This window comes from Actinomadura rugatobispora, from assembly GCF_055379765.1.
In genome coordinates this window covers 12,383,820-12,440,203 of the sequence record NZ_AP029191.1, presented here as the reverse complement: position 1 = coordinate 12,440,203, position 56,384 = coordinate 12,383,820, and the positions used below count along the sequence as shown (strand labels likewise).

Annotated in this window: 48 protein-coding genes, 6 tRNA genes and 1 pseudogene (2 of these 55 cut by a window edge); 23 read left to right on the top strand and 32 right to left on the bottom strand. The window is 73.2% G+C overall.

Annotated features, from left to right (window positions below):
• From ACZ466_RS55900 to ACZ466_RS55890, 3 genes are all read right to left on the bottom strand, one after another.
• A protein-coding gene (locus ACZ466_RS55900) for an alkaline phosphatase family protein (RefSeq protein ID WP_378290452.1) crosses the window boundary here: on the bottom strand, positions 1–43 show its 5' portion. It extends 1,466 nt beyond the left edge of the window; 43 of the gene's 1,509 nt are visible here — the first part of the coding sequence; it begins with the start codon at positions 41–43; the stop codon falls past the left edge of the window.
• A 324-nt stretch (positions 44–367) separates the two neighbouring features.
• Positions 368–985: an anthrone oxygenase family protein gene (locus ACZ466_RS55895; protein WP_378290450.1), complete on the bottom strand. Its 618-nt coding sequence runs from the start codon at positions 983–985 to the stop codon at positions 368–370.
• Positions 982–1,821, bottom strand: coding sequence for a Rossmann-fold NAD(P)-binding domain-containing protein (locus tag ACZ466_RS55890; protein ID WP_378290448.1), 840 nt, complete (start codon positions 1,819–1,821; stop codon positions 982–984). Before ACZ466_RS55890 ends, ACZ466_RS55895 begins: the two co-directional genes overlap by 4 nt.
• A 130-nt stretch (positions 1,822–1,951) precedes the next feature.
• Here ACZ466_RS55890 and ACZ466_RS55885 point away from each other — a divergent pair, with 130 nt between their 5' ends.
• On the top strand, positions 1,952–2,875 hold the full coding sequence (locus tag ACZ466_RS55885) for a LysR family transcriptional regulator (RefSeq protein ID WP_378290446.1): 924 nt from the start codon (positions 1,952–1,954) through the stop codon (positions 2,873–2,875).
• On the opposite strand, the gene ACZ466_RS55880 is transcribed toward ACZ466_RS55885, so the two are convergent.
• Positions 2,872–3,498 (bottom strand): TetR/AcrR family transcriptional regulator, encoded by a 627-nt coding sequence (locus tag ACZ466_RS55880; protein WP_378290444.1) that lies wholly within the window; start codon positions 3,496–3,498, stop codon positions 2,872–2,874. The genes ACZ466_RS55885 and ACZ466_RS55880 overlap by 4 nt on opposite strands.
• 102 nt (positions 3,499–3,600) lie before the next feature.
• Between ACZ466_RS55880 and ACZ466_RS55875 the strand changes: the two genes are divergently transcribed.
• The 6 genes from ACZ466_RS55875 (at position 3,601) to ACZ466_RS55850 (ending at position 12,319) form a co-directional block, all read left to right on the top strand.
• Positions 3,601–5,340, top strand: coding sequence for an acyclic terpene utilization AtuA family protein (locus ACZ466_RS55875; RefSeq protein ID WP_378290442.1), 1,740 nt, complete (start codon positions 3,601–3,603; stop codon positions 5,338–5,340).
• 56 nt (positions 5,341–5,396) lie between these two features.
• Positions 5,397–6,947 carry an acyl-CoA carboxylase subunit beta gene (locus ACZ466_RS55870; RefSeq protein ID WP_378290465.1) on the top strand — a complete coding sequence of 517 codons (1,551 nt, stop codon included), beginning with the start codon at positions 5,397–5,399 and terminating at the stop codon, positions 6,945–6,947.
• A 53-nt stretch (positions 6,948–7,000) separates the two neighbouring features.
• Complete coding sequence (locus ACZ466_RS55865; RefSeq protein ID WP_464042575.1) at positions 7,001–9,007, top strand: acetyl/propionyl/methylcrotonyl-CoA carboxylase subunit alpha; 2,007 nt, start codon at positions 7,001–7,003, stop codon at positions 9,005–9,007.
• Positions 9,004–10,158, top strand: a complete 1,155-nt coding sequence (locus tag ACZ466_RS55860) for an acyl-CoA dehydrogenase family protein (RefSeq protein WP_378290438.1) — start codon at positions 9,004–9,006, stop codon at positions 10,156–10,158. The genes ACZ466_RS55865 and ACZ466_RS55860 overlap by 4 nt, the downstream gene beginning before the upstream one ends.
• A 143-nt stretch (positions 10,159–10,301) precedes the next feature.
• Complete coding sequence (locus ACZ466_RS55855; RefSeq protein WP_378290436.1) at positions 10,302–11,663, top strand: sensor histidine kinase; 1,362 nt, start codon at positions 10,302–10,304, stop codon at positions 11,661–11,663.
• The gene (locus tag ACZ466_RS55850) at positions 11,660–12,319 is read left to right on the top strand and encodes a response regulator (RefSeq protein ID WP_378290434.1); all 660 of its coding nucleotides are present in this window, start codon (positions 11,660–11,662) and stop codon (positions 12,317–12,319) included. The genes ACZ466_RS55855 and ACZ466_RS55850 overlap by 4 nt, the downstream gene beginning before the upstream one ends.
• Positions 12,320–12,326: 7 nt before the next feature.
• On the opposite strand, the gene ACZ466_RS55845 is transcribed toward ACZ466_RS55850, so the two are convergent.
• The 5 genes from ACZ466_RS55845 to ACZ466_RS55825 form a co-directional block, all read right to left on the bottom strand.
• Positions 12,327–12,929 carry a P-loop nucleotide/nucleoside kinase family protein gene (locus ACZ466_RS55845; protein WP_378290432.1) on the bottom strand — a complete coding sequence of 201 codons (603 nt, stop codon included), beginning with the start codon at positions 12,927–12,929 and terminating at the stop codon, positions 12,327–12,329.
• Entirely contained in the window at positions 12,926–14,044 is a 1,119-nt protein-coding gene (locus ACZ466_RS55840) for an enolase C-terminal domain-like protein (RefSeq protein ID WP_378290430.1), read from the bottom strand. The genes ACZ466_RS55845 and ACZ466_RS55840 overlap by 4 nt, the downstream gene beginning before the upstream one ends.
• A gap of 64 nt (positions 14,045–14,108) precedes the next feature.
• Entirely contained in the window at positions 14,109–14,552 is a 444-nt protein-coding gene (locus tag ACZ466_RS55835) for a hypothetical protein (protein ID WP_378290428.1), read from the bottom strand.
• A gap of 95 nt (positions 14,553–14,647) precedes the next feature.
• Positions 14,648–16,120, bottom strand: coding sequence for an LCP family protein (locus ACZ466_RS55830; RefSeq protein ID WP_378290426.1), 1,473 nt, complete (start codon positions 16,118–16,120; stop codon positions 14,648–14,650).
• Positions 16,121–16,662: 542 nt separating this feature from the next.
• Complete coding sequence (locus ACZ466_RS55825) at positions 16,663–18,099, bottom strand: GuaB1 family IMP dehydrogenase-related protein (RefSeq protein ID WP_378290424.1); 1,437 nt, start codon at positions 18,097–18,099, stop codon at positions 16,663–16,665.
• Positions 18,100–18,926: 827 nt separating this feature from the next.
• On the opposite strand from ACZ466_RS55825, the gene ACZ466_RS55820 reads away from it, so the two are divergent.
• Positions 18,927–19,841: an Lrp/AsnC family transcriptional regulator gene (locus ACZ466_RS55820; RefSeq protein ID WP_378290422.1), complete on the top strand. Its 915-nt coding sequence runs from the start codon at positions 18,927–18,929 to the stop codon at positions 19,839–19,841.
• 91 nt (positions 19,842–19,932) lie between these two features.
• Here ACZ466_RS55820 and ACZ466_RS55815 read toward each other — a convergent pair whose 3' ends face one another.
• The 7 genes from ACZ466_RS55815 to ACZ466_RS55785 form a co-directional block, all read right to left on the bottom strand.
• The gene (locus tag ACZ466_RS55815) at positions 19,933–21,132 is read right to left on the bottom strand and encodes a cytochrome P450 (protein WP_378290420.1); all 1,200 of its coding nucleotides are present in this window, start codon (positions 21,130–21,132) and stop codon (positions 19,933–19,935) included.
• 75 nt (positions 21,133–21,207) lie between these two features.
• On the bottom strand, positions 21,208–22,425 hold the full coding sequence (locus ACZ466_RS55810; RefSeq protein ID WP_378290418.1) for a cytochrome P450 family protein: 1,218 nt from the start codon (positions 22,423–22,425) through the stop codon (positions 21,208–21,210).
• Positions 22,426–22,461: 36 nt separating this feature from the next.
• Positions 22,462–23,685, bottom strand: coding sequence for a cytochrome P450 (locus ACZ466_RS55805; protein ID WP_378290416.1), 1,224 nt, complete (start codon positions 23,683–23,685; stop codon positions 22,462–22,464).
• The gene (locus ACZ466_RS55800) at positions 23,682–24,290 is read right to left on the bottom strand and encodes a GTP-binding protein (protein ID WP_378290414.1); all 609 of its coding nucleotides are present in this window, start codon (positions 24,288–24,290) and stop codon (positions 23,682–23,684) included. The genes ACZ466_RS55805 and ACZ466_RS55800 overlap by 4 nt, the downstream gene beginning before the upstream one ends.
• A complete protein-coding gene (locus tag ACZ466_RS55795; RefSeq protein ID WP_378290412.1) occupies positions 24,268–24,621 on the bottom strand; it encodes a DUF742 domain-containing protein in 354 nt (117 codons plus the stop codon). Before ACZ466_RS55795 ends, ACZ466_RS55800 begins: the two co-directional genes overlap by 23 nt.
• Positions 24,618–25,037 carry a roadblock/LC7 domain-containing protein gene (locus ACZ466_RS55790; RefSeq protein ID WP_378290410.1) on the bottom strand — a complete coding sequence of 140 codons (420 nt, stop codon included), beginning with the start codon at positions 25,035–25,037 and terminating at the stop codon, positions 24,618–24,620. Before ACZ466_RS55790 ends, ACZ466_RS55795 begins: the two co-directional genes overlap by 4 nt.
• Positions 25,034–26,470: an ATP-binding protein gene (locus ACZ466_RS55785; RefSeq protein ID WP_464042569.1), complete on the bottom strand. Its 1,437-nt coding sequence runs from the start codon at positions 26,468–26,470 to the stop codon at positions 25,034–25,036. The genes ACZ466_RS55790 and ACZ466_RS55785 overlap by 4 nt, the downstream gene beginning before the upstream one ends.
• Before the next feature lie 680 nt (positions 26,471–27,150).
• On the opposite strand from ACZ466_RS55785, the gene ACZ466_RS55780 reads away from it, so the two are divergent.
• Positions 27,151–28,131 (top strand): helix-turn-helix transcriptional regulator, encoded by a 981-nt coding sequence (locus tag ACZ466_RS55780; protein WP_378292319.1) that lies wholly within the window; start codon positions 27,151–27,153, stop codon positions 28,129–28,131.
• A gap of 22 nt (positions 28,132–28,153) precedes the next feature.
• Here ACZ466_RS55780 and ACZ466_RS55775 read toward each other — a convergent pair whose 3' ends face one another.
• From ACZ466_RS55775 to ACZ466_RS55755, 5 genes are all read right to left on the bottom strand, one after another.
• Positions 28,154–29,758, bottom strand: coding sequence for a Na+/H+ antiporter (locus ACZ466_RS55775; RefSeq protein WP_378292317.1), 1,605 nt, complete (start codon positions 29,756–29,758; stop codon positions 28,154–28,156).
• Between the two features lie 114 nt (positions 29,759–29,872).
• A complete protein-coding gene (locus tag ACZ466_RS55770) occupies positions 29,873–30,760 on the bottom strand; it encodes a LysR family transcriptional regulator (RefSeq protein ID WP_378292315.1) in 888 nt (295 codons plus the stop codon).
• Positions 30,761–30,852: 92 nt separating this feature from the next.
• Positions 30,853–32,436, bottom strand: a complete 1,584-nt coding sequence (locus ACZ466_RS55765) for an MFS transporter (protein ID WP_378292313.1) — start codon at positions 32,434–32,436, stop codon at positions 30,853–30,855.
• Positions 32,437–32,455: 19 nt separating this feature from the next.
• On the bottom strand, positions 32,456–32,716 hold the full coding sequence (locus tag ACZ466_RS55760; protein WP_378292311.1) for a ubiquitin carboxyl-terminal hydrolase 14: 261 nt from the start codon (positions 32,714–32,716) through the stop codon (positions 32,456–32,458).
• Positions 32,717–32,748: 32 nt separating this feature from the next.
• Positions 32,749–33,783, bottom strand: coding sequence for a GDP-mannose 4,6-dehydratase (locus ACZ466_RS55755; protein WP_378292321.1), 1,035 nt, complete (start codon positions 33,781–33,783; stop codon positions 32,749–32,751).
• A gap of 296 nt (positions 33,784–34,079) precedes the next feature.
• Here ACZ466_RS55755 and folP point away from each other — a divergent pair, with 296 nt between their 5' ends.
• The gene (folP, locus tag ACZ466_RS55750) at positions 34,080–34,931 is read left to right on the top strand and encodes a dihydropteroate synthase (RefSeq protein WP_378292309.1); all 852 of its coding nucleotides are present in this window, start codon (positions 34,080–34,082) and stop codon (positions 34,929–34,931) included.
• 32 nt (positions 34,932–34,963) lie between these two features.
• On the opposite strand, the gene ACZ466_RS55745 is transcribed toward folP, so the two are convergent.
• Both ACZ466_RS55745 and ACZ466_RS55740 read right to left on the bottom strand, forming a co-directional pair.
• Positions 34,964–35,521, bottom strand: a complete 558-nt coding sequence (locus ACZ466_RS55745) for a CGNR zinc finger domain-containing protein (protein ID WP_378292307.1) — start codon at positions 35,519–35,521, stop codon at positions 34,964–34,966.
• A gap of 146 nt (positions 35,522–35,667) precedes the next feature.
• Positions 35,668–36,240 carry a hypothetical protein gene (locus tag ACZ466_RS55740; RefSeq protein WP_378292305.1) on the bottom strand — a complete coding sequence of 191 codons (573 nt, stop codon included), beginning with the start codon at positions 36,238–36,240 and terminating at the stop codon, positions 35,668–35,670.
• Between the two features lie 494 nt (positions 36,241–36,734).
• On the opposite strand from ACZ466_RS55740, the gene ACZ466_RS55735 reads away from it, so the two are divergent.
• The 4 genes from ACZ466_RS55735 to ACZ466_RS55720 all read left to right on the top strand — a co-directional run bounded on the left by ACZ466_RS55735 (position 36,735) and on the right by ACZ466_RS55720 (position 37,162).
• A tRNA-Trp gene (locus ACZ466_RS55735) sits at positions 36,735–36,805 on the top strand.
• A gap of 14 nt (positions 36,806–36,819) precedes the next feature.
• Positions 36,820–36,890 (top strand) — tRNA-Ala (locus tag ACZ466_RS55730).
• 81 nt (positions 36,891–36,971) lie between these two features.
• A tRNA-Gly gene (locus ACZ466_RS55725) sits at positions 36,972–37,043 on the top strand.
• A gap of 36 nt (positions 37,044–37,079) precedes the next feature.
• Positions 37,080–37,162, top strand: a tRNA-Ser gene (locus tag ACZ466_RS55720).
• Positions 37,163–37,303: 141 nt separating this feature from the next.
• Here the strand turns inward: ACZ466_RS55720 and ACZ466_RS55715 are convergent.
• Positions 37,304–38,623: a pyridoxal phosphate-dependent aminotransferase gene (locus tag ACZ466_RS55715; protein ID WP_378292303.1), complete on the bottom strand. Its 1,320-nt coding sequence runs from the start codon at positions 38,621–38,623 to the stop codon at positions 37,304–37,306.
• Between the two features lie 161 nt (positions 38,624–38,784).
• On the opposite strand from ACZ466_RS55715, the gene ACZ466_RS55710 reads away from it, so the two are divergent.
• The 6 genes from ACZ466_RS55710 (at position 38,785) to ACZ466_RS55685 (ending at position 46,901) form a co-directional block, all read left to right on the top strand.
• Entirely contained in the window at positions 38,785–39,711 is a 927-nt protein-coding gene (locus ACZ466_RS55710; RefSeq protein ID WP_378292301.1) for a LysR family transcriptional regulator, read from the top strand.
• Positions 39,712–40,236: 525 nt separating this feature from the next.
• Entirely contained in the window at positions 40,237–40,929 is a 693-nt protein-coding gene (locus ACZ466_RS55705) for a VC0807 family protein (RefSeq protein ID WP_378292299.1), read from the top strand.
• A 147-nt stretch (positions 40,930–41,076) separates the two neighbouring features.
• The gene (locus ACZ466_RS55700) at positions 41,077–42,225 is read left to right on the top strand and encodes a L,D-transpeptidase (RefSeq protein ID WP_378292297.1); all 1,149 of its coding nucleotides are present in this window, start codon (positions 41,077–41,079) and stop codon (positions 42,223–42,225) included.
• Positions 42,226–42,324: 99 nt separating this feature from the next.
• Positions 42,325–43,935 (top strand): protein kinase domain-containing protein, encoded by a 1,611-nt coding sequence (locus ACZ466_RS55695; RefSeq protein WP_378292295.1) that lies wholly within the window; start codon positions 42,325–42,327, stop codon positions 43,933–43,935.
• A 172-nt stretch (positions 43,936–44,107) separates the two neighbouring features.
• Positions 44,108–45,289, top strand: coding sequence for a L,D-transpeptidase (locus ACZ466_RS55690; protein ID WP_378292293.1), 1,182 nt, complete (start codon positions 44,108–44,110; stop codon positions 45,287–45,289).
• A 136-nt stretch (positions 45,290–45,425) separates the two neighbouring features.
• On the top strand, positions 45,426–46,901 hold the full coding sequence (locus ACZ466_RS55685) for a glycosyltransferase family 4 protein (protein WP_378292291.1): 1,476 nt from the start codon (positions 45,426–45,428) through the stop codon (positions 46,899–46,901).
• Positions 46,902–46,906: 5 nt separating this feature from the next.
• Here the strand turns inward: ACZ466_RS55685 and ACZ466_RS55680 are convergent, their stop codons facing one another.
• Both ACZ466_RS55680 and ACZ466_RS55675 read right to left on the bottom strand, forming a co-directional pair.
• Positions 46,907–47,284 (bottom strand): hypothetical protein, encoded by a 378-nt coding sequence (locus ACZ466_RS55680; RefSeq protein ID WP_378292289.1) that lies wholly within the window; start codon positions 47,282–47,284, stop codon positions 46,907–46,909.
• A gap of 130 nt (positions 47,285–47,414) precedes the next feature.
• Positions 47,415–47,987, bottom strand: coding sequence for a flavin reductase family protein (locus tag ACZ466_RS55675; RefSeq protein WP_378292287.1), 573 nt, complete (start codon positions 47,985–47,987; stop codon positions 47,415–47,417).
• Between the two features lie 151 nt (positions 47,988–48,138).
• On the opposite strand from ACZ466_RS55675, the gene ACZ466_RS55670 reads away from it, so the two are divergent.
• Positions 48,139–48,924: an SDR family oxidoreductase gene (locus tag ACZ466_RS55670; RefSeq protein ID WP_378292285.1), complete on the top strand. Its 786-nt coding sequence runs from the start codon at positions 48,139–48,141 to the stop codon at positions 48,922–48,924.
• Here ACZ466_RS55670 and ACZ466_RS55665 read toward each other — a convergent pair.
• Positions 48,918–49,613: a ferritin-like domain-containing protein gene (locus ACZ466_RS55665; protein ID WP_378292283.1), complete on the bottom strand. Its 696-nt coding sequence runs from the start codon at positions 49,611–49,613 to the stop codon at positions 48,918–48,920. The two genes, ACZ466_RS55670 and ACZ466_RS55665, sit on opposite strands and share 7 nt — an antisense overlap.
• Positions 49,614–49,846: 233 nt before the next feature.
• Here ACZ466_RS55665 and ACZ466_RS55660 point away from each other — a divergent pair.
• Together ACZ466_RS55660 and ACZ466_RS55655 are read left to right on the top strand one after the other, a co-directional pair.
• Positions 49,847–49,918 (top strand) — tRNA-Glu (locus tag ACZ466_RS55660).
• Between the two features lies 1 nt (position 49,919).
• A tRNA-Glu gene (locus ACZ466_RS55655) sits at positions 49,920–49,991 on the top strand.
• Between the two features lie 494 nt (positions 49,992–50,485).
• On the opposite strand, the gene ACZ466_RS55650 is transcribed toward ACZ466_RS55655, so the two are convergent.
• From ACZ466_RS55650 to ACZ466_RS55630, 5 genes and pseudogenes are all read right to left on the bottom strand, one after another.
• The gene (locus ACZ466_RS55650; RefSeq protein ID WP_378292281.1) at positions 50,486–51,706 is read right to left on the bottom strand and encodes an IS256 family transposase; all 1,221 of its coding nucleotides are present in this window, start codon (positions 51,704–51,706) and stop codon (positions 50,486–50,488) included.
• 17 nt (positions 51,707–51,723) lie between these two features.
• Positions 51,724–52,950: an IS110 family RNA-guided transposase gene (locus ACZ466_RS55645; protein WP_378292279.1), complete on the bottom strand. Its 1,227-nt coding sequence runs from the start codon at positions 52,948–52,950 to the stop codon at positions 51,724–51,726.
• Positions 52,951–53,777: 827 nt separating this feature from the next.
• Positions 53,778–54,515, bottom strand: a complete 738-nt coding sequence (locus ACZ466_RS55640) for a DUF4386 domain-containing protein (protein ID WP_378292277.1) — start codon at positions 54,513–54,515, stop codon at positions 53,778–53,780.
• Positions 54,516–55,300: 785 nt separating this feature from the next.
• Entirely contained in the window at positions 55,301–56,035 is a 735-nt protein-coding gene (locus ACZ466_RS55635) for an enoyl-CoA hydratase-related protein (protein WP_378292275.1), read from the bottom strand.
• Positions 56,035–56,384 (bottom strand): annotated as a pseudogene (locus ACZ466_RS55630) (SDR family NAD(P)-dependent oxidoreductase); its annotated part runs 382 nt beyond the window's last position; the annotation flags it as partial. The pseudogene ACZ466_RS55630 and the gene ACZ466_RS55635, both read right to left, overlap by 1 nt.

The window sequence follows — 56,384 nt, the reverse complement described above, 5'->3', positions numbered from 1 at the left end:
GAGTGAAAACCGGGTCCTGGGCAGACCGAGTCTCTTCGCCCATCCCGCGCTCCTCCCTGTGAGGCGACCCGCCCCCAGGCCGCACATCGAATCCGACACAGCGGGCGTCGACGTTAGGCGCCAGGTGCGAACACAAGATCCTCTCGGGAAGAACTCCCGTTGACCTCGGGTTGATCGTTTCGAGGTGACCTCGAGACGCCCCTCACGGCCGCTGCGCGTTCGGGCGTGTCCGCCTGTCCACGCCACGGCGGAGACGACGGGGGTGCGGCGGGCGAGACCCGGGCGGAGTCCGTCATGAACGTGCTCGAGAACGAGCATCGCGCCGCCTGGCGGAGGGAACTCCAGGCGGCGCGGTCGCCGGTGAGGGTCAGGTGTGGGCCGGAGGGCGCGGCCGGTCGATGTGGTGGGGGACGGCGTTCAGGTGGCCGGTGTCCGTCGCGGTGTACGCCGAGGGCTTGGCGGACGAGGCGGTGCCCGGGTCCTCGGCGAGCCGGTGCGCCCCGTACAGGACCAGGGCCCAGGCCAGGCAGGCGAACGAGGCGGTGTGCAGCAGGGCACGGACGATGTTCCAAGCGACCCACTTGCTTTCGTACTGGTCGCGGACCGCTGCGATGTCGTGGATGCGCTCGGGGTCACCTGCCCTGTCGAGCTGGTCGTTGAGAGGGACGTTGGCGGCCATGGTGACGATGAACGCGACCACGTAGAGCACCAGTGCGGCGACGAGCCAGGGCGCCGCCTCGCGTCCATGCCCTCGGAAGGCGAGCAGGGCGGCCAGCCCGATGACGGGGATCGAGCCGACGAACATGAGCATGAACACGGGATTGAGGATGCCCTTGTTGATGCCCTGCATCGCGTCGACGAGGGTGCGGTCGGACGCTCTGGCCAGGCCGGGCATGACCCCGCAGACGAAGCCCACGAACAGCCCGGCCATGAGCCCGGCGAAGATGACGGCGGTCAGGAGCGTGCCGGTCTGCAGGAGTCTCATCTCGCGTCCTTCCGGTTCCAGACGCCGGTGGCGGCGGTGTCCCTGGCGTAGTCGGAGAAGTCCCGGGCAGGACGGCCCAGCACCTGCCGGACGCCGTCGCCGACGCTGGAGTTGCGGCCGTCCAGGATCGTGGTGAACAGGTAGGTCAGCAGGCCGGTGACGTCGTCGGGCACGCCTTCGGCCGACAGCGCGGCGGCGAAGTCGTCGGCGGGAATCCGGACGAAGGAGAGGTCGCGACCGGCGGCGGCGCCGATGGCGGCGACGGCTTCGGTGAAGGTGAGCAGCCGCGGTCCGGTCATCTCGTAGACGCGGCCGGTGTGCCCGTCCTGAGTGAGGACGGCCGCGGCGACCTCGGCGATGTCGTCGATGTCCACGAACGGCTCGCCGACGTTCCCCGCGGGCAGGGTGACCTGGCCTCCCAGGACGGGGTCGAGCAGGTAGCCCTCGCTGAAGTTCTGGGCGAACCAGGCGGCGCGCAGGACGGTCCAGTCGGCGCCCGAAGCGGCCAGGGCCTTCTCGGACGCCACGGCCTCCTCCTCGCCGCGTCCCGAGAGCAGCACCAGCCGCCGGGCGCCGGAGCGCACCGCGAGTTCGGCGAAGGCGCCGATCGCCTCGGGGGCCCCGGGGGCGGCCACGTCCGGGTAGTAGGAGACGTACACCGCGCGCACGCCTTCGAGGGCGGGCTCCCAGGTCGCGGGGTCCTCCCAGGCGAAGGGCACGCCGCCGGAGCGGGAGCCGATCCGGACCGGGAGGTCGCGGCCGGTCAGCAGTCGCACGACGCGGCGGCCGGTCTTTCCGGTCCCGCCCAGAACGAGGGTCAGTTCGTTCGCGCCCATCTGTTCTCTCCTTCGTTTGCCCTGGTCGTACCGTTTTCGGTCACACCCCCACTCTCGGGTGGCGGGGGATCGCGAACAACGATCAGCCGTGCAAGGATCGTTAACCCCGGGGTTGACGGACGGAGGCGCTGTGGAACAGCGCGAGATCGAGATCTTCCTGACGGTCGGCGAGGAACTGCACTTCGGTCGCAGCGCCGAGCGGTTGCACATCTCGGTGGCCATGGTCAGCAAGACGATCAAGAAGATCGAGCGGGCGGTGGGGGCGGCCCTGTTCGACCGCACCAGCCGCCGGGTGGCCCTGACCCCGATCGGCCGGCGGCTCTATGACGACCTGCGCCCCGCCTACCAGCAGATCCTCGACGGGGTCGAGCGAGCCGTCGCCGCAGGCCGCGGCATCGACGGGGCGCTGCGCGTCGGATTCCTCGGCACCGTCGTCGCCCAGTTCGTCCTCCAGGTCGCGGAGGTCTTCCACGCCAGGCACCCCGCCTGCCAGGTCCACATCCAGGAGAGCCGCTACGCCGACGGCCTGGGCCTGCTGTACGGCGACGCCGTCGACATCCTGCTTCTGGCCGCTCCGGGAATGGCCCCCGACCTCAGCGAGAGCCCGGTCCTGTTCCAGGAGCCCCCGGTCCTCGCCGTCTCGGCCAGGCATCCTTTCGCGCGCCGCGAGTCGGTCTGCCTGGACGACCTTGCCCGCGACAAGGTGCTACGCCCCCGCGGGGTCCCCGACGAACTCGAAGCCCTCTCCGTTCCGACCCATGCGCCCGGCGGGCGACCCATCGAGCGGGGCGTGGAGTTCGGCACCATCCAGGAGATGTTCGCCCTGGTCGGCGCGGGACGGGGCATCTTCCCCGTCCCCACCCACGCCAGCCTGTACGACGTCCGCCCGGATATCGCCTACGTCCCGATCAGCGATGGGCTGCCCTTCCAGTGGCGGCTGGTGTGGCGGACCGCCGGCGAGACCAACCGGGTCCGGGCCTTCTGCCAGGCCGCCCGCGACTTCGTCGACACCCACGGCGACCCGCTGATCGAACAGGCGCGGCCGAACGGCTAGCCGGACGGCGGCGGCGAGCGGTGCAGGACCGGTTCGAGGGTGGCGGCCCACTGCCGCAGGAGCCGCGAGCGGCGGGCCGAGTCGTCGGTCAGCAGGTCGGCCAGGCCCAGGCCGCGCACGAGATCGAGGGTGGCCTGCACGCTCTCCCGCACGCCGGGCACGCTCTCGTCGGCGCCCAGCGCCTCCACCGTCAGCCGGTGCGCCTCCCGGCCGACCTTGGCCTCCAGCGGGACGACCCGCGCGCGCAGCTGCTCGTCGGAGGCCGCGGCGACCCACAGCTGCAGGGCGGCCCGGAACAGCGGGCTGGTGTACATCTCGGCCAGGGAGGTGAGCACCTCCAGGGTGGACGGCCGCCGCCCGGCCAGGCCGTCCAGGTGCTCGCGCATGCGCGCGGTGCGCACGTCCGAGCCGTACTCGACGGCCGCGGTGACCAGCTCCTCGCGGGTGCGGAAGTGGTGCTGGGCGGCCCCGCGGGACACCCCGGCGCGCTCGGCGACCACGGCCACGGTCGTGCCGGCCCAGCCCACGGAGGCCAGGCAGCCGACGGCGGCCTCGAGCAGCCGCGCGCGGGTGGCGCGGCTGCGGTCCTGCTGCGGTTCGCGGGGGAGTGCCTGCGTGGTCATCGCTTCCTCGGCTCGGCTGCGCGTCCAGTCAACCAAACGGTGGAACGGCAAAGCAATCAAGCACGATTGATTTTTTATCGCCCGGCTGGCAGGGTGCAGCACATGACGCGACCCCAGAGTCGTCCACTGCGGATCGGCAACGCCTCGGGCTTCTACGGCGACCGCTTCGAGGCGGTGCGGGAGATGCTGGAGGGCGGCCCGCTGGACGTCCTGACCGGCGACTACCTGGCCGAGCTGACCATGCTGATCCTCGGCAGGGGGAGGCTGAAGGACCCCGGCGCCGGGTACGCGGCGACCTTCCTGCGGCAGATGGAGGAGTGCCTGGGCCTGGCCGCCGGGCGCGGCACGAAGATCGTCACCAATGCGGGCGGGCTCAACCCGGCCGGGCTGGCCGAGCGGCTGCGGGCGCTGGCCGAGCGGGCCGGTGTCCGGGTCCGCGTCGCCCATGTGGAGGGCGACGATCTGCTGCCCCGGGCCGAGGAGCTGGGCTTCGTCCACCCGCGGTACGGGGCTCCGCTGACCGCCAACGCCTATCTGGGCGCCTGGGGGATCGCCGAGTGCCTGCGGGACGGCGCCGACATCGTGGTGACCGGGCGCGTCACCGACGCCTCGCTGGTGGCCGGCCCGGCCGCCGCGCACTTCGGATGGGCCCGCGACGACTGGGACGCCCTCGCCGGCGCCACCGTGGCCGGGCATGTGCTGGAGTGCGGGGCGCAGGCGACCGGCGGCAACTACGCCTTCTTCCAAGAAATCTACAACGTAAAGGCGCCGGGCGGTCCGGCCGTGCCGGGCTTCCCGCTCGCCGAGATCCACTCCGACGGCTCCAGCGTCATCACCAAGCACGAGGGCACCGGCGGCGCCGTCACCGTGGAGACCGTCACGGCCCAGCTCCTGTACGAGATCGGCGGCCCCGCCTACGCCGGCCCGGACGTGACGACCCGGTTCGACACCATCGAGCTGCGCCAGGAGGGCCCGGACCGGGTCGCCGTCACCGGGACGAGAGGCTCCCCGCCGCCCGCGACCACCAAGGTGTGCCTCAACCACCTGGGCGGCCACCGCAACGAGATGACCTTCGTGCTCACCGGGCTGGACGTCCACGGCAAGGCGGACTTCGCCCGCGCCCAGCTGGAGGCGGTCCTCGGCGGTGACCGTCCGGCGAAGGTGGAGTGGACGATGATCGGCGCCCCCGCCTCCGACCCCGGGACGCAGGGGGAGGCCACGGCCCTGCTGCGCTGCGCCGTGCTGGACCCCGACCCGGAGAAGGTGGGCCGGGCGTTCAGCGGCGCGGCCGTCGAACTGGCGCTCGCCGGGTATCCGGGCTTCACGATGACCTCGCCGCCGGGCAAGGGGAGCCCCTGCGGCGTCTACGCGCCGGCGTTCGTGCCCAACGGGGAGATCGAGCATGTCGCCGTGCTGCCCGACGGCACCCGCCGGGTCGTCGAGGGGTGCGGCGCGGCGGCGGTGGACGAAACGCCGTCGCCGAGGCGTCCATCCGCCCCCGTCCCAGGGCCGCTGGTGCGGGTCCCGCTCGGACGGGTCGCCGGGGCGCGCAGCGGAGACAAGGGCGGTGACGCCAACATCGGCGTCTGGGCCCGTACCGCCGAGCAGTGGCGCTGGCTCGACGGCTTCCTCACGGCGGAACGGCTCGCCGCGCTCCTCCCCGAGACGCGCGACCTCCCCGTCACGCGCCACACCCTGCCCAACCTCCGCGCGGTCAACTTCGTCGTCGAAGGGCTGCTGCAGGAGGGAGTCTCGGCGTCGACCCGCTTCGATCCGCAGGGCAAGGCCCTCGGCGAATGGCTGCGGTCCCGCCTCGTCGACGTCCCGGAGGCGATCCTGTGACCCTCAAGAGCACCCTGGACGCGCAGGGACCCGAGTACCGGGAGCGGCGCGAGGCGATGCTCGCCAAGCTGGACGAGCTGGCGGCCGAACACGAGAAGGTGCTGCTGGGCGGCGGCGAGAAGTACGTGGCCCGGCATCGCGGGCGCGGCAAGCTGCTCGCCCGCGAGCGGATCGAGCTGCTGCTGGACCCCGACGCGCCGTTCCTGGAGCTGAGCCCGCTGGCGGCCTGGGGCAGCGACTTCCAGGTCGGGGCCGGTGTCGTCACCGGGATCGGCGTGGTCGAGGGCGTCGAGTGCATGATCGTCGCCAACGATCCGACGGTGCGGGGCGGGGCCAGCAACCCCTGGACGCTCAAGAAGAGCTTCCGGGCCTCCGACATCGCGCTGGAGAACCGGCTGCCGCTGATCAACCTGGTCGAGTCCGGCGGCGCCGACCTGCCCACCCAGAAGGAGATCTTCATTCCGGGCGGGCGGATGTTCCGCGACCTGACCCGGCTGTCGGCGGCCGGGATCCCGACGATCGCGCTGGTCTTCGGCAACTCCACGGCGGGCGGCGCGTACATCCCGGGGATGTGCGACCACGTCGTCATGGTGAAGGAGCGCGCGAAGGTGTTCCTGGGCGGGCCTCCGCTGGTGAAGATGGCCACCGGCGAGGAGGCCGATGACGAGGAGCTGGGCGGCGCCGAGATGCACGCCCGCTCCTCCGGCCTGGCCGATCACATGGCGGTGGACGAGGCCGACGCGATCCGGCTGGGGCGGCGCATCGTCGCCCGGCTCAACCACCGCAAGGCCGGTCCGGCGCCCGCGCCGTCCAGGGAGCCGCTGTACGACCCCGAGGAGCTGGCGGGGATCGTCCCGGCGGACCTGAAGATCCCGTTCGACCCGCGCGAGGTGATCGCCCGCGTGGTGGACGACTCCGAGTTCGACGAGTTCAAGCCGCTGTACGGAACCAGCCTCGTCACGGGCTGGGCGCGGCTGCACGGCTATCCGGTCGGGATCCTCGCCAACGCGCAGGGCGTGCTGTTCAGCCAGGAGGCGCAGAAGGCCGCGCAGTTCATCCAGCTGGCCAACCAGAGCGACACGCCGCTGCTGTTCCTGCACAACACCACCGGCTACATGGTCGGCAAGGAGTACGAGCAGGCCGGGATCATCAAGCACGGCGCGCTGATGATCAACGCGGTGGCCAACAGCACGGTGCCGCACCTGACGCTGGTCATGGGGGCCTCCTACGGCGCGGGCAACTACGGGATGTGCGGGCGGGCCTACGATCCCCGGTTCCTGTTCACCTGGCCGAGCGCGAAGTCGGCGGTGATGGGCCCGCAGCAGCTGGCCGGGGTGCTGTCGATCGTCGCCCGGCAGGCGGCCATGGCGCGGGGCGCGGAAACAGGTGGCCAGGTGTACGACGAGGAGCAGGACCGGGCGATGCGGGAGATGGTGGAGAGCCAGATCGAGGCCGAGTCGCTGCCGTTCTTCCTGTCCGGGCGGCTGTACGACGACGGGGTGATCGACCCGCGCGACACCCGCACGGTGCTGGGCCTGTGCCTGTCGGTCGTGCACAACGCCCCGATCCGCGGCGCCGGGGGAGGCTTCGGCGTCTTCCGCATGTGAGCCGTCCGGTGACCGACGAGTCCGTGAACGCCGAGCCTGTGAGTGACGAGCGAATGATCGACAGACTGCTGGTGGCCAACCGCGGCGAGATCGCCCGCCGCGTCTTCCGCACCTGCCGGGACCTGGGCGTCGGGACGGTCGCGGTGTTCTCCGACGCCGACGGCGCGGCGGCGCCGGGCGAGCCGGCGGGGGCGTCCCCGCACGTGCGCGAGGCGGACGTAGCGGTGCGGCTGCCCGGCGCGGCCCCGGCCGACACCTACCTGCGCGGCGACCTCATCATCGCCGCGGCCAGGAGCGCGGGCGCGGACGCGGTCCATCCCGGGTACGGGTTCCTGTCGGAGAACGCCGCGTTCGCGCGGGCGGTCGCCGGCGCGGGGCTGGTGTGGGTGGGGCCGCCGCCGGAGGCGATCGAGGCGATGGGCTCCAAGATCGAGGCGAAGAAGCTGATGGCGGCGGCGGGCGTGCCCGTCCTGCCGGAGCTGGACCCCGGCGCCGTCACCGAGGCGGACCTGCCGATCCTGGTGAAGGCGTCGGCCGGCGGCGGCGGGCGCGGCATGCGGGTGGTGCGGACGCTCGCCGAGCTCCCCGAGGCCGTCGCCGGGGCCCGCCGCGAGGCGCAGTCGGCCTTCGGCGATCCGGCGGTGTTCTGCGAGCCGCTGCTGGAGGGCGCCCGGCACGTCGAGGTGCAGCTGCTCGCCGACGCGCACGGGACGGTGTGGGCGCTGGGGGAGCGCGACTGCTCGGTGCAGCGCCGCCACCAGAAGATCATCGAGGAGGCGCCGTCGCCCGCCGTGGACGCCGGGCTGCGGGCGGAGCTGAGCCGGGCGGCGGTGGAGGCGGCCCGCGCCATCGGCTACGTCGGCGCCGGCACGGTGGAGTTCATGCTCGCCGGCGACGGGCGGCGGTTCTTCTTCCTGGAGGTGAACACGCGCCTTCAGGTGGAGCATCCGGTGACCGAGTGCGTGTACGGGCTCGACCTGGTGCGGCTGCAGATCGAGATCGCCGAGGGCGCGCGGCTGCCCGCCGGGCCGCCGGAGCCGCGCGGGCACGCGATCGAGGTGCGCCTGTACGCCGAGGACCCCGCGGCCGGCTGGCGCCCGGGCAGCGGGACCCTGCACACGTTCGAGGTGCCGGGGGTCGACGCCGAGTTCGGCGTCCCGGCGGGGTACGGGCTGCGGCTGGACAGCGGGGTGGAGAGCGGCGGCGAGGTCGGCGTCCACTACGACCCGATGCTGGCCAAGCTGATCGCTTGGGGGCCGACGCGCCCGGCCGCCGCGCGGCGGCTGCGGGCGGCGCTCGCCGGCGCCCGCGTCCACGGGGTCACCACCAACCGGGACCTGCTCGCGCGCACGCTCGCCGAGCCGGTGTTCCTGGGCGGGGGAGCCACGACCGGCTATCTCGACCAGGTGGGGCTGGACGAGCTGGCCCGTCCGCTCGCCGACGAGGGCGCGGTGCGGCTGTCGGCGCTGGCGGCCGCGCTGGCCGGCGCCGCCGCCGACCGGGCCGCGGCGCCGGTGCTGGGCGGGCTGCCGGCGGGCTGGCGGAACGTGCCGTCGCAGCCGCGGCGCAGGTCGTACGAGGGGCCGGGCGGGGAGGCGGTCGAGGTCGCCTACCGGACGGGCCGCGGCGGCCTGCGCGCCGAAGGCCATGAGGGGGTGCGGCTGGTGGCCGCGTCCCCGGACCAGGTGACCCTCGACGTCGACGGGGTGCGGTACGGCTTCGACGTGCGGACCGTCCCGGACGGCGCCGCGGTGTACGTCGACTCGCCGCTGGGCCCGGTGGCGCTGCGCGCGCTGCCGCGCTTCGCCGACCCCGGCGACCTGGTCGCGCCCGGTTCGCTGCTGGCTCCCATGCCCGGCACCGTCGTCCGGGTCGAGACCGAGCCGGGCGCCGCCGTGGCCGAGGGCCAGACGCTGCTGGTGCTGGAGGCGATGAAGATGGAGCACCGCATCGCCGCGCCCGCGGCGGGCACCGTCGCCGAACTGAACGTCGCCGCCGGGCGGCAGGTCGAGGCGGGCGCCGTTCTCGCCGTCATCTCCGAGGGGACGGACCACCGGTGAGCTTCATCGAGAGCGAGGAGCGGCAGGCGCTGCGCGCCGCCGTCGCGGGACTCGGCGCCGAGTACGGTGCGGCGTACTACGTGGAGAAGGCCAGGGCCGGGAAGAAGACCGACGAGCTGTGGGCCGAGGCTGGGCGGCTCGGCTACCTGGGCGTGAACGTGCCCGAGGAGTACGGCGGCGGGGGCGGCGGGATCGGCGACCTGGCCGCGGTGTGCGAGGAGCTGGCCGCGGCGGGGTGCCCGCTGCTGCTCATGGTCGTCTCCCCGGCGATCTGCGCGACGATCATCGCCCGGTCCGGGACGCAGGCGCAGAAGGACCACTGGCTGCCGCGCTTCGCCGACGGGTCGGTGAAGATGGCCTTCGCGATCACCGAGCCGGACGCCGGGTCCAACGCCCACCGCATCACCACCACCGCCCGCCGCGACGGCGACGGCTGGATCCTCAGCGGCCAGAAGACCTTCATCTCCGGCGTGGACGAGTCGGACGCCGTGCTGTTCGTCGCCCGCACCGAGGACCAGAAGGGAAATCTGCGGCCGTCGCTGTTCATCGTGCCGACCGACGCCCCCGGGTTCACCTTCACCCCGATCGAGATGGAGATCGTGTCGCCGGAGCGGCAGTTCGTCTGCCATCTGGACGAGGTGCGGCTGCCCTACGAGGCGCTGGTCGGCGACGAGGACGGCGGGCTGCTGCAGCTGTTCGCGGGGCTCAACCCCGAGCGGATCATGGCGGCGGCGATGGGCGCCGGGATCGGGCGGCTGGCCCTCGGCAAGGCGATCGCCTACGCCAAGGAGCGCCAGGTGTTCAAGACCCCGATCGGGGCGCACCAGGGCCTTGCGCATCCGCTGGCCGCCGCCAAGATCGAGCTGGAGCTGGCCCGGCTGATGGGGCAGAAGGCCGCCTGGCTGTACGACCGGGGCGACGACATGGGCGCGGGCGAGGCGGCGAACATGGCCAAGTACGCCACCGCCGAGGCGGCGATCCACTGCGTCGACCAGGCCATCCAGACCCATGGCGGCAACGGCCTGACCACCGAGTACGGCGTGGGCATGCTCGCCGGGGTGGTGCGGCTGATGCGGATCGCCCCGGTGAGCCGCGAGATGATCCTCAACTTCGTCGCCCAGCACTCTCTGGGGCTGCCCAAGTCGTACTAGTCGACGCGGGGCGGAGCGCGCCCGGGTCACTCCCGGGAGCTACGCGGCGGGGTGGCTCCGCCGGGTGACGACTCCGCCGCCGGGATCCTCTAGCGTCGACCGCGACGGGTGACGGCGGGTGACGTGCGCGGGAGCGGGGAGACGTGGCGAGGCGGAGGACGGGCGGCGTGTGGCGGCGGCGGGCCGGGCGACTGGCCGCGGACCTGGCGCCGGCGGCGGGCACGCCGCTGCTGCCGCTGCGGCGCCCGGGCTGGACGGCGTGGCTGCCGCACGTGGCCGTCGCGCTCTTCTCCGCCTCCCTGTGCGGGGTCGTCTGGCACACCCTGATCGAGGACTTCGGCGTTCCCAACCAGATGGCCGGGACGCTGGGGTTCGCGCACGCGCTGGCGCTGGTGGTGGCGCTGTACTGGCCGCTGTCGGGCTGGTGGCTGTCGCTGGCGGCCGCGGTGACGGCGGCGGCCGTCGCGGGCGGGGCGGGCGACCCCGACCCGGTGCGCGGCACCGTGGCGCTGTGGCCCGGGCCCGACCTGGTGGCCCACCTCAGCGTGATGGCGCTGGTGGGCATGCGGGCGCGGGTGCGGGTCCAGGTGGAGATGTGGGTGCTCACGCTGGTGGCGGGCGTCGCGCTGGCGGTCGCGTTCCCCGGCCGGGCCCCGTTCACCGGGGTGCTGTCGATGAGCGTGTACTCGGCCGTGGTCCTGGTGGCGGCCGGCGCGCTGCGGTCGCGGGGCGAGGCGGTGCGGCGGCTGGCCGAGCAGCTGCACATCAGCGAGCAGGAGCGGGCGCGGCGGGCCCTGCTGGAGGAGCGCGCCCGCATCGCCCGCGAGCTGCACGACGTCGTCGCCCACCACATGTCGGTGATCGCCATCCAGGCCGAGGCGGCGCCGCTGCGCGTGCCCGACCCGCCGGGGGAGCTGGCCCGCTCGTTCGCCACGATCCGGAACAACGCGGTCGAGGCGCTGACCGAGCTGCACCGGGTGCTGGACGTCCTGCGCGGCGACCACGGCCCGCCCGTCCCCGACGGGGAGGCCGACACGCCCCAGCCCACCCTGGACCGCCTGGAGGACCTGCTGTCCGGGGTGCGCGGCGCGGGCCTGGCGGTGACGGTCGAGGTGGCCGGGACGCGGCGGCCGCTGGCGCAGGGCGTGGAGCTGTCGGCGTACCGTATCGTCCAGGAGGCGCTGAGCAACGTCCTGCGGCACGCCCCCGACGCCGAGGTGACCGTGAGCCTGGAGTACCTGCCCGGCCGCCTGGACGTGCGCGTGACCAACACCGCGGGCACGGTCGCGCGGGACCGCGGGCGGGGTCCGGCCGCGGCGTCCGGCGGCGGGCACGGGCTGATCGGCATGCGCGAGCGGGCCGCGATGCTGGGCGGGACGCTGGAGGCCGGTCCGCGCCCCGGCGGCGGCTACGCGGTGCTGGCCCGGCTGCCCGCCGCGCCGGCGCCGGAGCCCGTGCGATCGCCGCGGGTGCACGTGCCGTCCGAGGGAGAGGGAGCGGCGTGACGATCCGGGTGCTGATCGCCGACGACCAGGCCATGGTGCGCGAGGGCTTCTCCGTGCTGCTCGGGGCGCGGCCGGACATCGACATCGCGGGCGAGGCCGCCGACGGCCGCGACGCGGTCGAGCGGGCCGAGGCGCTGCGCCCCGACGTGGTGCTGATGGACGTGCGCATGCCCGTGATGAGCGGCCTGGAGGCCACCCGGCTCATCACCGCGGCCGGGACCGCGCGCGTGCTGGTCCTGACGACCTTCGACCTGGACGAGTACGTCTACGAGGCGCTGCGCTCGGGGGCCAGCGGCTTCATGCTCAAGAGCGCCACCGGTTCGGCCCTGGCCGAGGCGGTACGGGTCGTCGCGGGCGGGGAGGCGCTGCTGGCGCCCAGCGTCACCCGGAGGCTCATCACCCACTTCGCCCGCTCCGGCCGAGGCGGCGGACGGCCGCTCAAGACCGTCGAGGAGCTGACCGAGCGGGAGACCGAGGTCCTCGCGCTCGTCGCCGGCGGGCTGTCGAACGCCGAGATCGGCGAGCGGCTCGTCGTCGCCGAGCAGACCGTCAAGACCCACGTCAGCCGGATCCTCACCAAGCTGGGCCTGCGCGACCGCACCCAGGCGGCCGTCTACGCCTACGAGACCGGGCTGGTCCGTCCCGGCTCGGGCTGAACGACGGTCAGCCGGTGAACCGGACCAGGCGCTCCACCTGCTCCTCCAGCGGCACCGGCGCGGCCGGCCGGTTGTCGACCTCCAGATGCGGGACGGGCGGCGGCTCCTCCGGCCGCATCCGCGCCACGAACGCCTCGAAGGCCGCCAGCTTGCCGGTGTCGCGGTGCGAGCCCCGGTCGGTCAGCCGCCGCCGCAGCGTCGCGGCGTCGGTGCGGACCCACACCAGCCGCACCGGCGGCCCGCCGAGCTCCCCGACCCACCCCGCCCAGCGCTCGGGGGAGCGGATCTGCCCGGTGAACGGGCCGCTCAGCAGCACCGGGCAGCCGTGCGCCCGGATCTCCCGCGCGGTCGCGGTCATGCCCTCGTACTCGTGCCGCTTGACGTGCTCGTCGTACCAGGGGCCCTCGCGCTCGCCCGGGTCGCGCCCGTGCGCGTCCAGGACCGCCGCGACGAACGCGCCGTACACGGTGTCCTTGTCCAGGAGCGCGGGGACGGGACGCAGCCGTTCCAGCAGCAGCCGCGACACCGTCGTCTTCCCGGAGCCGGGCGGCCCCGCCACCACCCAGACCGTGCCCTGCCCGCCCTCGGCGGCATCGCCGCCGCCGGTCACGCGGGGATGCGCAGGCGGCGGCTGGCGAGCCGTTCGATGCGCGCCTCGTCGATCTCGTGGCCCAGCCCCGGCTGGGTGTACGGGACGCCCACCACCCCGCCCGACGACCGCACCGGCGGCGACACGAACGCCGGCCCGCCCGCAGGATCGGACACCTCGCTGGGCAGCGTGACGCCCGGCAGCGAGGCCAGCGCCACCGCCGCGGCCTGCCCGATGCCGAACGCGCCCGTGCCGGTGCACCACACGTCCCAGCCGGCCGCGTACGCCAGGTCGTGCGCGGCGCGCGCCGCCGTCAGCCCGCCCATGCCGGCCACGCCCAGCTCCAGCACCCGCCCGGCCTCCCGCGAGATCGCCGCGTCCAGGGTGTCCAGATCGCCGATGCCGGGCGCCAGCGCGGTGCCGACCAGGCGCTGCAGCCGCGCGTGCGCCGCCAGGTCCTCGCCGGGGAACGGCCGCGCGATCGCCAGCAGCCCGTAGCCGTCCAGCGCCTCCATGACCGCCAGGTGCTCGGGCGTCTCCCGGTAGGCGTGCCCGGCGTCGGCGACCACCGCCAGCGCGGGGAACGCCTGCCTGATCAGCCGCACCGGCTCGATGTCCCAGCCGGGCCGCACGTCCACCGTGACCCGGGTGTGCCCGGCGCCGACCGCCTGGTTGGCCCGGGTCACCACCGTCTCCAGCAGCGGCTCGGGGGTGATCCGGGCCCCGGTGACGATCGAGGTGCGGGTGCCGCCGAGGGCGTGCGCCAGTGGTTCGCCGCGGGACCGGCACCACAGGTCCCAGCAGGCCATGTCGATCGCGGAGGCGGCTCCGGCGCAGCCCAGCTCGGCCGCCGCCGACACGTCCTCGGGACGTTCCAGGTCGAGCCCGATCAGCGCCGGGCCCATGCGCTCCTCGATGTCGGCCCAGACATCGCCGGCCGCGCCCCCGCCGCCGCCTCCCGGGCCGCGGGCCGTGACGGCGGCCTCGCCCCAGCCCACCACGTCGTCCTGGCCCGTCAGCCGCACCAGGACGCTCTCCGGCCGCCGTCCGCGCGGCATCGCCACCCGGAACGCGTCGCAGCCCTGGATCTGGGGCACCCGCACCCGCCCTTCACGCTCGTCGGTGTCTCCCTCCATGATCCCCCCTCCGGGGACCAGCGAAGACACCCGGCCCGGGTACGCGGGGCCCGGGGAGCGGGCGTCACCGGCGGCGCGAGCGCCAGGGGCGGCGGAGGGGACGCCGCTCGTAGCCGCCCTCGGCGAGCCCCGCGAGCCGCTCGAAGGGGTTGTACGAGGCGTGGTCGCCCGACAGCGCCAGCGACACCGCCGCGCACACCAGATACGCCGGGATCATGACCGGGCCCAGGCAGAAGGCGTACTGCGTCGAGTGACGGGCCTCGTGCCGCAGCAGCCCGGGACGCTCCAGCAGCGCCTCCGGCTCGCGCCGCACCAGCACCACGTTCCCGACGGTGAAGGCCGACGCCACCGGCAGCGGCAGGCGGTAGCCGCCGGCGACGAGCAGGCCGCCGGGGGCGCGCAGCACCCGCCGCGGCGCCCGCGTGCCCGCCGCGGCGAGCAGCAGGCCCAGCGGCGTCGACAGGTTGACCAGGTTGACGGCCTGGCGGAGGCGGTACGCGGCCTTCACCTCATCCTCCTCGCGGGGGGCGGCCGGCCGGGGGCGGCCGGTGGAGGCGGGGACCGGCCGGCGGCGACCGGTCCACGGGGGTCAGCTGGGGCGGCTCACTTGGGGCAGGTGTCGTCGAGGGAGACCGGCTTGGTGTCCGTCCTGCTCGGCGAGGGTGACGGCGAGGCTCCGCCGGCCTCGGTGGCGGGCCTGGTCTTGGTGCTCGACGCCGACGGTGAGGCCGACGGCGACGCCGACGAACCCGCCCGGTCGCCCGCCAGCGCCCGCGTGGTGAGCCGCCGGATCAGGGCGTAGTCGGGGTTGCCGGTGTGGATCAGCGGCGGCACGAACTGCAGGCTGTCGATCCGGGAGCCGTCCTTGACCTTGGTGGACAGCGACACGAACGCCGGCAGCAGCTCCTGCGGGATGTCGGTGGAGATGGCCCGCTTGGTGGCGGCCGCCAGCCGGTCGAACTTGGTCAGCACGGTCTGCGGGTCGGCCTGCCGGGCGATCGCGTTCAGCAGGCACTTCTGCCGGCCCATCCGGGCGTAGTCGCTGCTGAGCGTGCGGGACCGGCCGTACCAGAGGGCCTCCTTGCCCTTCAGCACCCGGTCGCCCGGCTGCAGCACCTCGCCGCGCTGCCCGTACGGGATCGGCTCGGTGATCTTGATCCGGACCCCGCCCATCGCGTCCACGATGTCGGCGAACCCGAACATGTCGACCAGGATGTAGTAGTCGACCGGCTGCTGCAGGATCCCGCTGATGGTGGCCTTCAGCAGCTCGGGGCCGCGCTGGTTCTTGCGCGCGCCGGGCACCACGTCGGGGTGGTCCTCGGCGTACTGGTAGACCTCGTTGAGCAGGCCCGGGGTGCCGGCGCCGTCGCCGGTGAAGCCGTAGGGGAAGCGGTCGCGGGAGGGCCCGGCCGGCATCGGGACGTTCTCCAGGTTGCGCGGCAGGCTCAGCAGCACCGTCTCACCGGTCTTGGTGTCGATGCTGGCCAGCGTCATGCTGTCGGTCCGCACGCCCTGCCGGTTGGCGGCCGCGTCGCCGCCCAGCAGCAGCACGTTGACGCGGGACTGGCCGTTCCAGGGGTCCTTGGTGTTGACGGCGCGGCCGTTGCCGCCGCCCGCCTGGAAGATGCTGGTGAGCGTGTCGCGGGCGACATAGGTGTTGTAGGCGCCCCAGGAGACCGGCACCGCCACCGCGAAGCACAGCACCGTCACCGCCACCGCGCCCGCCGTGCTCGCGCCCAGCGACAGCGAGCCGGGACGGGCCAGCTGGTAGGAGCGGATGACGACGGTGACCCACACCAGCCCGAGCGCCAGGATCCCGCCGGCCACGCCCGACAGCCACGCCGGCTGCACCGCCAGCTCCATCAGCCGGGGGCGGAAGAACAGCCCCAGCACGGCCGCCGCCGCGCCCAGCAGCACGAAGGCGCCCAGCAGGATCGAGCCGACGATCCGGCGGCCGGTGACCAGGTGCGCCACGCCCCAGACCAGGGCGGAGGCCAAGGTGAGCGCCAGGGCGCGCAGGAGGCCGGGTTCGGCGTCGCCCTTCTGGGCACGCCGGCCGGCCGATCGACTCGCCATGTACGCTCCGATCCCCACGCACGATCATCTGACGCCTCGCCTACATTATGGACGCGCGAAACCGGCCGGGAGTTGCCCGGCGTCCGGACGGGCGCGCGCCCGGCTCCGAACCGGCGCCCGCCGGGCGCCGTGGAGGCACGGTCCGTGCGCCGCCGGCCGCGGCTCCCGCTCGGCCCGGGCGTCCTGGCTCCGCGACGGGAGCCCGATCCGGGGACCTGGACGGCCCGCGCGGTCAGCCCTGGCGCGGCCCGGCGGCCCGGATCATCCGGTGATACTAGCGGTGACGCGCGCCGCCCAACGGTGATCTTGACGATCCCGACGCGCCGTACACCCGCCGCGTCGGGATCGTCCAACCCCGTACCGCCCTGTCCTCCGGGCGGGCCCGCCCGAATCACCGGACCCGGGGGCCCGAATGATCCACCGGCCGCACCGGACGGACCGGGGTACAGCGACGACTTCGGATAGTACCCGTTCGAGCACGGTCCGTACCGTAATTCGGTCGCGCCGCCGCGCCCCGGGAAACGGGACGGCTCAGCGCTGCCTCACCAGCTGCTCGACAGCGGCATCCCCTCGGCGTAGCCCGACGAGCTCTGGACGCCCACCGTGGCGCGGTCGTGGAACTCCTCCAGCGTGCGCGCGCCCGCGTAGGTGCACGAGCTGCGCAGCCCCGCCACGATCGAGTCGATCAGGTCCTCGACGCCGGGCCGCTCGGGGTCCAGGAACATTCGCGAGGTCGAGATGCCCTCCTCGAACAGCGCCTTGCGCGCCCGCTCGAAGGGGGAGTCCTCGGCGGTGCGCAGCCGCACCGCGCGGGCCGAGGCCATCCCGAAGCTCTCCTTGTACAGCCGGCCGTCGGCGGCGCGCTGCAGGTCGCCCGGCGACTCGTAGGTGCCGGCGAACCAGGAGCCGACCATCACGTTGGACGCCCCGGCGGCCAGCGCCAGCGCCACGTCGCGGGGGTGGCGGACGCCGCCGTCGGCCCACACGTGCCGTCCCAGCCGCCGCGCCTCCGCCGAGCACTCCAGCACCGCCGAGAACTGCGGGCGGCCCACCCCGGTCATCATCCGGGTGGTGCACATGGCGCCCGGCCCCACCCCCACCTTGACGATGTCGGCGCCGGCCTCGATCAGGTCGCGGGTGCCCTCGGCCGTGACCACGTTCCCGGCGGCGACCGGCACCCCCGGGTCCAGGCCGCGCACCGCCGCCAGCGCGGCGATCATCTTCTCCTGGTGGCCGTGCGCGGTGTCGACCACCAGCAGGTCGGCCCCGGCCTCCAGCAGCGCCTTGGCCTTGCCCGCCACGTCGCCGTTCACGCCGACCGCCGCGGCGACGCGCATCCGGCCCGCCCCGTCCAGCGCGGGGGTGTAGAGGGTGGCGCGCAGCGCCCCGGTGCGGGTCAGGATTCCGGTGAGGCGGCCCTCGGCGTCCACGACCGGGGCCAGCCGGTGGCCGCGCTCGTGCAGCCGGTCGAACGCCTCGCGCGGGTCGACCCCGTCCGGGAGCGTCACCAGGTCGCGGGACATGATGTCGCGCAGCTGGGAGAAGCGGTCGACCCCGTGGCAGTCGGCCTCGGTGACCACCCCGACGGGACGGCCCTCCTCGACCACGATCACCGCGCCGTGCGAGCGCTTGTGCAGTAGCGCCAGCGCCTCCCCGGCGGTGTCGCCGGGGGACAGCCGGATCGGGGTGTCGTAGACCAGATGGCGGCGCTTGACCCATCCGATCACGTCCGCCACGACCTCGACCGGGATGTCCTGCGGGAGGACGGCCAGGGCGCCGCGCCGGGCGACCGTCTCGGCCATCCGCCGTCCCGACACCGCCGTCATGTTGGCCACCACGACCGGGAGCGCGGTGCCGCTGCCGTCGGAGGTGGACAGGTCCACCTCCAGCCGGGACCCGACCGCGGAGCGGCGCGGGACCATGAACACGTCGTTGTAGGTGAGATCGTGAGCGGAGTGCTCACCCTTCAGCAGGCGCACGCTGTCGACACACCAATCGGGGCTGGGAATGGCTGGGCCACCGTACATTGTGCGCCATACCCCCAGAAACCGGGACCGAAGCAGCGTCCGACCCCCTGACGATCAAGGCGGGCGCCGGTCCGGCGGCCGATACAGGCCGTGAACGGGGGGCATGCCGTGGGGCGGGACACGGGCCGTGACGGCCCGCGCCCGCCGCCGGCCGGGCGCCTACCGGCGGGAACTCCCCGAGGTGACGATGACATGGCCGCCCGGTGCCTTTCGCGAGCGATCCGGGTGTCGCGCGCGTAATCATGGAGACGGCGCGGACGCAGTGGTTTTGAGTGCAACGTGAGGTTTAGCTCTGTGTAAAGTCACCTCTTGACGATCCTGCGCGCGCGATGCAGTTTTCTTACATGTGCCTCGCGCGGACATCCGCCCCCCGTAGGAGGCGTCACAGCAGAACATCGGGAGCAGCGCATGCAGGTCACGCAGGTGAACCCGGTGCGCAGCCTCCGCCTGCGCCGCCGTGCCGGGCCGCCGCGGGACCGATCACGGGACCGGCGGGGCGCCGGGGACCGTGCGCCGCCCCGTGATCCTCGCCACTCCGGGCGCCGCCGTGCCCTCGCACCGCGGCGCCGGTCGCGCGCGATGATCCCGGTCGCGTTGCGGTGCCGTGGTGCTTTATCCCGCGCCGAATTCGGCGCCTCCGGGACCGAAAGCCGACGCTTCGACGGTCTGCGGGCACGGCGAACACGAGCAAGATCAATATTTGACGACAGACCGTCCCGAAATGGAATGATCTTGCAGTTGTCAGCGAAACGAGTCATCGCACCCCGAGGAGGAGAGCCGTGCTGGATGCGGTCGACGCCGTGCTCGTCCGCGAGCTCCAGCGGGATGGCAGGGCGACGTTCCAGGCCCTCGCCGACCGGGTGGGGCTGTCCCGCACGGCCGTGCGGGCACGGGTGCAGAACCTTCTCGAGACCGAGGTCGTCCGCGTCGTGGGCATCGTGCACGCCGCGGTCGTCGGGGCCGAGGCCATCGGGCACGTCTCGGTCACCGTCGACGGCTCGGCCCGCAAGGTCGCCGCGGCCATCGCCGAGCGGCCGGCGGTCAGCTTCACCGCGCTGACCGCGGGCCCGCACGACCTGGTCGCGCAGGTGCGCACCCGCGACGACGCCGCGCTGGCCGCCGAGGTGGACCACATCCGCTCGGTCGCCGGGGTCCGCTCGGCGGAGGTGTTCCGCTCGGTGTCCACCGTGCGCGACACCCACGCCGTCGTCCGCGAGCTCGGCGACATCGCGCTGGACGACATCGACTGGCGGCTGCTGCAGGAGCTGCAGCGCGACGGCCGCGCGCCCTACACCCGGCTGGCCCACATCATCGGGCTGTCCCAGGCCGCGACCCGCGCCCGCGTGGTCAGGCTGATGCGCTCGGGCGTCATCCAGGTGACCGGGCTGGCCGACCCGCTGGCCCTGGGCGCCGCCGAGCTCGGCGGGTTCGGGCTGGTGGTGACCGGCGGGCTGCGCCGCGTCGCCGAGGCCGTGGCCGAGCAGGACGGCGTGCGGTACGTGGCGACGGGCTTCGGCCGGTACGACATCGTCGGCCAGGCGGAGGCGTCCTCGCGGGCGGAGATGGTCGCGGTGCTGGACGCCATCCGGGCCGTCCCCGGCGCCACCGTCCGCGAGTCCTGGCACCACCTGGACGTGGTCAAGGAGTCCTACGCCGTCGAGCTGCCCGACAAGCCGCTCAACGGCGGCGACTAGCCGGGACGCCCGCGCCCCGGGCGCCCGGGAGACCGGGCGCCCGGGGAGACCGGGAATCGTGCGGGCCCCGGCCCCCGGGCCCGGTGAGGGCTCAGAACCGCACGGGGAGCGCGGTCAGCGACCGGTGGAAGGGTCCCGGGCGCCACCGCAGCTCCGCGGGGTCGATCGCCACCTCCATGTCGGGGAACCGGTCGAGCAGCCGCTCGATGGCCACCGTCGCGATCAGCCGGGCGGGGCGCTTGGCCGGGCAGGTGTGCGGCCCGGCCCCCCACGCCAGGTGCGCGCGGTTGCCCACCCGGCTGCCCGCGGCCCGGCTGGGGTCGGTGTTGGCGGCCGCGAAGCTCACCAGGACGGGCCGGTCGGCGGGCAGCCGCGTGCCGGCGAAGTCGGTGTCGCGCACGGGGAAGCTGAACCCGAGGTTGGCCAGTGGTGGATCGGTCCACAGGATCTCGTCCAGCGCGTCCTCGATGGCCAGGTTGCCGCCCGACAGGTCGCCGGCGAACCGGTCGTCGGTCAGCAGCAGCCGCAGCCCGTTGGCGATCAGGCTGTGCTGCGGCTCGGTGCCGAAGCCGAAGAAGAGCGCGATCGAGTCCATCATCTCCTGGTCGGTCAGCCGCGCCGGATGCGCCATCATCCAGGACGCCACGTCCGGGCCCGGCTCCCGCCGCTTGAGCAGCACCAGGTCGGCCAGCGCCTCGGTGAGCATCATGTTGGCCTCGGCGGCCTGCTCCACGTCGATGATCCGGCTCAACGCGAGGATCACCCGCTCGGCGAGCTCGGGCGGGCAGCCGAACAGCCGGGTGAACACGCTGGCCACCAGCACCCGGGCGTACTCGCCGACCAGGTCCGCCTCGCCCCGCACGGCCAGCGACTCGATCAGCGAGTCGGCCGTCTCCTCCACATGCCGGCGCAGGTCGATGACGTCGATCCGGCCCAGCGGGTCCTGCAGCGCCGAGCGCAGCCGCGCGTGCCGCTCGCCGTCGGCGTACAGGCAGCTGGGACGGTAGGCCATGACCGGCTTGACGGGGCAGTCGTCGGCGACGGTCTTCTCCCACGCCCGCCCGTCCTTGGGGAAGCTGCCGGGGTCGCGCAGCACCTCCAGCGCGGCGTCGTACCCGAGGATCAGCGTCGCCTCCACGCCCGGTGCCAGCTCCACCGGCACCGCTGTGCCGCGGGGGCGGTTCTCGTCGTAGACCTGGCGGGGGTCGGCGGCGAAGTCGGTTCCGTACATCGGCACGGGTTCGTGCGGGGAACCCTGGCCTGCGGTGGTCGGGGGCGTTTCGGTCGTCACACTGGCTCCTGGTCGTGAACGGTCTTGCGGGCCGGTCCCGCGCCCGCGGGCCGGCCGATGGGCACCCGGCCCGCGTCAGAGCGGCGGGAAGCGGACGGGCAGCGCCGTCAAAGCGCGGTGGAACGGGCCCGGCCGCCAGGCGAGCTCCCCGGCGGGCACGGCCGGTTCCATGTCGGGGATCCGGTCCAGCAGCTTCTCGATCGCGACCGAGGCGATCAGCCGGGCGTGCCGCTTGGCCGGGCAGGTGTGCGGGCCGGCGCTCCACGCCAGGTGCGCGCGGTTGCCGGTGCGGTGGGCCACCGCCCGGGACGGGTCGGTGTTGGCGGCGGCGAAGCTGACCAGCACCGGCTGGTCGGCGGGCAGCCGGACGCCCGCGAAGTCCACCTCCCGCACCGGGTAGGTGGTGCCCAGGTTGGCCAGCGGCGGATCGGTCCACAGGACCTCGTCGAGGGCGTCCTCGACGGCCAGGCTGCCGCCCGACAGGCCGCTGGCGAACCGGTCGTCGGTCAGCAGCAGCAACAGCCCGTTGGCGATCAGGTTCAGCTCCGGCTCGGTGCCCGCCGCGATCACCGTGTAGATCTGCAGGGCCAGCTCGTCGTCGTCCAGCCGCGCCGGATGGGCCAGCATCCACGAGGCCAGGTCGGCGCCCGGCCGCTCGCGCTTGAGCGCCACCAGGTCCGCCAGCGCCTCCGCGACCAGCAGGGCCGAGTCCCGGGCGGACGCGCCGACCTCCATGACCCCCATCAGGCCCCGCAGGATCCGCTCGGCGATGCCGGGCGGGCAGCCGAACAGCCGCGTGAACACCCGCACCGGCAGCGGCCGCGCGTAGCGGCCGACGAGGTCGGCCTCGCCCTCGCCGGCCAGCTCGTCGATCAGCTCGTCGGCGGTCTCCTCGACGTGCAGGCGCAGCGCGAAGTCGTCGATGCGCCCCAGCGCGTCCGTCACCGCCGAGCGCAGCCGGGCGTGCGCCTCGCCGTCGGTGAACAGGCAGCTCGGCCGGGACCCCATGACCGCCAGCAGCGGGCAGTCCTCCGGGACGGTCTTCTCCCAGCGGCTCGGGTCCTTGGGGAAGGTGCCCGGGTCGCGCAGCACCTCCAGCGCCGCGTCGTACCCCAGCACCAGCGTCGCGGGGACGCCGGGGGCCAGCTCCACCGGAGCGGCCGGGCCGTGGCGGCGCAGCTCGTCGTAGACGCGCCGGGGGTCCTCGGCGAAGTCGTCCCCGTACAGCGGAACGCGCGCGGGCCCGGCCCCGCCTGCCGGGGAGGGGGAGGACGAGGACGACTCAGAGGTCATGAGCGCTCCTGATCGAGGCGGACGGACGGTACGGCGTCAGGCGGTCGCGGGGAAGCGGACGGGCAGCGCCACCATCGCCCGGTGGAACGGCCCGGGACGCCACTGGATCTCCTCCGCGGGCACCGCCGGCTCCATGTCGGGGATCCGGTCCAGCAGCTTCTCGATCGCGACCGAGGCGATCAGCCGGGCGTGCCCCTTGGCCGGGCAGGTGTGCGGCCCGGCGCTCCAGGCCAGGTGCGCCCGGTTCCCCTTGCGGCCGGACACGGCGCGGGAGGGGTCGGTGTTGGCCGCGGCGAAGCTGATCACCACCGGCCGGTCGGCGGGCAGCCGCGTCCCCGCGAAGTCCACGTCGCGGACGGGATAGGTCACCCCGAAGTTGGCCATGGGCGGGTCGGTCCACAGGATCTCGTCCAGAGCGTCCTCGACCGGCAGGCTGCCGCCCGACAGGTCGCCGCCGAACCGGTCGTCGGTCAGCAGCAGCAACAGCCCGTTGGCGATCAGGTTCTGCTGCGGCTCGGTCCCGGCCGCCATCAGCAGCAGGAGCTGGTACGCCATCTCCTCGTCGTCCAGCCGCGCCGGATGGGCCATCATCCACGAGGCCACGTCGGCGCCCGGCCGCTCGCGCTTGAGCGCGACCAGCTCGAACACCGCCTCGGTGAGGACCTTGTACGCCTCCTCGGCGTGCTCGACCTCGAAGATCCCGCTCACCCCGCGGACCAGCCGCTCGCTGATCTCGGGCGGGCAGCCGAACGTCTCGTTGAACACCAGCTGCGGCAGCCGCCGCGCGTACTGGCCGAGCAGGTCGGCCTCGCCCGCGCCGGCGAACTCCTCCAGCAGCCGGTCGGCGGCGCGCTCCACGTAGTCGCGCAGCGCCGCCAGGTCGATCCGCGACAGCGCGTCGTTGACGGCCGAGCGCAGCCGCGCGTGCGCCTCGCCGTCGGTGAACAGGGCGTTGGGCCGGGACTGCATCATCGGCAGCAGCGGGCAGTCGGCCGGGACGGTCTTCTCCCAGCGGCTCGGGTCCTTGGGGAAGGTGCCCGGGTCGCGCAGCACCTCCAGCGCGGCGTCGTAGGCCAGCACCAGCGACGCGTTGTAGCCGGGCGCGAGCTCCACCGGTGCGACGGAGCCGTGCGCGCGCATCTCGTCGTACAGCCGCCGCGGGTCCTCGGCGAACTCGGGGCCGTACATGGGGACGCGGTCGCGGGGCCGCGACACCGGGCAGGACGGCGTCGCGGCCCCGGCCGGGGACTCGTCGGTCACGCCGACTCCCGGTCGAGGGTCAGCAGATGGTCGACGAGGGAGATCAGCGCCTTGGCGGACGAGGCGTGGTCGCGGGCGTCGCAGACGATCAGCGGGGTGGTGGGCAGCAGGTCCAGCGCCTCCCGCACCTCCTCGTCGGGGAAGACGGGCGCCTGGTCGAACTGGTTGACGGCCACCGCGTACGGCAGCCCGTAGGACTCCAGCAGGTCCATCACCTCGAACGACTGCTCCAGCCGCTCGGTGTCGACCAGCACCAGCGCGCCCAGCGCCCCGCGCGCCAGATCGCTCCACATCTGCTTGAAGCGGTGCTGCCCCGGCGTGCCGAACAGGTACAGCACCAGGTTCTCGCTCAGGGTCAGCCGGCCGAAGTCCATCGCCACGGTCGTGGTCGTCTTGTCGCGGACCCCGGCCAGGTCGTCGATGACCGCCCCGGCCTGCGTCATGCGCTCCTCGGTCCTCAGCGGCCGGATCTCCGACAGCGTGCCGACGAAGGTGGTCTTGCCGACCGCGAAGTGCCCCACGATGAGCAGCTTCACCGACGTGCGCACCGTGTCGGGCAGGTAGTCGGGCTTGGCGGACGCCTCAGAGACGGGCGCGGAGTCCATCGAGCACCTCCTGGAGGATCTCGGTCCGGGAGAGCCGGGCCGCGGGGGCCGGCGCACGGGTGGTGACGTGGCCGCTGTCCATGAGGTCCGACAGCAGCACCCGGGTGACCCCGACGGGCAGCCGGAGGTGGCCGGCGATCTCGACCACCGACAGCGCGCCGCCGCGGCACAGCGTCACGATGCGGCGCTCCTCGGGGCTCAGCCCGGCCAGCTGGTCGCTGACGGCCACCACCAGCGTCACCAGGTCGAAGACGTTGCGGGTGGGGTGGGCCCGGCCGCCGGTCACCACATGCGGCCGGACCAGCGCCCGCTCGTTCCTGCGTGGCGTCATGCGCCCGGCCCGTGGCGCGGCGGCGAGGTCAGCTCCTTGCCGAGCCGCTGCACCAGCTCCTGCAGCCGGAACGAGACCGCCTCCATGTCCACCCGCGGGCTCGCCGACACCGCCAGGTACGCGCCCGGCCCGGCCGCGACCAGGAACACGTACCCGTCGTCGAACTCGGTGATGGTCTGCCGCCAGGTGGTGTCCCGGTCGCCGCAGAACTCGGCGGTGCCGCGGGCCAGCGACTGCAGTCCGGCCATCCCGGCCGCCTGCCGTTCGGCCTCGTCCCGGCCGATCCGCTCGGAGTGGGCCATCAGCAGCCCATCGGCCGACAGCAGGATGGCGTACCGGGTCTCGGGCATCCGCAGCGTCTCGTCGAGCATCCAGCCGAGCTTGTTGTCCCCCAGGTGGTGCGTGAGCTCGTTCATGAACGCTGGTCCTCTCCTTCTCCTGCGCGCGCGCCGTCGGACTCGGGCGCTTCGTCGGACGGTTCCGCCTGACTGCCGGGCGGTACGGCGGTGCCGTCGGACGGTGTGGAGGCACGTCCGGAACGGGTGCCGCGCTGCCAGGCGCCCAGACCCGCGGCGGTCTCCTTCGCGGGACGGGCGGGCCGGTCGGCGGTGGCGCCCTCGGCCGGGAGGGCCTCGCCGGACTCCATCCGGCGCCGCTTGGGCAGCCCGCCCACCGTCTTGGTGCCGCCGCCGGAGGCCCGTCCGGGCCGGGCGTCGGCGACCGCGCGGGCGGTCCCGCCGGAGGCCGTGACGGAGGCGGCCGCGGTGGTCTTGGCGGTGCGCGAGGCGCGCGCCGATCCGGTCCGCGACGACGAGCCGCGGGCGGGCGCGGGCTCGTCGTCGGCGGGGACGGTCGTGATCAGGACGCTGGGCAGGAACACCACGGCGCGGACGCCGCCGTAGGGGGACCGGGTGTCCACCGAGACGGTGAACCCGTACCGCGCCGCCAGCACGCCGGCCAGCGCGAACCCGACCTGGGGCGGGTCGCCGAGCTGGTTCATGTCCACCGAGCCGAGCCCGCTCAGCAGCCGGCTCGCGTGCGCCAGCTCCTCGGCGTCCATCGCGACCCCGGCGTCGTCGATCATGATCGCCACGCCGTTGTGCGTGGTCTGCACGTTGACCTCGACGGAGGTGTCGGGCTGGGAGTGCCGGGCGGCGTTGTCCAGCAGCTCGGCCAGCACCAGCACGACGGGCTCGACGGCGCGGCTGACGACCGCCGCGTTCACCGGCGAGTGGACCCGCACGCGCAGGTAGTCGCGGATCCGGGAGGTGGCGCCGCGCACCACGTCGCTCAGCGAGGACGCCGAGCGCTGCTGCCCCGGCCAGGAGCCGCACAGCACCGCGGTGGCCTGCGCGCGCCGTCCCAGCTGGGCGTTCATGTGGTCCAGCCGCAGCAGGTCCTCCAGGACGTCGGGGTCGTCGTGCCGCTCCTGCATGGTGGTGATGGCCAGCTGCTGCTCGCTGGCCAGGCTCTGCACGCCGCGCATCGTGGAGCGCAGCGTGGACTTGGCGGCCTGGTCGGCGCGGGCCCGCACCTGCTCGACGGAGCTGGAGAACACCTCCATCAGCTCCTCGATGCCGCGCTCGTAGGACGCGCCGAGCTGCCGCGGGTCGTGCAGCGGCGCCGTGACGGTCACGGCCGGGTTGTGCAGCGACTCCATCAGCTCCGGCAGGCGCTTGGCGGCCAGGTGCCGGATCTCCTCGTCGCGTCGTGTCAGGCCGTCGGTCAGTGCGGCGTTCTGCCGGCGCAGGACCTGGGTGATCTGGCGCTGGCGGAACAGCAGCACGCCGACGGCGGCCAGTCCGGCCAGCGAGCAGACGATCGCCAGGGCCAACAGGAATTGCTCCATCGGGTCCTCGAGAACAGACGGGTCGGATGGGTGGGAGGGGCACGTCCGCCGGGGGGCGGGACGGGCGCGGCGGAGTGCGCCGCGCGGCCCGGTGTCAGGCCCGGCGTGCGGCCGGGCGGGCGCCGCCCGGCGGGCGGGGCGCGGTGCCCGCGTGGACGGCCGCGCCGATCACGTCGATCGCGTCGCTCGGGTCAGGATCCTCGCGGGACCCCGGCCCGTGCCGGTGGGCTCGCGCCGCGGGCGTCACGGGCGCGGGCGTGATCGGTCGTCGGGGTCATCGCGGCATTCCTTATGGGCCCAAACATGTCGGAGATTAACCCTTTTGTCCGAATGTCCCGGGGAAAAGGGCTGCTCTCCCCGGGGATATCGGACAGGGGGTGGTTGGAAGACCATAGGGCGCCCGCAGTCGCTGGACTTGCGCCAGCGCGCATAAAATTTGTCGTGGGACGCAGGGAGTCTCGGCGGTATCTGCGGATTCATCGAGCGATGACCGAAGCGAATGCTATTCGGGTTTCCAAGGGGGCAGGGCCGGATCCGGCCACGGTGCGCGTCGTTCCGCGCACGGCGAGCACGCGCATGTACTAATCTGCCGGAGCCGCCGCGAAGCAGGGTGCGGCGGCGCACGGGCGGACCCTGCGCGGGAGCGGTTGCGCGCCGGGTGGAGGTGAAGGGTGTCTTCGGTGGCCGAAGGAGCCTATGCCGTCGAGGCGTCGCCGGCGGACCCCGCCCCCGGGGCCGTCCCGCCCCCGGCCGAACGGCCGGGCCCCTGGAACGACCGGCCCGCCACCGCCCCGCACGACCGCCTCGGCCGACCCCGCCCCCGTCCCGGCGGCGGACCGCGGGTCGTCCGGACGGCCTCCCGCCGCGGCGCCGCCGCGTACCAGATCGCCGAACTGCGGCCCGAGCAGCCCGCCCGCGCGCTGCGGCTCCTCTACGGCGCCGCCGAGGAGGACCACCGGCTCCTGCTGCTCCTGGGCGGGCGGCTCGTCCTGCGCCAGGGCGGCGCGGAGATCCTCCTCGCACCCGGCGACGGCGGCCTGTTCATCCCGGCCGAGCCGCTCGAGTCCCAGCCTGAGGTGCCCGTCCGGGGCCTGCTGATGACCATCCCCGCACACGAGGCGCGCGAACGGCTCGACCGCCCCCTCACCCGCCTCGACCTGACCACCGGCGTCGGCCACGTCGTGCAGGGCATGATGAAGGACGTCCACGGCGAGCGCGGCCGCCTCACCCCCCGCCAGTTCGACGTCATCTGCGACCGCATCGTCGAGCTGCTGTGCCTGCTCGCCGACGACGGCCGGCCCGGCGTCCCCGGCCACCTGGCCGAGGTGGAGTCGATGGTGCGGCGGCACGTGCGCGCCCACGCCGCCGACCCCAAGCTCAACGGCGCCGCCGTCGCCCGGGACCTCGGCTGGTCGCTGCGCCAGGTGCAGCTGGCCCTCCAGCAGGCCGGCACCACGCCCCGCGAGCTGATCAGGGAGGAGCGGCTGCGGCTGGTCCGCGAGCGCCTGCACAGCCCCCGCCACCGGCACATGACCATCACCGAGCTGGCGCACTCCTCGGGCTTCTCCTCCGCCAGCGCCCTCAGCACCGCCTTCCGCCAGCGCTACGGCATCAGCCCCAGGGAACTGCGCCACGAGACCGCCCGCCGCACCACCCCCTGACTCCCAGGCATGGAGGGGCCTCTCAGGCGCGGCTGAGGGCGGCCTCCTCCAGGTCGAGCTCGTTCAGGACGCGGTCGAGGACCTCGTCGTCGATGCGGCGCTGGTCGCGCATCTGCACGAACACCCGGCGCTCGGCCGACAGCATCTCCCGCCGCAGCCGCCGGTAGGTCGCCGTCGGGACCTCCTCGCCCTCCGGGCCGGTGCCTCCGCCCAGCCGCTCCCACGCCTTGAGCTGCCGGTGCTCGGCCAGCTGCCGCAGCCGTTCCACCACCGTCTCGTCCACCGGGGCGGACTCCTGGGCGAGCACCTCCTCCAGGCGTTCCAGCGCCGCCTTGGCGGCGGCGTGCTGCGCGCCCGCCTCGGTGACCGTGTCCATGTACTGCTCCCGGTGCCCGGCGATGCCCAGCCGCCGGATCAGCGCCGGGAACGTCAGGCCCTGCACCAGAAGCGTCGCCAGGACCGTGGTGAAGGTCAGGAACAGGATCAGGTCGCGGCCCGGGAACGGCCGGCCGTCGTCGGTGGTGAACGGGATCGCGAACGCGGCCGCCAGCGACACCACCCCGCGCATCCCCGCCCAGGAGATGACCACCCGGCCGCGCCAGTCGACCCCCTGCTCCTTGCGCCGCACCGACGGCGAGAGCCACACCCCCAGATAGAAGGTGGGGAACACCCACAGGAACCGGACCGCGACCACCAGGACGAAGACCGCCGCGGCCCACCAGGCCAGCTCGGTCCAGTCGTACCCGGACAGCCCGTCGACCACCAGCGGGAGCTGGAGCCCGATGAGCAGGAAGACCACCGACTCCAGAATGAAGATCATGACCTTCCAGAACGAGCGCCCGATCAGCCGGGTCGCCGCCGCCGACTCGGCCGCGCGGTGCCCCAGGTAGAGCCCGCTCACCACCACCGCGATCACCCCGGAGGCGTGCAGCACCTCGGCGATCAGGTACGCGGCGAACGGCGCCACCAGCGTCACCGCGTTCTCCACCACCGGGTCGCGCAGGCGGCTGCGCAGCCAGTGCATCGGCGGCCCCAGCAGCAGCCCCACCGCGCAGCCCAGCACCGTCGTGAGCGCGAACCGCTCCAGGCCGTCCAGCATCGTGAAGCCCGCGCCCGCCGCGGCGGCCACCGCGACCCGGAAGGCGGTCAGCGCCGTGGCGTCGTTGAAGAGGCTCTCCCCGACCAGGATCGTCACCACCCGGCGCGGCAGCCCCAGCCGCCGCGCCACGCTCACCGCCGCGACCGCGTCCGGCGGCGCCACGATCGCGCCCAGCGCGAACGCGGCGGCCAGCGGCAGCCCGGGGATCATCAGGTGCGCCGCGTACCCGACGGCGACCGTGGTGAACAGCACCAGCCCGACCGACAGCACCCCGATCGTGCCGCTGTTCTGCCGCAGGTTGACGTAGGAGCTCTCCCAGGCCGCCGTGAACAGCAGCGGCGGCAGGAAGAAGAACAGCACCAGCTCGGGGTCCAGCTCGAAATGCGGCACGTCCGGGACGAACGAGACCAGCAGCCCGGCGATCACCAGGATCAGCGGGGCCGAGAGCCCGGCCCGCCGCGCGAACGCCGCCACCGCCAGGGCGGCGACCGGCACCGCGAGCAGCCACAACGCTTGGATTGCCTCCACAGGCGCATCATGGCACGCCGCGCCGTCCCCATCACACCGCGGCCGTGCCGGGGCCGGGACGGGCCCGTCTCGGAGGGGGACGGCGGGCGGGTCAGGACGGGGCGTGCGGGCGGGTCAGGAGGGGTCGCGCACCCGCGACTCGCGGGCGGCCTCCTTGGCGAAGGCCAGGAAGTCGCGGGCCACCGGCGGCAGCTGGCGGTGCGCGTGCACCAGCCCGATCAGCCGGGTGATCGGCGGCATGAACGAGCGGACCGCCAGCCCCTGGGTGTCGTCGAGCTGGTTGCGGTACCACAGCAGCGAGCCCATCCCCGCCCGCACCCAGCCCAGCCAGGCGCCGCGCTCGTCGGACTCCACCGCCGGCACCGGCCTGGCGCCCACCCGCTCCAGGATCGCGTCGATCTCCGCGCGCCGGGCGCTGCCCCGGGCCGGCAGCACCAGCCGCAGCCCGTCCAGCGCGGCCGGCGGCACCGGCTCGCGCAGCTTCAGCCCGGGCGGCGAGATCAGCACCACCTCGCGCTGCTCGAGCGGATGGGCGGCCAGATCGCCGGGCACCGGCAGATCGGTCACCGCCAGATCGGCCCGGCCCGCCCGCAGCGCCGTCGCCACCGACTCCCGCCCCTCGCAGCGGATCACCCGGACCCGCACCGCGGGCTGGTCGCGGGCGAACCGCGGGATCAGCCGCCCGGTCAGCTCCGGCTCCAGGGACGCGGTGGCGGCGATGCGCAGCTCGGCGCCCCGCCCGTTGGCGCGCGAGACCGACAGGCCCTCGATCGCCTCGACCGCGTCCAGCGCGACCCGCGCCTGCCGGACCACCTGCTCGCCGACCGCGGTGAGCACCACGCCCCGGCCGGACCGCGCGAACAGCTCCACGCCCAGCTCGCGCTCCAGTTCCCGCACGGCCCGCGACAGGGCCGGCTGTGCGACGTAGAGCGCCTGGGCCGCCGACGTCATGGTTCCGTGGTCGGCGGTCGCCACGACATACCGCAGCTGCCGCAGATTCATGCCCTGACCGTATGCCAACCGGCTCGGCTGGTCCTGGACATAGCCGGAATCGGCTGCGTTTCGAAGTCCCGGCCTCGGGTTCGGGACGCGGCCTAGGGCAGCGCCCCGGTCCGGTGCCCGGGGCCCGGCTCCTGTCCGGACGCCGGCTCGGGCTCCAGGGGCGGGGCGCCGACGGCGCAGTGCATCTTGCAGCGGGGCTCGCGCTCCTCCGGCGCGGCGCGCAGCGCGCCGTCGTCGACGGTGAAGAAGCTGAGCGCCGCGCCCGCCGCCAGCAGCGCCGCGCACACCGGCATCGCCAGCCGGAACCCGTCGGAGAAGGCGGCCGGGTCCTTGTAGGCGTCGCCGGTCAGCCCGGCCAGCGGCGGGATCGCCGCGACCGCCAGCAGCCCCGCCGCCCGCGCCACCGCGTTGTTGACGCCGCTGGCCACGCCCGCGTGCCGCTCGTCGGCGCTGGCCAGGACGGTCGCGGTCAGCGGCGCGACCACCGCCGACAGGCCCAGCCCGAACACCACCACGGCGGGCAGCACGTCGCGGACGTAGGAGGCGCCCGCCCCGATCCGGCCGACCAGCAGCATCCCGGCGGCCGCCACCACCAGCCCGACCGTCATCGGCAGCCGCGGCCCGATCCGCTGCGCCAGCGCGCCCGCCCGCGAGGACAGCAGCAGCATCAGCACCGTCACCGGCAGCAGCGCGGTGCCCGCCGCCACCGCCGAGAACCCCGACACCACCTGGAGGTTCAGCACGAACAGGAAGAACATCACGCCCATCCCGCCGTACACCACGAAGGTCACGACGTTGACGGCGGAGAACTGCCGGGAGGCGAAGACGTCCAGCGGCAGCATCGGCCGCGGCGCCCCGGCTCCTTCCTTCTTCGCGCCGCGCGGCCATACCGGCAGGCGGATCCGGCCCCGCCCCCGGCCGCGGGCGCGTTCCACCAGGACGAACCCGGCCGCCGCCCCCAGCCCGATCGCCGCCGCCGCGCCGACCAGCGCCGTCGAGACGCCGCCCTCCGGCCCCTCGGTGAGCGCGTAGGTCGTCCCGGCCAGCGCCAGCGCCGCCAGCGCCGCGCCCAGGACGTCGAACCGGCCCCGGGCCTCGGGGTCCACGGTCTCGGGGACGTGCCGCACCGCCACCAGCACCACGATCACCGCCAGCGGCAGGTTGAGCAGGAACACCCAGCGCCAGCCCGCCTCCACCAGCCAGCCGCCGGCGAACGGGCCGATCGCGGCCGCCACCCCGCCCAGCCCCGACCAGGCCCCGACCGCGCGGGGCCGGTCGTCGGGCGCGAACGACGCCTGGATGATCGCCAGCGAGCCCGGGGTGAGCAGCGCCCCGCCCACGCCCTGCAGCGCCCGCGCCGCCACCAGCGTCCCGACGTCCTGCGCCGCCCCGCACAGCAGCGAGGCCACCGCGAACCACACCACCCCGATCACGAACACCCGGCGGCGGCCGAACCGGTCCCCGAGCGAACCGCCCAGCAGGATGAACCCGGCCAGGGTGAGGGTGTAGGCGTTGACCGTCCACTGCAGCCCGGCCATGTTCGCGTTCAGGTCGCGGGCGATGGTGGGGAGCGCCACGTTCACCACGGTCGCGTCCAGCGCCGCGACGCTGGAGCCCAGGACCGTCGCCAGCAGGATCCAGCGGCCGGGCCCGGTGCCCAGCCGAATCTGCTCCATCAGTGCCCGACCCGGCCCGTCAGACGATCAGTTCGTCGACGAAGCACCACCGCCAGTCCTCGCCCTGCTCGAAGGAGCGGACGACCGGATGCTCGCTCTCGTGGAAGTGCGCGGTGGCGTGCCGCCGCGGCGAGGAGTCGCAGCACCCCACATGCCCGCACGACAGGCACAGCCGCAGGTGCACCCAGCGGCTCCCCTCCGCCAGGCACTCCTCGCACCCCCTCGGCGTCCGCGGTGACGGATCGGAGTCCGGCAGGACCTTCACATGTTCACAGGCCATGCCTGCATGGTGCCACGCGTCCGGTCAAAACCTCACCAATGGTCAGGACTGAACGGTTCGTCCTCGGGCCTGGCCGACTCCGACAGCAGCCGCACGTCCGACTCCACCATCATGGTCACCAGTTCCTCGAAGCCGACCGCGGGCTCCCAGCGCAGCTGCTCGCGGGCCTTCTTGGGGTCGGCGCACAGCAGATCGACCTCGGCGGGACGGGTGTACTTGGCGTCCAGCACGACATGGTCCTGCCAGTCCAGCCCCACCGTGCTGAAGGCGAACTCGACCAGGTCGCGCACCGACTGCGTCTTCCCCGTCCCGATCACGTAGTCCTCGGGGGAGTCCTGCGCCAGCATCAGCCGCATCGCGCGGGCGTAGTCGCCGGCGAAGCCCCAGTCGCGCCGGGCGTCCATGTTGCCCAGCCGGAGCTCCGCCGCCAGGCCGAGCTTGATCCGGGCCGCGCCCAGCGTCACCTTCCGCGTGACGAACTCGGCCCCGCGCCGCGGCGACTCGTGGTTGAACAGGATCCCGCTGACCGCGAACATCCCGTACGACTCGCGGTAGTTCTGCGTGATGTAGTGCCCGTAGGTCTTGGCCACGCCGTAGGGGCTGCGCGGATGGAAGGGCGTCTTCTCGTTCTGCGGCGTCTCCCGCACCATGCCGAACATCTCCGACGAGGACGCCTGGTAGAAGCGGATCTGCTCGCGGTCGGGCGTCCGGGACGGGCTGATGCCCGACACCACCCGGATCGCCTCCAGCATCCGCAGCACGCCCATGCCGGTGACCTCGGCCGTCAGCTCGGCCTGCTGCCAGGACATGGGAACGTAGGAGATGGCGCCCAGGTTGTACACCTCGTCGGGCTGGACCAGCTCCACCGCCGAGATCAGGCTGCCCTGGTCGAGCAGGTCCCCGGTGGTGATCTGGACGTCGCCGATGTGCTTGCGCAGCCGCGCCACGTGCGGGTTCGCCTGCCCCCGCACCAGGCCCCAGACCTCATACCCTTCGGAGAGCAGATGCTCGGCCAGGTAGGAGCCGTCCTGCCCGGTGATGCCGGTGATGAGTGCTCGCCTGGACAGCGGATCCTCCATGGCTGATTGGCTGATAAATCAGACGATGGCCTCGCCCCGGGGCCGCGGCTCCGCGGTGAGTGTGAAATCCGAGGTTAGCGATCGCTCGTACGAACTGACGAGGGAGGGCACCGTTTGAACCGAATTTGTTTCGGGTTCACGATAGTCCGTTACGTCCGGGTCCGCGGGGAACGTGGCGGTGCCCATGGTGGCGGGCGTGCAGGCGGACCCGGTGGCGAACGTGGCGCGGACCATGGCGTGGACCATGGCGCCGAGCCGCCCCGATGTGCCACGGTGTGATCATCATGACTGTCCCCGAGGTGCCGCTGCGGCTGGGCGGCCGGGAGCTGGGCCGGTACGCGATCATGGCCGTGGTCAACCGGACCCCCGACTCCTTCTTCGACCGCGGCGCCACCTACGGCTTCGACGCGGCGCTGGACGCCGTCGGGCGCGCCGCCCGCGAGGGCGCCGACATCGTCGACATCGGCGGGGTGAAGGCCGGGCCGGGCGACGACGTCGACGTGTCCGAGGAGCTGCGCCGGGTGGTCGACCTGGTCGCCGCCGTGCGCGAGCGGCATCCCGGGCTCATCGTCAGCGTGGACACCTGGCGGGCCGAGGTGGGGGAGGCGGTCGCCGCCGCCGGCGCCCACCTGCTCAACGACACCTGGGGCGGGCCGGATCCGCGGCTGGCCGAGGTCGCCGCCGCGCACGGCATCGGGCTGGTCTGCGCGCACGCGGGCGGCCTGGACCCGCGCACCCGCCCGCACCGGATCGGGTACGAGGACGTGATGGCGGACGTGCTCGGGCACGTGGTGGCCGAGGCCGAACGGGCGGTGGCGCTGGGCGTGCCGCGCGCGTCGGTCCTCATCGACCCCGCGCACGACTTCGGCAAGAACACCCGGCACTCGCTGGAGATCACCCGGCGGCTGGGGGAGATGACCGCCGCCGGCTGGCCGGTCCTGGTCGCGGTGTCCAACAAGGACTTCATCGGGGAGACCCTCGGGCAGCCGGTCGAGAAGCGCGGGGTCGGCACGATGGCCGTGCTCGGCGTCTCGGCGTGGCTGGGGGCCCGGGTGTTCCGCGTCCACGACGTCGCCGGCGCCCGCCGCGCACTGGACGCCGTCACCGCCCTCGGCCCTGCCGCCACCGGCCCCTGAACGCCCAGGGGGCATCGGTCAGGGGGCGCCGGTCAGTGGGCGGCCTCGCGCTGGCGGGCGCGGTAGGCGGCGACGTGCATGCGGTTGCCGCAGGTGCGGCTGTCGCAGTAGCGGCGGCAGCGGTTGCGGGACAGGTCCACCAGGACGCGCGAGCAGTCGGGCGCCTCGCACGTGCGCAGCCGGTCCAGCTCGCCCGCGGACACCACGTACGCCAGCGCCATCCCGCAGTCGGCCGCCAGGTGCTCGAACAGCGGCGCGCCCGGGGCGAAGAAGTGCACGTGCCAGTCGTAGTCGTCGTGGTCGGTGAGGTGCGGGGTGGTCCGGACCGCCCCGACGATCTCGTTGATCAGCCGGACCGCGCTGATCACGTCGGGCGCGTCGAACACGGCGCGGAACCGGTCCCGCTGCTGGCGGAACTCGGCCACGTCCCGCCCGGTGACCTCGCCCACGTCGCTGAAGCGGTGCCGGTCGAGGAAGGCGCGCAGCTCCGCCGGGCCGGCCAGCCCCTCCGCGCCGCCGGCCGCGGGCCCGCTGTTGATCAGGTCGACGACGACGGCGAGCGCGTGCTCGGTGTCATGAGTGAAGATCACGATGACTCCAGTGTGGGAACCGGGCGGCCTGTCCCGGCGGTGCCGGGCCCGCGCGGCTGGCCTTCACTTTATGACGGCCCGCCCGCCGGCCGCCCCCGGGACGGCGCAGCGTACCGGAAACCGCGGATCCGGCCCCGTCCCAGCGGTCAGCGCGAGTAGTGGGGGTCGGCGACCACCGGGTAGTAGGCCCCCTCGTGCTGGACGCGCATCGTGACGACCTGGCCCTCGAGCGCGTAGTCGGCCTTGACCTGACGGAACATCGAGTCCGACGCCCACGGGTTGTAGAGCCGCCCCACCGTGGCGCCGTAACGCAGGTGGACGACGTCGTACCCGCCCGACGGCATGCTCTCCAGGGCCAGCCCGTCGGCCAGCGACAGCGGGAAGCGGAACTCGCCCGGCGCGTCCGCCCCGTGGATCACCGTGAGCAACCGCACGCCGCTGGCGGTGGTCTGCGCCACGATGTCGGTGTCGACGTCCACGCCCACGAACACCCGCAGGCTGGGCCGCAGCACCTGCCCGACCGTGTCGGCCGCGGTGACGTCGATCCCGATGTGGACGCGCTGGCCGTCCTTGGTGGGGACCCAGACGCCGTCGCGGGCGCGCTGTCCCCAGCTGACGTCGGGGTTCTCCAGTTCCTGGGGCTCGTTCTTGCCCCGGGCGACCAGAACCCTGGAGGCGGCGTTCATCGCCGCGGCAGCGCCGTCCTGTGCATGCCTCATGGCGGGCCCCCTCGCCTTCCAACCGTCACATCCGTGAGGACGACTTGATCCGGGTCTATCACGGGGACGCGCGGCCGTACGCCTCTTGGCCTGCACTGGCTCGCTATGTGGCGTCCACCCCGTGCGACGTTGGACCTTACACCACGCTTATATCGAACGGTCAGGCGCCATGGGCGATATGGACCTGTCCCCGGGTGCTCACGGAGCGTGTCCGCCAGGACCAAGCGGTCTCCGCGGGACGGTCCCGGCAGGGCGGCCACCGCTCCGTCCGGCGCCCGCGCCCGCGAACGGGGGAGCCGGCGCGGACCCGGTGGCACCGGTCGAAGGCGGTCGGTCCGCGGCCGCGGGCGCCCGTCCCGGCGCGCGGCCGCGCCGGCGAACGGGCGGCACGGCGCCGCCCGCCGCCCGCGGCGCGAAAAACACATTGCGCCCGATCAAGAACCGCCGCATCCTTATGTACATCGAACGGAACGAAAGGCAAAAGAAAGAACGATGGGGTGAGCCACCGGTTAGGCGGCTGGTCTCCAAAACCAGCGAAAAGTGGGTTCGACTCCCACCGCCCCTGCTGAATGATCTGCCGGGCTTGTGGTGTAACGGGAACACTTCTGTCTTGCACACAGACGATCAGGGTTCGATTCCCTGCGAGTCCACGGGCCGGACCCCGCGGTCGGCCGCCCTCGCCAGGCGGCGGCCGCGGGGCCGGTGAAAACGCCCGGCATTCGCCGGGACGCGCCGTAGAAGCCTTTCCGGTGAGGCACCAGACTTCCAATCTGGAGAATCGGGTTCGAATCCCGGCTACGGCTCCGCGACGGCCCGCCCTCCCCGGCGGGCCCCGCCCCGGAGGGTTGGCCGAACGGTAAGGCAGCAGTTTCGAAAACTGTCGTTGAGGCAACTCATGGGGGTTCGAATCCCTCACCCTCCGCCCATCGGCACGGCGCCGGCCCCGGTCCGTTCGGCGAACCGGGGCCGGCGCCGTCCGCCGCGGGACGCCCGGCGGACCCTCGGGGAGGCGGTCCGCCGGGCGCCGTTCCGTCCGTGCCGGCGGCCGTGCCGGGCCGGCCCGTCAGCCCGCCAGGGCGGGCGCGAGGGCGTGGCCGGAAGCGGTCTTGAGGTCGGCGAGCACCTCCGAGAGCCGGTCCAGCCCGGCGGCGATCCAGGGCAGCGCGGCCGGGGCGGGGTCGGTGAGGGCGGCCAGGCGCTGCTCGTCGGTGTCCCCGTACAGCAGGCTGGTGGCCACCCGCATCCGCAGTGCCTCGGCGGGCTCCCCGAACGCCGAGGCGGGCAGCACGCCCACTCCGTACCGTTCCAAAAGCAGCCCGCACAGCTCCGCGCCGGTGCGCACGCCGCACGCCTCGCGCAGCCGCTCCCGGAACGGGCCGAAGTCCGGGTAGACGTAGAAGGCCGCCTCGGGGGCCCGCACCCGCGCCCCCGCCTCGGCGAACCGGTCCGCCACGGCGCCGGTCACCGCCGCGTGCAGGCGGCGGCTGCGGTCGATGTGCTCGACCAGTTCGGGCGGCTCGCCGAAGGCGAAGGCCGCGGCGTGCTGCATCGGCGCGGGCGCGCTGGACCACAGCTCGCTGGCGATGCCCAGCAGCCTCTCCCGCAACTCCCGCCCGAACCGGGCGTCCGGCAGCCTCGCCACCCCGAGCCGCCACCCGCCCGCCGCGAGGTTCTTGCTCAGCGCGGTCGTCACCACGGTCCGCTCCGGCGCGTACTCGGCCGGGCTCGCCACCGCCCGCGCCGCGGGATCGTGCACCAGGTCCCGGTAGATCTCGTCAGAGATGATCACAAGGTCGTGCTCGCGGGCCACCGCGCACAGCCGCCGCACGGTCTGCTCGGAGGCCAGCGTGCCCGTGGGGTTGTCGGGCAGCGTCACCACCACCGCCCGGATCGCCCGGCCCGCCGCCCGCGCGCGCACCACGGCGTCGGCCAGCAGCGCCGGGTTGGGCACGCCGCCCTCGCCCGGCGGCGTCGCCACCGGGACCGCCCCGGCGCGGGTGATGGCCGCCTGCGCCGCGTACGAGACCCAGCTGGGCGACGGGATGGCGATCTCACCCCCGATGGCCGTCATCAGCGCGAACAGCAGCGGCTTGCTGCCGGGACCGGACACCACCAGGTCGGGGTCGGTGGGCAGCCCCCGCCGCTCCCAGTACCCGGCCGCGGCGGCCCGCAGCGGCGCCGAGCCCGCGACCGGGCCGTAGGCGCCGCGGCCCGCGGCGCCCGCCAGCTCGCGGGTCAGGGCGGGGTGGATGGGGACGCCGGCCTCGCCGAAGCCGAGGGCGAGGACGGGCAGTCCCTCGCGTCTCTTCCGCGCGATCGCTTCGTTGATGGCGAGCGTGGGGGACAGCGGGACCGGCCGGGCGGACGGGTTCAAGACAGGCATCGCAGTACTCCAGGGCATGACGAAATAGGCGTTGCGGGGTGGGAGAGGGGATGGCGAGGCGAATCCCCGTAAAACGACCCGGCCGGGTTCACCCTTCATGCTGCCCAGGGCCGAGCATCATCACAAGCGAGTCTCACCGATGCTGACCGTAAGATGGGATGATGCTAGAGCTGCGTCGGCTGCGCCTGCTGGCCGAGTTCGCCCGCCGCGGGAGCATCGCGGCCACCGCCTCCTCCCTCGGTTACACCCCGTCCGCGGTGTCCCAGCAGCTCGCCGCCCTCGAACGCGAGGCCCGGGTCGCCCTGCTCGACCGCACCGCCCGCAGCGCCGAGCTGACCGACGCCGGGCGGCGCCTGGCCCAGCGCGCCGAGGAGATCCTGGGCCTGGTCGAGGCCGCGGAGACCGAGCTGTCCTCGCAGGCCGACGCCCCCATGGGCCGGGTCGTGGTCACCGCCTTCCCCACCGCCGCCGTCGCCTTCGCCCCCGCCCTGGCCCACAGCCTGCGCGACCATCCCGACATGACGTTCGTGCTGCGCCAGACCACGCCCGGCGACGGGATCCGCCAGGTGCAGAGCGGGGAGGTCGACATCGCCCTGGTCGACGACTGGTCCGGCAAGCTCCCCGACCAGTCGCCCGCCGCGCTGAAGTTCTTCCACCTGCGCCGCGACCCCCTGGTGCTGGCCGTCCCCGCGTCCCACCCCATGTCCGACCCCCACCAGCAGGTGGACCTGCAGAAGCTGCGGGAGGAGCCGTGGATGGCGGCGCCGACGGGCGAGCCGTCCCGGCAGGCGGTGGAGAAGCTCCTGGACACCGTGGGCGGCGCCCGGCCCGTCCCCTGGGAGTTCGAGGGGCTGCACACCATCCTGAGCCTGGTGGCCAGGGGCATCGGCATCACCGCGATCCCGGCGCTGGCGCTGGCGGCCGGCGACCAGGGCGTGGCGGTACGGCGCATCCCGGACTGCGTCCTGGCCCGCGAGGTGTACGCGGTGACCCGCGCGGCGAGCGTGCGCAGGCCCTCGGTGACGGTCACGCTGCGCGCGATCTACGCGGCGGCCAGGGAGGTCCAGCCCGCCCCGCCCGAAGACTGACCTGTGTTTCAAAGCCCCGGCCTACGGCGCTCGCCTGGCGGCTGTGTTTCTAAGTCCCGGCCTACGGCGCTCGCCTGGCGGCTCGCCCCTAACCGGGCCTGTGGCGAGCGCGGCATCGCTTCGCGATCTGGCCGGTGACGCTCGCCTCCGGCGTCGCACCACCGCCCAGGTAACGCGCTCGCGCGGTACCTGACCACCAAAAACCAAGAGGGGCCGGCGCGGCAAGGAACGTGCGGCCCTTCCCCCCTTTCGGACGAACTCAGCCGTCAGCCCAGCTCCGAACGGTCGCTCGGGCGTGCGATCGCGTCCGAAGGCAGGTTCGAGCGGAGCGAGAACCTGATCGCGGAGCGAGCCGCCAGGCGAGTTCGGAGCGATGCAGCGATCGCCGCATGCGCGACAAGCGACGAGCCGCCAGGCGAGGAGCGCAGCTCGCGCATGCAATGAATAAGTGCGGCAGCGCCTCGATCTTCACGTACCGTGGAGCGAGTCGCCGCCACAGCCGCCTCCCCGGGAGCCCCGCCGCAGATGGACCGCACGCCCCAGCACGGATTCGAGCTGCCGCGGCTCACCTGCATGCTCCGGCACGCGCTGCCCCGCTTCGTCGAGGGCGTGATCGCCCCGGTCGCGGTCTTCTATGCCGCGCTCGTGCTGCTGGGCCTGAACGGCGCCCTGGTCGCCGCCGTCTCCTGGGTCTACGGCGGGATCGCCTGGCGCTACTGGCGCGGCCACGGGGTCCCGGCGATGCTCCTGCTGGCCGGGCTGGGCGTCACCGTACGGGCCGTCCTGGCCGCCATCACCGGCAGCCCCGTCGTGTACTTCCTCCAGCCCACCCTTGGCACGCTCCTGGTGAGCATGGCGTTCCTGGCCTCGGTCCCGCTGCGGCGCCCCCTGGCCCAGAAGGTGGCCACCGACATGGTCCCGATGCCCGAGGCGTTCCTGAAGCACGCCCGCGTCCGCCAGTTCTTCCTGCGCATCTCCCTGCTGTGGTCGCTGGTCTTCTTCACCAACGCCCTCTTCAGCCTCTGGATGCTGTTCCACGAGTCGATCGGCACCTACCTCTGGGTGCGGACCAGCGTGGTGGCCCTGCTGGGCGCCGCCGCGGCGGCCGTGTCGGTGTTCGGCTTCCGGCGCTGCCTGCAGCACGTGAACGGCGAGGCGGGCGCCGGGCCGGGCGCCGAGACCGCGCTGGCACCCGAGCCCCGCGCCGCCGCGGCCTGACCGCGTTCGCGATCTTTCTGGAATTGGTCCCCCGGATCGGCAACTTCTCCGGCGCACCAGGCGTCTCACAAGGTCGGATAGATACGTACAACACGGGGTTAACCAGGGGCAGTGGGAGTATTCGTGGGACTTAAAGGTCGTTTCGGCATGGTCGTGACCGGGGGCGCCGGAGCGGTCCTCGTCCTGGCCGCGGCCGGCTGCGGCGGCGGGAGCGAGCAGGGCGAACTGGCCTCGGAGAAGTCCGGCGCGGTGACCATCACGCCGGGGAACGGGACGGCGTCCGTCAAGCCCGACGGCCCCATCGAGGTACGGGTCGCCGACGGCACGCTGGAGAACGTCACCGTCCAGGGCCAGGGCGTCACCGTCACCGGGAAGATGGCCGGGGACAAGAAGAGCTGGAAGTCGGACCGCACGCTGTCCCTGGGGACCTCGTACACCGTCACCGCCCAGGCCCGCAACGACGGCAAGACCAACACCGCGACCAGCACCTTCACCACGCTCAAGCCGGAGAAGACGCTGTCGGTGCTCGACGTCACGCCCAGCCTCAAGGGCGAGAAGGTCGGCGTGGGCATGCCGATCATGGTCCGGTTCAACCGGGCGGTGACCGACAAGGCCGCGGTCGAGCGCACCTTCCAGGTCACCCCGGAGAAGCCGGTCGAGGGCGCCTGGCGCTGGATCGGGTCCGACCAGGTGATCTACCGGACCAAGACGTACTGGGAGCCGCACCAGACGGTCCGCTTCACCGCGCGGCTGGCGGGCCTGAACGCCGGGTCCGGCGTGTACGGCGCCAAGGACGTCGACCAGAGCATCACGATCGGCGCCGAGCAGATCACCAAGGGCGACATCAGCAAGCACCACATGACGGTCACCCGGGACGGCAAGAAGCTGCGCCGGGTGCCGTTCAGCGCGGGCAACGGGACCACGCGCGAGTACACCACCACCAGCGGCGTCCACCTGCTGATGGGCAAGGAGAACCCGGTCACCATGGTGTCGCCGGGCCGCAAGCCGGGCGACCCGGGCTACTACAAGACCGTGGTCAACCACGGCGTCCGGATCTCCAACAGCGGTGAGTTCACGCACGCGATGGCGTCCACGGTCGGCGTCCAGGGCAGCGCGAACGTCAGCCACGGCTGCCTCAACCTCAGCCCGGCCAACGCCAAGTGGTACTACGACATCATGCAGCGCGGCGACGTGATGGACCTGACCGGCAGCGACCGCGAGCTCGAGCCGTTCAACGGCTGGGGCTTCTGGCAGATGTCCTACGACGGCTGGAAGAAGGGCAGCGCCCTCGCCTGAGCCGCGATCCGGGCGGGCCCGTCCCGCCCATCGCCCTGGTTTGCGGGGACCGCGTCCGGTTCGGAATGCTGGACGCGGTCCGACCCCCTGGGAGCTCACATGGCCGATGGCGTCCCCTCGCTGCCCGCCAAGGCGCTGCCGCGCCGCGACGGCGATCCTGAGCGGATCGGCGACTACGAGGTGCTCGGTTTCCTCGGCGAGGGCGGGATGGGCTCGGTCTACCTCGGCCGGGGCCCGGCGGGCGCGGCGGACCTGGTGGCGGTCAAGGTCGTCCGCGCCGACCACGCCCGGCACGGGCAGTTCCGCGAGCGCTTCCGCCGCGAGGCCGCCAGCGCGCTGAAGGTCCCGCGCTTCTGCACCGCCGAGGTCCTGGACGCCGGTCCGGACGCCGAGCGGCCCTACCTGGTCACCGAGTACATCGACGGCCCCACCCTGGACGAGGCCGTGGAGGAGGGCGGGCCGCTGCGCCGCGCCGAGCTGGAGCAGCTCGGCGTCAGCATGGCCGCGGCCCTGGCCGGCATCCACGGCGCCGGGGTCGTCCACCGCGACCTGAAGCCCGGCAACGTGCTGCTGAGCCGGATGGGCCCGCGCGTGATCGACTTCGGCATCGCCAGCGCGCTGGACACCACCCACCAGCTCACCGCGACGGGCCAGATCATCGGGACGCCCGCGTACATGGCGCCCGAGCAGTTCGAGGGGGACGGGGCCACCGAGGCCAGCGACGTGTTCGCCTGGGGCTCGGTCATGGCGTACGCGGCGACCGGGCGGCGCGCGTTCGGGGCCGGGCCCTCGCAGGCGATCGCGTACCGGATCGTGCACGGCGAGCCCGACCTGGAGGGCGTCGAGGAGCCGATGCGCGGGGTGATCGCCGCGGCCCTGGCCAAGGACCCGGCGGGGCGTCCCACGGCGCGCGGGCTGCTCTCCCGGCTGGGCGTGCCGGGCGGCGACCCCGCCGCGGCCGCCGGACGGCCGGGCGTCCCCGGCGTCCCGGCCCCGCCGCCGAGCGGGCGGTCCGACCTCCCGCCGCCGATGCCGCCCCCGCCGCCCTCGATGCCGCCCTCGCGGCCGCCGTCGGGCGGCCACGCGTGGCCTGGCGCGACCGGGCCCGGCGGACGTCCTGGTCCGCGGCAGACCCAGCCGAGCATGTCCTTCGGCGGTCTGGTGAGGCCGGACGGAGAGGTCCGCTTGGGGGTCCTCGTCCGCAGGGCCGCGATCTCCGCCCTGCTGCTGGTCGCGTTCGTGGTGGCGATCGTGACCGTGCCCCGCCTGCTGGACGACGAGGGCGGCGGCGACGGCGGTTCGGGCGGGGGCTCCGGCGGCGCCTCCGGCACGGGCTCAAGCACGGGCTCAAGCACGGGGGCCGCGGGTCTCGCGGGCCGCTACACCAGCGACTACGGGGAGATGTACGTCCGGGTGGAGGGCTCGGACGTCTGGATGATCTACCGCTGGATGGGCAAGAGCCGGGTCCGCGGCGTGCTGGAGAACGGCGTCGTGAACGCCCATTACACCGAGGGCTCGGGCGCCGTTCCGACCGGGCGGGTGCGGTTCGCCGTCAACCGCTCGGGAAACGCGGTCTCCCTGGACGGCAAGTGGTCGACCTCCGGCGAGCTGACCCACGACTGGGACGGGCTCCGCGTCGACGACGCGATCCCCGCCGACATCGCCGCCGACCTGCGCGACCCGTCCCTCTTCCCGCCCCCGCCGGGGTAGCCGCGCGGTCCCCGCAACTGTTTGATCTCGGGCCCGGGTAATGTACCGGTCATCCCCTCGCCAATGGATGTTTGTCGCTAATGTCTCCCTGGTAGCGGCGGGGTTCTGGAGGTTCAGGGTGCAGCGGAGGCTTTCCGCAGGGGTCCGGGCGGGCGCGGGAGTGACGGGGGCCTTGCTGCTCCTGACGACGGCGTGCTCCGGCGGGGACGGGGGCGACGGGGTCACCGTCGGGGGCAAGGGCGAGGCCGGCAGCCCGCAGGTGACCGTCTCGCCGGGCGACGGCGAGGGCAAGGCCAGGCCCGAGAACGGTGTCACGGTGACCGCCGCCGGCGGGACGATCGAGCAGGTCGCGCTCACCCGCAAGGGGCGGCCGGTCGAGGGCGCGCTGTCGCCCGACAAGACCAGCTGGAAGTCGCGCACCCTGCGGCCCGGGACCGAGTACCAGGTCACCGCGGTCGCCAAGAGCCCGCAGGGCAAGTCCACCACCGTCACCAGCACCTTCACCACGGTGAAGGCGGCCGCCCAGCTGGGCGTCGCCGACATCACCCCGATGCAGGGGGAGAAGGTCGGCGTCGGGATGCCGATCATCGTGACGTTCAACCGGGCGGTGCAGGACAAGAAGGCCGTCGAGCGCGCCCTGCAGGTCAAGTCGACCAAGCCCGCGACCGGTGCCTGGTTCTGGCCGAGCGCGCAGCAGGTGATCTTCCGGCCCAAGAACGGCGAGTACTGGCAGCCCAACCAGCAGGTCACGTTCTCGGCCAGGCTGAGCGGCGTCAAGTCCGGCACCCGCACCTACGGCATGGCCGACGTCAACCGCCGGTTCACCATCGGCGACTCGCACATCGTCACCGCCAGCACCAAGACCAAGCGGCTGGTGGTGAAGAAGAACGGCGTGAAGATCAAGAGCTGGCCGATCAGCGCGGGCAAGGGCGGCCGGGTCGTGAACGGGGTGGACACCTTCCTCACCACCAGCGGCATCCACCTGACCATGGGCAAGGAGAACCCGGCGGTCATGACGTCGGAGTGGATGGGCGTCGACCCCAAGGACAAGAAGAACGGCGGCTACAAGGAGGTCATCCCGCACGCCGTGCGGATCTCCAACAGCGGCGAGTACGTCCACTCGATGGCCGCCACCGTCTGGGCCCAGGGCCGGCAGAACGTCAGCCACGGCTGCCTGAACTCGCCGCCCGCCGCCGCCCAGTGGTTCTACAACTTCGCCTACCGCGGCGACATCGTCGTCATCACCGGCAGCAAGCGCCGCCTGGAGTGGAACAACGGGTGGAGCTACTACGAGATGCCGTGGGAGCGGTGGGTCCAGGGCGGTGCCCTCGACCGCACCGTGAGCACCGCCTGAGCCGCGGGGCGCCGCCCGCCTGACGGGTCACCGGTTCTGACCAGGCCGCATCGGGACCGTCCTCACTTGTTGAAACCGCCCAAGTGCGGGGGAGAAGGTGAGAGACCGGGAAACCTCCCAAGAGCGGGGAGAACCGATGAGTCGGGACATAACCGGCAAGGGGGATGGTGACCCTGAGGCGGGCGGCCGGCCACCGGCGGACGATCAGCGGGGCCGCGTGCCCGTGCGGGCGCGACTCCGGGCCAAGTCCAAGACGAACGCGCACTGGGCGGCGCGGCCCGTGCACCGGACGCTGCGGCGGTCGGTGCTGGCGATCGTACGGTGCCTCCTGGCGATGCGCCGCCCGCCCCGGCCGGGCGAGCGGCTGCGCGTCCGCGTCCTGCTCCAGCATGCCAACGGGACCGGCGGGACCATCCGCACCGTCCTCAACCTCGGCGGCCATCTCGCCCGCGAGCACGACGTGGAGATCGTCAGCGTGTTCCGGCGCAGCGCCGAGCCCTTCTTCACCGTCTCGCCGCGGCTGCGGATCCGGTTCGCGGACGACCGGACCGGCCCGCCGCGGGGCCGGGTCGCCCGGCTGCCGTTCCGGCTGCTGTCCCGGCTGCCCAGCGTGATCACGCCGGTGGACGACGCCTCGTTCCGCGGCATGTCGCTCTGGTCGGACCTGCTGCTGCTCCGCGTCCTGTGCGGGCGGCAGCCCGACGTGCTGATCGGGACCAGGCCGTCGCTGAACCTGCTGGTCGCCGACCTGGCGCCGCGCGGCGTGGTGACGATCGGGCAGGACCACATGAACCTGGCCGCCTACCGTCCCGGGCTGCGCCGCGAGATCGAGCGCGCCTACCCGCGGCTGACCGCGGTGTCGGTGCTGACCGAGCGCTCCCGGGCCGACTACACCGCCGTGCTGGCGGGCGCGCCCACCCGGGTCGTGCGGATCCCCAACGCGCTGCCCGTGCTGCCCGGAGGGCCGTCCCCGCGCGAGCGCAAGGTCATCCTGGCGGCCGGCCGGCTCACCCGGCAGAAGGGCTTCGACCTGCTGGTGCGGGCGTACGAGCCGCTGGCCGCCGAGCACCCCGACTGGACGCTGCGCATCTTCGGCGCCGGCGCCCGGCGGGACCGGCTGCGCCAGATGATCGACGAGCGCGGGCTGGCGGGGCGGGTGGTGCTGCGCGGCCGCACCCCCGACCTGGCGGGAGAGATGGAGCGCGCCTCGGTGTACGTGCTGTCGTCCCGGTTCGAGGGCATGCCGATGGTGATCATCGAGGCGATGAGCAAGGGCCTGCCCGTGGTGGCCTTCGACTGCCCGACCGGTCCCGGCGAGATGATCCAGAACGGCGGCGACGGCCTGCTGGTGCCCGAGGGCGACGTGGCCGGGCTCACCGCCGCGCTGCGCACGGTGATCGAGGACCCGGCGCTGCGGGAGCGGCTCGGCGAGCGGGCGCTGGCCTCGTCCGGTGCGTACCACCTCGACCGGATCGGCCCGCAATGGTCGCGGCTGCTCCGCGAGCTGAGCCCGGGGCCCGCGCCCGAAGCGCTGCCCGCGCGCCGCCGCCGGACGGTGACCGCGGTCGCCCTCATCGGGCTGGCGCTGGGCCTCCTGGGCTCGGACGCCTGACCCGGTCAGCCCGCGCCCGGGGTGGCGCTGCGCAGCAGCTTCGCGCACGCCTTCAGCGCGTTCTGCGCCTTGACCGCGTCCTGCTCAGGCTGCCCGGTCTGGCTCTGCCCCGCGTCCGGCACATAGACACCGTGCTTGCGCATGCACTCCGCGAAGGCGTTGTAGACCTTCGTCGGCGGGTTGCTGGGAGACGCACCGTTCCCGGAATCGCTCTTGGGGACGGGGCTGGGAGGCGTCCGGCCGCCGGTGGAGCCGGGCGTGCTCACCACTGGGGGCGAGGACCCTTCACCGGCCTCGCCGCCGCCACCTCCACACCCGACGACGGTCAGCGCGATCGCGGGGACCAGCGCCGCCAGGGCGAGGCGGCCGGGGGACGCAGACATGATCTTCCTCGTTTCCTGGGGGACGGCACGGACCGATATCGTGCGTGCCCGCGCGCCGCCCGGGATACTAAGGAGCCGCCGATTTCGGCCGTCCCGAGTTAGCAGTGAGCCGCGATCCCCAGGCGGCGCCTCACCCCCAGTGGTCGCCCCACGCCCACAGATCCGCCGCGGGAACGGCCGGGGGCTCCCGCCGGTCGACCCCGAAACCGCTCCGGAAGAAGATCAGCGGCCGGGCGTCACTCGGCGTCTCCAACTCCCGCACCAGCCCGATCACCACGTCATGGTCGCCGGCGGCGTGCACGTCCCGGATGTCGGCGTGCACCCGCGCCAGCACGCCGCGCAGCGCCGGCGCGCCCCAGCGGGAACGGTCCCACTCCAGGCCCTCGAACTTCGCGCCCTTGCTGGACCCGAACCGCAGGCAGACCTCCTCCTGGTCCTCGCCGAGCACGTTCACGCAGAACCTGCCCGCCGCCCGGATCCGCGGCCAGGTGCGCCCGCCGCGGTCGGCGCAGAACAGCACCAGCGGCGGCTCCAGCGACACCGACGCGAACGACTGGCAGGCGAAGCCCACCGGCTCCCCGCCGTCCAGCGCGGTGATCACGGTGACGCCGGTGGCGAACGCCCCCAGCGCGCGCCGCAGCTCGTCGGGGGTCGGCGGGGGCGGATCGCGCAGATCCGACGGGGGCCGGGGCTCGGCCGTCATGGTTCACCTCGGAGCTCGGGTCGCGGACATGGCCGGACGGCCACGGCCGTTCGCACACGAACCTAGAACGCCGGGGCACCCCTGCGCACGTCCGGGGTGCCGCCCGCGATCAAGCCTTGTAGGGTCGTCGTGATCAACCGGGAGGTGCGACATGACCGGCGGTGCACGCACGATCGCCGTGAGCGGCGCCGCGTCCGGCATCGGACGGGCCCTCGCCGACCTGCTGCGCGAGCGCGGCGACCGGGTGATCGGCGTCGACCGCGACCAGAGCGACGTCCGCGCCGACCTGTCGGTCCCCGAAGGCCGCGAAGAGGCCGTACGGGGCGTCCTGGATATCTGCGGCGGCGTCCTCGACGGCGTCGTCGCCTGCGCCGGCATCTCCGACCCCGAACCGCTGACGATCCGGGTCAACTTCTTCGGCGTGACCGGGCTCCTGGAGGGGCTGCGCCCGGCGCTGGCCGCCGCGCCCGCACCCCGCGCGGCCGTGGTCGGCTCCATCTCCGGCACCCAGCCCGTCGACCGCGCCGTCGTCGCCGCGTGCCTGGAGGCAGGCGAGGAGGAGGCACTGCGCCTGGCGCGCGAGGCCGTCGCCCGCGACCGGGGCGGGCGGCTCTACCCCTCGTCCAAGTCGGCGCTGGCCCGCTGGCTGCGCGCCGCGGCGGTCACCCCGGACTGGGCCGGGGCCGGCATCCCCCTCAACGCGATCGCGCCCGGCGTCGTGCGCACCCCGATGACCGCCCCGCTGTTCGAGGACGAGACCATGCGCAAGATCATGGACCAGGCGGTCCCGATGCCGCTGAACGGCCACGCCGGCCCGGAGGTCGTCGCCGAGGCGCTGCACTGGCTCATCAGCCCCGGCAACTCCCACATGACCGGCCAGGTCGTCTACCTGGACGGTGGCGCCGAGGCCATGCGCCGTGGCCCCGACGTCTACTGAATCATCCCCGCCGCGGTACCGGCCTCGGCCATCACCTCGCGCACGAACCGGACCCGCCCCCGGCCCAGCCGCCGCAGCGTCCGCCCGTGATCGGCGACGATCACCAGGGCACCGCCGGCGACCGCCGCCCGCCAGGCCAGGAGCACCCCGGCCCGCACCGGCCCCGGAACCCCCGCCAGCCCCTGCCGCATCCGGCGGCAGTGGAACGGCACGTGCCGCCGCTCGTCGGCCAGCAGCCGCCCCGCCACCTCCTTGGTGAGCGGATCGCGCGTCCCCTCGTGCAGGGCCCGGTAGAACCCCGTCGCGATCACCTCGGCCACCATCAGCACCATCAGCTCCAGCCGAAGACCCATCGCGCGCCGCGCCCACACGAAGATCGCATCGCTCCAGTGCGTCCCGATCGTCCCGGCCCCGGCGGCGGCCAGCAACCGCTCCAGCATCCGCGCGTGGTTCTGCTCCTCGGCGATGAAGAGCCGCAACGCCGCGGTGTACTCGGCGTCGCCGGCCCGCTCGGCCTTGCCGATCAGGAACGCGCCGTCCCCGTCCTCACCGACCTGGAAGCGCTGGAGGCTGCGCACCACGCACGGCTCCAGCCGCGCGCCCCGTCCCCACTCCGGGTCGCCCGCCACCGCACGGGCGCGCACCTCCTCCTCGAAGCCCCGCAGCCACCCCGTGAACTCGGTTCGCATCGATCCTCCACACCTGGTCGCCGTCCAGCCCAACCCAACCGACCCGATGTGGCCCTTTCGGCGGCGAAATGAGGAGGTCCTGAAAATGTGTTGCCCGCACGCGCCAGATCCGGCATCGTGATGGGCATGACGGAAGAGCGCGAACCCCCCGCCACGGGAGCCGGTTGAACGGGTGACCCCCTCACCCCTCGCCGCCTTCCGGGCTCCCGGAACAGCGGCTCTTTCTTTTTCCAGGCGCGTTCGTCCAGTGGTCAGGACACCACGTTCTCAGCGTGGGGACACGAGTTCGATTCTCGTACGCGCTACGGCCGGGTCGACTAACGGCAGGTCCCCTCACTTTCAATGAGGAAGGCGCGGGTTCGAACCCCGTCCCGGCTACAAGAACCCCCAGCTCAGACCCCGAATTAAAGATCACCTTAACGATCTCAAGATCGTTTGCCATCACGATGTCATCAGGATTCTCCGCCACCGGATGACACCGCCCAGCACCCTGCGATCCCCGGGATGCCCGCACCTCGACAGGGGAACTGCTCGACCAGACCCCGGTCGCAAGAAGGGGGCGTCTGCGTGGTGACCAACGGCTCTGGCCTGCTCTGGACGGGTTCATCTCACTGAGGCGCCCCGAAACGCAAGCACGGGTCTCGACCATCTTGTGCGGGCTGGCTGCCGGCCCGGCGCCGAGCCGTAGGGTCGTGCGGCACCCCATCGACATCCCACCGGGCCGTGGTGAACGGCTGCAGGCAGCGGCGGGCCCGCAGTCGTACTTCCCGGCGCTGCCACCTGTGCGAACGCATCATCCAAAAGCAGCCTGCAACGGTCACGTCCAGCGGAGTGGTGTACGAGCGGCCTCCGCGTGTTCCTGTTTCTGCAGGTTAAGCTGTGAGTTCTCGCTGGTCGATCTTGGGGTCGGGTGTGGTGCCCTCGATAACCCGCAGTCGGGCTTTGGTCAGGAATTCCAGGCCCATGTAGCGGCGGGCCTCGGTCCATTCGTCGGTCTGTTCCATCAACACCGCGCCGACCAGGCGGATGATGGCCGGGCGGTCGGGGAAGATCCCGACGACGTCGGTGCGGCGGCGGATCTCCTTGTTCAACCGCTCCTGCGGGTTGTTGGACCAGATCTGCCGCCACAACTGCCGGGGGAACGCCGCGAACGCCAGCAGATCGTCGCGGGCCTGGTCCAGATGCTCGGCCGCGTCCGGGTGCTTGGCCGCCAGCGAGTCGACCACCCGGGCGTGCTGGGCCGCCACCTCTTCAGCGGCGGGCTGGTCGAAGATGGTGCGCACCAGCGTCGCCACCCAGGGCTGCGCGCTCTTGGGGACCTTGGCGAGCAGGTTGCGCAGGTAGTGGGTCCGGCAGCGCTGCCAGACCGCGCCCGGCAGAGTCGCGGCGATCGCCTCGACCAAGCCGCGGTGGGCGTCGGAGACCACCAGCTGGACCCCGGACAGGCCGCGGGCGACCAGTCCCCGGAGGAAGGCCAGCCAGCCGGCGCCGTCCTCGGCCGAGGTCACCTCGACCCCGAGGATCTCGCGGTGCCCGTCGGCGTTGACCCCGGTGGCGATCAGGACGTGGACGTTGACGGTGCGGCCGCCCTCGCGGACCTTCTGGGTCAGGGCGTCCACCCACACGAACGCGTACGGTCCCGCCTCCAGCGGGCGGTTGCGGAACGCGGCGACCTGGGCGTCCAGCACCTTGGACATCTCGCTGACCTGGCTCTTGGAGATGTTCTTGATGCCCATCTGCTCGACCAGCCTGTCCACCCGCCGGGTGGACACGCCCAGCAGATACGAGGTCGCCACCACGCTGATCAGGGCCTGCTCGGCCCGGCGGCGCCGCTCCAGCAGCCACTCGGGAAAGTAGGTTCCCGACCGCAGCTTGGGAATCTGCAGGTCGATCGTCCCGGCCCGGGTGTCCCAGCCCCGTTCCCGATACCCGTTTCGGCGGTTGACGCGTTCGCCGCTGCGCTCGCCATAGCCGGCGCCGCACATCGCGTCAGCCTCGGCCGACATGAGCGCCTCGGCCATCGTCTTGACCATCGACCGCAACACATCGGGCTCACACGCCCCGATCTGCTCGGCCAACCACCCGGCAGACATCCGATCTTCCTAAGGTGTCAAGCGGCGGCTGCCAGTCGGGTGCGGAAGGCGTTTGCTTCGTCATAGAGCCGGCCGGTCTGCAGGCAGTGGTACAGGCAGCCGAGCATGCGGTTGAAGGTGTTGCGGAGCGCGCTGGAATGCCGGTCCCCGGCGGCTCTCCGGTGGTCATAGTGAGCGCGCGGGCCGGGCGCCCGGAGTGAGGCGAACGCCCAGACATGACCAGCAGCGGCCAGGCGTTGGTTCTTCACCTTGCGGTGGTGGACCACCATGCTGCGTCCAGAGGCGCGGGTGATGGGAGCTGATCCGGCATAGGCCTTGAGTGCGCGGGCATCGGCGAACCGGGCCCGGTCGTCGCCGACTTCGGCCAGCACGCGGGCACCGGTAAGGTCGGCCAGGCCGGGGAAACTGACGATGATCGCGGCGTCGGGATGCTGGTGAAATGCCTGGCTGGTGGCTTCGGCGAGGTCGTCGGCGGCCTGGCAGGCGGCGTCCAGCTGCAGCAGCAGGGCCCGGGCCTGCTGGCCGAGCGCGGCCTCGATCATGGGGAGCTGATGCAGATGCTCCTGACGCAGGACGGCTTGGAGTTCTTCGGCACGCCTGTCCAAGTTGCGTTGGCGGCCGGCGCGGCGCAGCGCCGCCCGCAACTGGGTCTTGGTGAGCTTGGCGGCCCCGGTGGGGGTCGGGGCCGCGGTGAGGACGGCGCGGGCTTCGCAGGAGGTCAGCCCGACATTCTTGACCTGGAATGCATGGAGCGCGGCGGGGAAGAACTCGCGCAGCAGTGAACGGAGCTGGTTGGCCAGCTGCTGGCGGTTCCAGACCGCGTCCTGCTGAGCGCGGGCCAGCACTGCGATGGACTGCACGAGTTCGGAATCCTCCGGCAGCGGCCGGTGATGGGCGGCGTCGACGCGCAGAATGTTCGCCAGCGTGAACGCGTCGGCGTGGTCGCTCTTGGACCGGGCGACGGTGTGACGCTCGCGATAGCGGGCGACGGCGAGCGGGTTGATCGCATAGACCCGGCGGCCGGTGGCGCGCAGGCAGGAGACCAGCAGGCCGCGGCTGGTCTCGATGGCGACCGGGATCTGCTCGTTGGCCTGGTCGCCGTGTTCGGCGAGCAGATCGGCCAGGGCCTGCCAGCCCGCGACGTCATCGCTGATGCGGCGGCGCGCGAGGAGTTGGCCGTCGGCGTCCACCAGAGCGACATCGTGGTGCCTCTCCGCCCAGTCGATTCCGCATGTCACCTTCAACTACCGTGCTCCTTCCGGGGGTTGGTGCAGCTCAGAGCCGCGCAGGGGCACGCCACGCCCTAATGAGAGAGCTCGACGGCTCGACATCCGATCAGCAGTTCGTGGCCCCAGCCCGCCACAGGGTCCGCGCTCTTCGGTGAGGACTCAAGGCCCCGGTCAACGGAGCGGTGTTCCCTGTGGTCGGCTCAGAACACGATCCTGCCGAGGTCATTGATGCGGTGGGTGGTGATCGAGAGGCGCCGGGCCGCGCTGCCTATGGGGAGGACTTCATGTCCAGGGACACCCGAGGCGTCTCCCGGCACCCTTCGATCACCACCCACCCATCGCTCATCCCGATCGCGCACTGCCTGCGAGGAAGAGGTCAAGCCTCGGGGTCCACATAGGCATCGATCGAGAATGAGCTACAGGGACCGAAGCCCCTCGGGAGTCATTAGGAAGAGGTCAAGCCTCGGGGTCCACATAGGCATCGATCGAGAATGAGCTACAGGGACCGAAGCCCCTCGGGAGTCATTAGGGTCCACACTGTTGTCCACGGCCATCGCGTGCTCTTCTCCTTCGGTTCTTGGTCGATTCGAAGGATCACGCGGTGGCCGCCTCACGTCACGACGCCATGCCCTTTGACCTGGTCAAACTCGTACACCACCTCCGCGGACGCAACCCCTGCAACCCGGCCGCGTCCAGGTGCTCTGGCCTGGCCACCTCTTCCGCCTCAACACACCTGAAGCCTCGCAGCGGTGGCCGTCTTGCTTACCCAGACTCCCCAAGATCTCGATCTGCGCCCGGAATACAAAGCCCGAGAGCCACAGGACTCCGGATGATGCGACCCGTCACGCTGTGGTCTTGGGGGCCGTTTCTGTGATGAGGGGGGCGGGGCGGAAGCCCTTGGTGAGGAGCCAGATGCCCAGTGATGCTTCCCAGACGATTTCTGGTGCCGTGAACAGGAAGTTCATCGGGGACTGCTGCTCGTAGGCGCCGAACAGGACAGCGGTCGCGGTGGCGCAGGCGATGGGGCCTCCGATGAGCCCGATGAGCGCCATGGGGCGTGGCACCAGGCCCGACCGGTACATCAGGTAGCCCAGCAGCAGCCCGTTGCCGAAGCCCGCGCAGAAGGCGGGGCCGAGCAGGAACGTCTGATCCTTCAACGCCACCAGTGCCTGGCCGATCAGAGCGGCATTGGCGCCGCCCCCGCCCGAGAGGTCCTGCCGCAACGTCACGACGGCGAGCACACTGATGACCCCCATCACGATGACGGTCGACTCGAGGACTCGCAAGGCGATGTAACCGAGGGCGATGCTCTCGCTCTGCCGCTTCAGGATCGGAAACAGCACGACCGCGGTGGCGATGTTCGCGACGGCGGTCAGAATCTCAAGGAGGGCGCCAAGCCGCACCTGCGTGTCCGCGCCCGCTCCCAGGATGTAGTTCGCGTCATTGAGGACCGGGTCGTACAGCAACGCCGCGGGGATCGAGAAGACGAAGGTGAGGATGAACCAGACACCGGCGATCCTGGCGGTCCGCTGAACGACGTCCACCGAGGTTTCCGGAGTCCGAGATTGGATCGGGTTCACCTGACTCTCCAAGGCTTGGATCGGCCCCCGCCTGATTGTCGGGACAGTCGTAGAGAATCATGCCGAACGGGCGCTGTCCCCACCCGCTGGTGGCCGGTTCAAGCCGCGCCTCAGTCGTGGGGAGGATGGTAGGTGGTCGTCTGGCCTCTCCCGCCATGTTGTTCGATGCTGGTCTTGGAGTTCTGGCACGGTGTGTCCGCCGGCCGCCAAGGCGCCGAGCGTCTCGTTCGCAAGGCGGTCCACCAATTCTCGGGTGGCGTCATTGCTCAACTGGGCGGGCGCTTTCAGTGTCACAGCACGTCCGGCGCGACGGCGGTGGAGTTGCGACGCACCAGGCCGCGCACCGCTGGCCGCTGGCTCGGTCAGCGACCGCCGCCTCTTGCGGGACGGTCGGCCAGCCCGAGCTCGGCCATCCGCGCCGCAACCGTGTTGACCGACACCTTCCGGCCCGCCTTTCGTAGGTGCTCGGCTGTGTGGAGCATGCGGTCCACTCGGCCTTCCGCGCGGCTTCGGCCAGGTTGTGCGCCTGCCGCCTTTCGGAGTCCGGGGCCGTGGAAGGGGCCGGCTGGACGGTACGGTCGGCGCACGCGACCTTGAGCGAGGCGGGTGGTTCAGGTCGCCGACGGAGAGGCGACGTCCCGGCTTGGCTCCGGGAGTATGGAGCAGGGCCGAGATGGCCAAGCCGGCATGCCGTAGGGCGCGTGGCGACCGCTCCGCCCTGCATGCCCGTGCCCGTTCTTCCTGTCCCGACGGTTCTGCGTGATGGCGTGCGACCGCCCGCCTCTTCACACTGACCAGTTGAGGCGCTGGTTCTCGCGCCAGCGCCGGAGCTCGGCCTCCTCGAAGGCCAGGGCGTCGTCGAGGGACCTGTCGGCGTTCTCGTCGTAGAGCTTCCGGACGATCGCGACGAGCTCCTGCCTGGCCGTGGCGATGTTGCCGGCGATCGTTCGGGCTCTCGTCACGAGCTCCTCCGCATCGACGAGCTCGCTCAGCAGGCCGGCGCGAAGGGCGGCCTGCGCGTCGAGCCGGACGCCGCCGAGGCTCATGGCCTTGGCCGTGCGGGTTCCGACGGCACGGCTCAGCCGGGCGGTCATCCCGCCGCCGGGGAACGCGCCGATCTTCACATGGGTGTCGGCGAACATCGCCTGCGGGCCGCCGATCAGGAAGTCGCAGCCGAGGGCCAGTTCGAGGCCGCCCGCGACGGCCGGGCCGTTGACCGCTCCGACGAGCGGCTTGGACAGCCTGCCGAAGCGGCGGATGAGCGCACCGACCGTGCGCCGGTCGGCATCGGCGGCGGCGAAGACCTTCAGGTCCAGCCCGGCACAGAACGCGCGGCCGGAACCGGTGATCACCGCGACCCGCGCCGCGTCGTCCTCCTCGAACCGGCTCAGCGCCTCGTCGAGAGCGGTGACCAGGTCGGGCGACAGGGCATTGCGCGCGTCGGGCCTGTTGAGGGTCAGGGTCAGGACGCCGTCGGTCAGTTCGGTCACCAGGACCCGGGAGGAGGTCGTCTCGTGCATCAGAAGATCCCGTATCCGCCGTCGAGGCGCAGGCAGTCGCCGGTGTGGAACGAGGAGGCGGGGCTCGCGAGGTAGATCGCGACGCCCGCCCAGTCCTCAGGCGTGCCCCAGCGCCTGAGGGGGATCCGCGCCATCACCTTCTCGGCGACCGCGGGGTTGTCCAGCCAGCCGTCGAGGACGGGCGAGCGGGTCCAGCCCGGCAGGACCGCGTTGGCCCGGATCCGGTACTTGCCGAATTCCACGGCCAGTGAGCGCGACAGCGCCAGCAGTCCGGCCTTCGCAGCGGCGTAGGCCTGTTCGCGTGGAGCTCCGAAGAGCGCGGCCACGCTCGAGGTCAGCACGATGCTGC

What these genes read in the sequence shown, in the direction of transcription:
- ACZ466_RS55895 (WP_378290450.1), bottom strand. Translation starts at nt 985, where the DNA reads ATGAGACTCCTGCAGACCGGCACGCTCCTGACCGCCGTCATCTTCGCC.
- ACZ466_RS55890 (WP_378290448.1), bottom strand. Translation starts at nt 1,821, where the DNA reads ATGGGCGCGAACGAACTGACCCTCGTTCTGGGCGGGACCGGAAAGACC.
- ACZ466_RS55880 (WP_378290444.1), bottom strand. Translation starts at nt 3,498, where the DNA reads ATGACCACGCAGGCACTCCCCCGCGAACCGCAGCAGGACCGCAGCCGC.
- ACZ466_RS55875 (WP_378290442.1), top strand. Translation starts at nt 3,601, where the DNA reads ATGACGCGACCCCAGAGTCGTCCACTGCGGATCGGCAACGCCTCGGGC.
- ACZ466_RS55870 (WP_378290465.1), top strand. Translation starts at nt 5,397, where the DNA reads ATGCTCGCCAAGCTGGACGAGCTGGCGGCCGAACACGAGAAGGTGCTG.
- ACZ466_RS55865 (WP_464042575.1), top strand. Translation starts at nt 7,001, where the DNA reads ATGATCGACAGACTGCTGGTGGCCAACCGCGGCGAGATCGCCCGCCGC.
- ACZ466_RS55840 (WP_378290430.1), bottom strand. Translation starts at nt 14,044, where the DNA reads ATGGAGGGAGACACCGACGAGCGTGAAGGGCGGGTGCGGGTGCCCCAG.
- ACZ466_RS55830 (WP_378290426.1), bottom strand. Translation starts at nt 16,120, where the DNA reads ATGGCGAGTCGATCGGCCGGCCGGCGTGCCCAGAAGGGCGACGCCGAA.
- ACZ466_RS55810 (WP_378290418.1), bottom strand. Translation starts at nt 22,425, where the DNA reads ATGACCTCTGAGTCGTCCTCGTCCTCCCCCTCCCCGGCAGGCGGGGCC.
- ACZ466_RS55800 (WP_378290414.1), bottom strand. Translation starts at nt 24,290, where the DNA reads ATGGACTCCGCGCCCGTCTCTGAGGCGTCCGCCAAGCCCGACTACCTG.
- ACZ466_RS55795 (WP_378290412.1), bottom strand. Translation starts at nt 24,621, where the DNA reads ATGACGCCACGCAGGAACGAGCGGGCGCTGGTCCGGCCGCATGTGGTG.
- ACZ466_RS55790 (WP_378290410.1), bottom strand. Translation starts at nt 25,037, where the DNA reads ATGAACGAGCTCACGCACCACCTGGGGGACAACAAGCTCGGCTGGATG.
- ACZ466_RS55785 (WP_464042569.1), bottom strand. Translation starts at nt 26,470, where the DNA reads ATGGAGCAATTCCTGTTGGCCCTGGCGATCGTCTGCTCGCTGGCCGGA.
- ACZ466_RS55770 (WP_378292315.1), bottom strand. Translation starts at nt 30,760, where the DNA reads ATGAATCTGCGGCAGCTGCGGTATGTCGTGGCGACCGCCGACCACGGA.
- ACZ466_RS55765 (WP_378292313.1), bottom strand. Translation starts at nt 32,436, where the DNA reads ATGGAGCAGATTCGGCTGGGCACCGGGCCCGGCCGCTGGATCCTGCTG.
- ACZ466_RS55760 (WP_378292311.1), bottom strand. Translation starts at nt 32,716, where the DNA reads ATGGCCTGTGAACATGTGAAGGTCCTGCCGGACTCCGATCCGTCACCG.
- folP (WP_378292309.1), top strand. Translation starts at nt 34,080, where the DNA reads ATGACTGTCCCCGAGGTGCCGCTGCGGCTGGGCGGCCGGGAGCTGGGC.
- ACZ466_RS55740 (WP_378292305.1), bottom strand. Translation starts at nt 36,240, where the DNA reads ATGAGGCATGCACAGGACGGCGCTGCCGCGGCGATGAACGCCGCCTCC.
- ACZ466_RS55715 (WP_378292303.1), bottom strand. Translation starts at nt 38,623, where the DNA reads ATGCCTGTCTTGAACCCGTCCGCCCGGCCGGTCCCGCTGTCCCCCACG.
- ACZ466_RS55710 (WP_378292301.1), top strand. Translation starts at nt 38,785, where the DNA reads ATGCTAGAGCTGCGTCGGCTGCGCCTGCTGGCCGAGTTCGCCCGCCGC.
- ACZ466_RS55705 (WP_378292299.1), top strand. Translation starts at nt 40,237, where the DNA reads ATGGACCGCACGCCCCAGCACGGATTCGAGCTGCCGCGGCTCACCTGC.
- ACZ466_RS55700 (WP_378292297.1), top strand. Translation starts at nt 41,077, where the DNA reads ATGGTCGTGACCGGGGGCGCCGGAGCGGTCCTCGTCCTGGCCGCGGCC.
- ACZ466_RS55695 (WP_378292295.1), top strand. Translation starts at nt 42,325, where the DNA reads ATGGCCGATGGCGTCCCCTCGCTGCCCGCCAAGGCGCTGCCGCGCCGC.
- ACZ466_RS55685 (WP_378292291.1), top strand. Translation starts at nt 45,426, where the DNA reads ATGAGTCGGGACATAACCGGCAAGGGGGATGGTGACCCTGAGGCGGGC.
- ACZ466_RS55680 (WP_378292289.1), bottom strand. Translation starts at nt 47,284, where the DNA reads ATGTCTGCGTCCCCCGGCCGCCTCGCCCTGGCGGCGCTGGTCCCCGCG.
- ACZ466_RS55675 (WP_378292287.1), bottom strand. Translation starts at nt 47,987, where the DNA reads ATGACGGCCGAGCCCCGGCCCCCGTCGGATCTGCGCGATCCGCCCCCG.
- ACZ466_RS55670 (WP_378292285.1), top strand. Translation starts at nt 48,139, where the DNA reads ATGACCGGCGGTGCACGCACGATCGCCGTGAGCGGCGCCGCGTCCGGC.
- ACZ466_RS55665 (WP_378292283.1), bottom strand. Translation starts at nt 49,613, where the DNA reads ATGCGAACCGAGTTCACGGGGTGGCTGCGGGGCTTCGAGGAGGAGGTG.
- ACZ466_RS55650 (WP_378292281.1), bottom strand. Translation starts at nt 51,706, where the DNA reads ATGTCTGCCGGGTGGTTGGCCGAGCAGATCGGGGCGTGTGAGCCCGAT.
- ACZ466_RS55635 (WP_378292275.1), bottom strand. Translation starts at nt 56,035, where the DNA reads ATGCACGAGACGACCTCCTCCCGGGTCCTGGTGACCGAACTGACCGAC.